Consider the following 57,671-nt stretch of genomic DNA (forward strand, 5'->3'; position numbering starts at 1 on the left):
CCCAGTTTCCAATGACCCTCCACGGTTGAGCCGTGGGCTTTCACATCAGACTTAAGAGACCGCCTGCGCGCGCTTTACGCCCAATAATTCCGGACAACGCTTGCCCCCTACGTATTACCGCGGCTGCTGGCACGTAGTTAGCCGGGGCTTTCTGGTCAGGTACCGTCAAGGTGCCGCCCTGTTCGAACGGCACGTGTTCTTCCCTGACAACAGAACTTTACAATCCGAAGACCTTCATCGTTCACGCGGCGTTGCACCGTCAGGCTTTCGCCCATTGCGGATGATTCCCTACTGCTGCCTCCCGTAGGAGTCTGGACCGTGTCTCAGTTCCAGTGTGGCCGATCACCCTCTCAGGTCGGCTACGCATCGTCGCCTTGGTGAGCCGTTACCTCACCAACTAGCTAATGCGCCGCGGGCCCATCTTACAGTGTTAGGAACAAGTCCCAACTTTTACAGCAGAACCATGCGGTTCTTCTGATCATCCGGTATTAGCCCCGGTTTCCCGGAGTTATCCCAGTCTGTAAGGCAGGTTGCCCACGTGTTACTCACCCGTCCGCCGCTCATTCCACAGGCATCACCCCGAAGGGATCAGCCTGTTTCCTGCGCTCGACTTGCATGTATTAGGCACGCCGCCAGCGTTCGTCCTGAGCCAGGATCAAACTCTCCAATAAATTGAAACGAGTTTGATGTCTCTGACATCATTTTAATTTGAAAGATTACTCTTTCGATTGACGGGATATTTAAAATATCCCACTTCGCTTGGCTTTTTGTTTAGTTTTCAAAGGTCAAATATAAAAATAGTGGTGGAGCCTAGCGGGATCGAACCGCTGACCTCCTGCGTGCAAGGCAGGCGCTCTCCCAGCTGAGCTAAGGCCCCTCATATAATGGTCGGGAAGACAGGATTTGAACCTGCGACCCCCTGGTCCCAAACCAGGTGCTCTACCAAGCTGAGCCACTTCCCGAGGAATAAATGGCGCGCCCGAGAGGAGTCGAACCCCTAACCTCTTGATCCGTAGTCAAACGCTCTATCCAATTGAGCTACGGGCGCTTATGTTACGGTATTATATATGGTGCCGAGGGCCGGACTTGAACCGGCACGGTAGTCACCTACCGCAGGATTTTAAGTCCTGTGTGTCTGCCAATTCCACCACCCCGGCAAGCAGACTATTTAATAAAAACTGGAGCGGAAGACGGGGTTCGAACCCGCGACCCCCACCTTGGCAAGGTGGTGCTCTACCACTGAGCTACTTCCGCAGAACTGGTGCGGGTGAAGGGACTTGAACCCCCACGTCGTAAGACACTAGATCCTAAGTCTAGCGCGTCTGCCAATTCCGCCACACCCGCAATATTAAAATGGTGAGCCATGAAGGACTCGAACCTTCGACCCTCTGATTAAAAGTCAGATGCTCTACCAACTGAGCTAATGGCTCCTACTGGTGCTGGCCAGAGGACTTGAACCCCCAACCTACTGATTACAAGTCAGTTGCTCTACCAATTGAGCTAGGCCAGCAAAAATGGTGGAGGATGACGGGCTCGAACCGCCGACCCCCTGCTTGTAAGGCAGGTGCTCTCCCAACTGAGCTAATCCTCCAGTAATAATGCCCAGCGACGTCCTACTCTCACAGGGGGAGAGCCCCCAACTACCATCGGCGCTGAAGAGCTTAACTTCCGTGTTCGGCATGGGAACGGGTGTGGCCTCTTCGCTGTCGTCACTGGACTATAAAATTGAAAGGTGTCTAGCTTCAGCGCCTACTCGCTCGAGGTCACTTCGGTCCGTCAATCGAAGCTTAAATGCTTGCTTCTTCTTGCCGGCCCTCCAGTGCTTGTCGCTCGTGTTCGAGGCGCTTACGCTTTTTGTGTTGCCCTCTCAAAACTGGATAACTTTTTTCTGATTGATAATCTTGCTTAGTAAGACAAATTGGTTAAGTCCTCGATCGATTAGTATCTCTCAGCTTCACATGTCGCCATGCGTCCACACGAGACCTATCTACCTCATCTTCTCTGAGGGATCTTACTCACATAAAGTGATGGGAAATCTCATCTTGAGGGGGGCTTCATGCTTAGATGCTTTCAGCACTTATCCCTTCCACACGTAGCTACCCAGCGATGCTCCTGGCGGAACAACTGGTACACCAGCGGTGTGTCCATCCCGGTCCTCTCGTACTAAGGACAGCTCCTCTCAAATTTCCTGCGCCCGCGACGGATAGGGACCGAACTGTCTCACGACGTTCTGAACCCAGCTCGCGTACCGCTTTAATGGGCGAACAGCCCAACCCTTGGGACCTACTTCAGCCCCAGGATGCGATGAGCCGACATCGAGGTGCCAAACCTCCCCGTCGATGTGGACTCTTGGGGGAGATTAGCCTGTTATCCCCAGGGTAGCTTTTATCCGTTGAGCGACGGCCCTTCCATACGGTGCCGCCGGATCACTAAGCCCGACTTTCGTCCCTGCTCGACCTGTATGTCTCGCAGTCAAGCTCCCTTATGCCTTTGCACTCTGCGAATGATTTCCAACCATTCTGAGGGAACCTTTGGGCGCCTCCGTTACCTTTTAGGAGGCGACCGCCCCAGTCAAACTGCCCGCCTGACACTGTCCCTGAACCGGATCACGGTCCGAGGTTAGAATTTCAGTACAGCCAGGGTAGTATCCCACCAATGCCTCCACCGAAGCTGGCGCTCCGGTTTCCAAGGCTCCTACCTATCCTGTACAAGCTGTACCAAAATCCAATATCAAGCTGCAGTAAAGCTCCATGGGGTCTTTCCGTCCTGTCGCGGGTAACCTGCATCTTCACAGGTAATATAATTTCACCGGGTCTCTCGTTGAGACAGTGCCCAAATCGTTGCACCTTTCGTGCGGGTCGGAACTTACCCGACAAGGAATTTCGCTACCTTAGGACCGTTATAGTTACGGCCGCCGTTTACTGGGGCTTCAATTCAGAGCTTCTCCCTTACGGGATAACCCCTCCTCTTAACCTTCCAGCACCGGGCAGGTGTCAGCCCCTATACGTCGCCTTGCGGCTTGGCAGAGACCTGTGTTTTTGATAAACAGTCGTTTGGGCCTATTCACTGCGGCTCTCTCGGGCTTGCACCCTATCAGAGCACCCCTTCTCCCGAAGTTACGGGGTCATTTTGCCGAGTTCCTTAACGAGAGTTCTCCCGCGCGTCTTAGAATTCTCTTCCCGCCTACCTGTGTCGGTTTGCGGTACGGGCACCAGTCACCTCGCTAGAGGCTTTTCTAGGCAGTGTAGGTACAGGAACTTCGGTACTTAAATTTCCCTCGCCATCACAGCTCAGCCTTATGGCAAACGGATTTGCCTGTTTGCCAGCCTAACTGCTTGGACGCGCATATCCATCAGCGCGATTCCCTGCCTTCCTGCGTCCCCCCATTGCTCAAATGGTGACGTGGTGGTACAGGAATTTCCACCTGTTTTCCATCGCCTACGCCTTTCGGCCTCGGCTTAGGTCCCGACTAACCCTGAGCGGACGAGCCTTCCTCAGGAAACCTTAGGCTTTCGACGGAGGGGATTCTCACCCCTCTTTTCGCTACTCATACCGGCATTCTCACTTCCAAACGCTCCACATGTCCTTCCGGTCATGCTTCACAGCCCTTGGAACGCTCCCCTACCACTGTCCGTAAGGACAATCCATAGCTTCGGTGATACGTTTAGCCCCGGTACATTTTCGGCGCAGAGTCACTCGACCAGTGAGCTATTACGCACTCTTTCAATGGTGGCTGCTTCTAAGCCAACATCCTGGTTGTCTAAGCAACTCCACATCCTTCTCCACTTAACGTATACTTGGGGACCTTAGCTGATGGTCTGGGCTGTTTCCCTCTTGACTACGGATCTTAGCACTCGCAGTCTGACTCCCGAGGATAAGTGATTGGCATTCGGAGTTTGACTGAATTCGGTAATCCTGTGGGGACCCCTAGTCCAATCAGTGCTCTACCTCCAACACTCTTCCCTCGAGGCTAGCCCTAAAGCTATTTCGGGGAGAACCAGCTATCTCCGTGTTCGATTGGCATTTCACCCCTACCCACACCTCATCCCCGCACTTTTCAACGTGCGTGGGTTCGGGCCTCCATCCAGTGTTACCTGGACTTCACCCTGGACATGGGTAGATCACACGGTTTCGGGTCTACAACAACGTACTATAGCGCCCTGTTCAGACTCGCTTTCGCTGCGGCTCCGTCTCTTCAACTTAACCTCGCACGTTATCGTAACTCGCCGGTTCATTCTACAAAAGGCACGCTGTCACCCATGAACGGGCTCCAACTACTTGTAGGCACACGGTTTCAGGATCTCTTTCACTCCCCTCCCGGGGTGCTTTTCACCTTTCCCTCACGGTACTGGTTCACTATCGGTCACTAGGGAGTATTTAGCCTTGGGAGATGGTCCTCCCGGATTCCGACGGGGTTTCACGTGTCCCGCCGTACTCAGGATACACTCCGGAGGAAACAACGTTTCGGCTACAGGGCTGTTACCTTGTCCCGCGGACCTTTCCAGGTCGCTTCACCTACGCTGTTTCTTTGTAACTCCGTATGGAGTGTCCTACAACCCCAGAAGGCAAGCCTTCTGGTTTGGGCTGATTCCGTTTCGCTCGCCGCTACTCAGGAAATCGCATTTGCTTTCTCTTCCTCTGGGTACTAAGATGTTTCAGTTCCCCAGGTCTGCCTTCTCATACCCTATGTATTCAGGTATGGATACTGCCTCATTACAGGCAGTGGGTTCCCCCATTCGGAAATCTCCGGATCAAAGCTTACTTACAGCTCCCCGAAGCATATCGGTGTTCGTCCCGTCCTTCGTCGGCTCCTAGTGCCAAGGCATTCACCGTGCGCCCTTTCTAACTTAACCGTTTTTGCGGCAGATAACCGTCGGATATCTTCGTCAACTGCGCCTTCTCGTTCCTGTCGCGTATTGGTATACGCTCAGTCACTCGAAAGCTTGTTTCCTCGATCTCCTTGGTTCTCCTTGCAAAAACCTTAATAAAAGGTTTTTTACGCAATTATGGCGTCTACATTTAGCCTTATCTAAGACACTCGGTTGTACTCGTTAAAAGTTTGCACTTTTAATTAAAACAACCGGTGATCATCAATCAGTTAATCGTTATCCAGTTTTCAAAGGGCAATAATGAGACAAGTATGTCTCTAAATTGAAGGATTTATTCCTTCAAAACTGAACAAAAGCTCAAGCGAAGCTTTAAAAAGGTATGAGCCTTTTAAGCTCCTTAGAAAGGAGGTGATCCATCCCCACCTTCCGGTAGGGATACCTTGTTACGACTTCACCCCAATCACCTGTCCCACCTTCGGCGGCTGGCTCCAAAAGGTTACCTCACCGACTTCGGGTGTTACAAGCTCTCGTGGTGTGACGGGCGGTGTGTACAAGGCCCGGGAACGTATTCACCGCGGCATGCTGATCCGCGATTACTAGCAATTCCGGCTTCATGCAGGCGAGTTGCAGCCTGCAATCCGAACTGAGAGTGGCTTTATGGGATTCGCTCGGCCTCGCGGCTTTGCTGCCCTTTGTACCACCCATTGTAGCACGTGTGTAGCCCAGGTCATAAGGGGCATGATGATTTGACGTCATCCCCACCTTCCTCCGGTTTGTCACCGGCAGTCACCTTAGAGTGCCCAACTGAATGCTGGCAACTAAGGTCAAGGGTTGCGCTCGTTGCGGGACTTAACCCAACATCTCACGACACGAGCTGACGACAACCATGCACCACCTGTCACTCTGTCCCCCGAAGGGGAACGCTCTGTCTCCAGAGTTGTCAGAGGATGTCAAGACCTGGTAAGGTTCTTCGCGTTGCTTCGAATTAAACCACATGCTCCACTGCTTGTGCGGGCCCCCGTCAATTCCTTTGAGTTTCAGCCTTGCGGCCGTACTCCCCAGGCGGAGTGCTTAATGTGTTAACTGCGGCACTAAGGGTATCGAAACCCCTAACACCTAGCACTCATCGTTTACGGCGTGGACTACCAGGGTATCTAATCCTGTTTGCTCCCCACGCTTTCGCGCCTCAGCGTCAGTTATAGGCCAGAAAGTCGCCTTCGCCACTGGTGTTCCTCCACATATCTACGCATTTCACCGCTACACGTGGAATTCCACTTTCCTCTCCTACACTCAAGTCCCCCAGTTTCCAATGACCCTCCACGGTTGAGCCGTGGGCTTTCACATCAGACTTAAGAGACCGCCTGCGCGCGCTTTACGCCCAATAATTCCGGACAACGCTTGCCCCCTACGTATTACCGCGGCTGCTGGCACGTAGTTAGCCGGGGCTTTCTGGTCAGGTACCGTCAAGGTGCCGCCCTGTTCGAACGGCACGTGTTCTTCCCTGACAACAGAACTTTACAATCCGAAGACCTTCATCGTTCACGCGGCGTTGCACCGTCAGGCTTTCGCCCATTGCGGATGATTCCCTACTGCTGCCTCCCGTAGGAGTCTGGACCGTGTCTCAGTTCCAGTGTGGCCGATCACCCTCTCAGGTCGGCTACGCATCGTCGCCTTGGTGAGCCGTTACCTCACCAACTAGCTAATGCGCCGCGGGCCCATCTTACAGTGTTAGGAACAAGTCCCAACTTTTACAGCAGAACCATGCGGTTCTTCTGGTCATCCGGTATTAGCCCCGGTTTCCCGGAGTTATCCCAGTCTGTAAGGCAGGTTGCCCACGTGTTACTCACCCGTCCGCTGCTCATTCCACAGGCATCACCCCGAAGGGATCAGCCTGTTTCCTGCGCTCGACTTGCATGTATTAGGCACGCCGCCAGCGTTCGTCCTGAGCCAGGATCAAACTCTCCAATAAATTGAAACGAGTTTGATGTCTCTGACATCATTTAATTTGAAAGATTACTCTTTCGATTGACGGGATATTTAAAATATCCCACTTCGCTTGGCTTTTTGTTTAGTTTTCAAAGGTCAAAATGTTTCGCTGTCGTTTTTGGCGACTTTAATATCTTAACACCTTATCAGCCGAGAGTCAATAAATTTTTTGAAATTATTTTTTCTCGTTTTTTTCTCACTTGCTCAGTCGCTCTGTTTTCGGCGACAAGTAATAATATAACATCATCTCAACAACAGAGCAACCCTTTTTTTATATTTCCTAACTTGTAAGATATTCCACCTGTCTATCTTAATTAAACCTTGTTTTTATAATAATGAATAAATCCGCCTCTAAAACAACATATAAATAAAAGCTGCCTTCTATCATTTAAAAGGCAGCTGTATTCAAACCCCATTATTGACTTTCAGTATCTCTGTGACGCATTTGCGGGAATAACAGTACATCGCGAATAGACTGGGAATTAGTAAGCAGCATAACTAACCTGTCGATTCCAATACCGAGTCCGCCAGTTGGAGGCATTCCATACTCCAGTGACTCTACGAAGTCCTCATCCATCATATGAGCTTCATCGTCACCTTGTTCTCTCTCTACGAGCTGAGCTTCGAAACGCTCCCGCTGATCTATTGGGTCATTTAACTCAGTAAACGCATTTGCATGTTCTCTGCTTACGATAAATAACTCAAAGCGGTCTGTAAACCTCGGATCTTCTTCATTCTTTTTCGCCAATGGAGAAATTTCAAGTGGATGACCGTATACAAAAGTTGGCTGAACGAGCTTCTCTTCCACAAAATGTTCAAAAAACTCATTTACTACATGGCCGTATTTCATCGTTTCTTTTACAGGAACATTATGCTCTTTTGCCAGTGCTCTTGCTTCTTCATCAGACATTTCCGGCCAGAAATCCACTCCGGTATATTCTTTAATAGCATCTACCATATGAACTCTTTTCCATTCCGGCTCCAGGCTAATTTCCTGGTCGTTATATACAACTGTAGTAGTCCCAAGGACGTCTTTTGCGATATGAGCAATCAGGTTTTCTGTCAGTGACATGATATCCCTGTAATCTGCGTATGCCTCATAAAGCTCAATCATTGTAAATTCAGGGTTATGCCTTGTAGAGACACCTTCATTACGGAATACCCTGCCGATTTCATACACTTTCTCAAGACCGCCCACAATCAGGCGCTTTAAGTGCAGCTCAATTGCAATACGCATGTACAGCGTCATGTCCAGAGCGTTATGGTGAGTAATAAACGGACGCGCTGATGCTCCTCCAGGAATAGAGTGCATCGTTGGTGTTTCTACTTCCAGATAACCGTGATCATCGAGGTATCGGCGCATGGACTGCAGGATACGGCTCCTTAATACAAAAGTATCTTTCACTTCAGGATTAACAATTAAATCGAGGTAACGCTGGCGGTAGCGCTGTTCCACATCTTTTAATCCGTGGTATTTATCCGGCAGCGGGCGAAGGGATTTCGTTAAAATTTGAAAATCGTCCGCTTTCACAGAAAGCTCGCCTACCTTTGTTTTAAATACTGTACCGGAAATACCTACAATATCTCCAATATCAATATTATTAAAAAGGGCGTACTGGACTTCCCCAACTTTATCTTTTCGCACATATATCTGAATCTGCCCTGTCAGGTCCTGAATATGTGCAAAGCCGGCTTTCCCTTTTCCACGCTTTGTCATAATGCGCCCCGCAAGGGTAACATTCACTTCATTTTCTTCAAGTTCTTCTTTAGAAGTTTCTTCATACTGAGCTTTTAAATCTGTTGCAGTATGGGTACGCTCAAAGCGCTGGCCGAATGGATCTTTCCCCTGGTCCAGCATGTCTTTTAATTTTTCGCGGCGCACCTGCAGCTGGTCATTATATTCTACTTCCTGACTCACCCTTACCATCTCCTGTAATCAATTTTTCAAACCCTGTATTAAACCTTGTGTATGATTCCGCTCCCGGACACCTTGTTCCCCAAGGGTATACCCGAACTGAAAATCAATACTCACCCGAAACAAAGTCTTTTAAAAAAGCATTCTGGCCCCGAAAGCTTTTAACGAAAACAATCCGGACAATTTAATGTTCTATTTTAATACTTTACATTTTATCAGTAAATCAAACAAGAGCAGATATTTCATCGTATATATACAGCAATTGCTATGTAGGTTCGATTACTTATCCCGGTACCAACCCTGGCCCAGAGTACTTCTCATAATTTATGACAATAAGAAAACTGCCAGCTGTGACTGGCAGTTTCAGTATCTCAGACGTATTATAAAAAAGTTGCCTGGCATTGTCAAATTAGTTAACTGCCAGTTGTTCCTTTTCTTTTTCTGTCTCTTCCTGTTCATCCCCAAATTTATGAAGTGCTTCAGCTAAAGCATCCCGTTTTGTAGATGTGTTAATGATATCACGGATTCCGGCAGCACCTTTCATGCCTTTAATGTACCAGGCTGCATGCTTTCGCATTTCACGGACAGCTACTGCTTCCCCTTTTATGGCAATAAGGCGATCCATATGCAGAATACAAACATCGATTTTTTCCCGGAAAGAAGGTTCCGGTTTATTTTCGCCCGTTTCCAGATAATGAATCGTACGGTACAGCATCCATGGGTTCCCTAAAGCTGCACGGCCAATCATCACCCCGTCGACTCCGGTAGTGTCCAGCATGCGCTTCGCGTCTTCCGGTGTTTTTACATCTCCATTGCCGATAACAGGGATATTCACAGCATCTTTTACATCTTTAATAATATCCCAGCGCGCTTCACCTTCGTACATCTGGTAACGCGTTCTGCCGTGTACAGCAACAGCGCTTCCCCCTGCCCGCTCAACCGCTTTTGCATTTTCAACCGCGTAAATATGGTCTTCGTCCCAGCCGATTCTCATTTTTACTGTAACTGGTTTATCGACAGCGTCCACTGCATATGAAACCATTTCGTATATTTTTTCCGGGTTAAGCAGCCATTTGGCTCCCGCATCACAGCTAGTGATTTTTGGCACCGGACAACCCATATTAATATCAATGATGTCGGCGTTGGTCTGCTTATCCACTATTTTCGCAGCCTCAACAAGCGTTTCAGGCGTTCCTCCGAAAATCTGCAGGCTTAATGGTTTTTCCCGTTCATCAACATAGAGCATCTGCAAGGAGCGTTTATTTTGATTTAAAATCGCTTTGTCACTTACCATTTCCGCGCAGACGAGCCCAGTGCCGAATTCCTTGGCAATCAACCGGAAAGCAGGATTACAGACACCTGCCATCGGTGCGAGTACCACCTGGTTCTTTATTGTTGTGTCGCCGATCTTTAACATTTTATCACCTCTCACTTACCTGATTGAAGTAAGCTCCTCCAGGGTCACTCCCAGAGTGTCCGTGACCTGTTCCAGCAGCTCATCTGATGGCTTCCGGTTTCCACGTTCAATTTCTCCTAATACAGACACAGATATGCCGAGAAGCTTTGCAAATTCTTCCTGTGTATAGCCTTTTAACTTTCGAAATGCCCGAATACGTCTTCCCCACAGAAGCTCTTCCATTTATGAACACCTTCTTTGCCGGTTAGTTCTTCTATATATTGTTCAATGGGTTTACCATTGCTTAATTCTATACTTGGTGCTATTTCCTGAAGCGGAATCAGCACGAATGCTCTTTCAAGCATTCTCGGATGAGGAACAGTTAGCTGTTCCAAGGTTATATTTTCTTCGTTAAACAGTAAAATGTCAAGGTCAATTGTGCGTGGGCCCCAGCGAATTTCCCTTTTTCTCCCACCGCTGTTTTCGATTTCCTGGGTCTTTTGCAGGAGACTTTCAGCAGACAGATCTGTTCTGATCTTTATCGCCATGTTTAAAAATGGTTCCTGCTCCGTATAGCCCACAGGTTCTGTTTCATAAACGGAGGAAACCTGGTCTATGGAAACAAGTTCCAGATCACCAATTCGTTTAACCGCCTGCTTCAGATGTTCCTCCCGGTCGTCTATGTTGGACCCGATGGACAAATAGGCTATATTTCGTAACTGACTGCCTGCATCCATTAATTTTCTCTTTCCCTTCGTATCTCTACTGCTACTGACTGATAATGGCCCGGGATAGGAGGGTTGGGCTTCACGACTTTCACTGTTACTGCATCCACAATTTCAAAATCAGCAAGCAGTTTAGCCCCGATCCTTTCAGTCAGAGTTTCAACCAGTTTAACCGCTTCTCCCTCCATGATCTCCTTTACCTTCTCATAGACTTCCGCATAATTTACAGTAAGGTTCAGATCATCGGTCTTGCCTGCTTCCCTGGTATCCATTTCAAGAATGACATCCGCGGTAAAACGCTGGCCTAATTTGTTCTCCTCTTCAAATACACCATGATAACCGTAAAATTCCATTCCATTAACATATATCTTATCCATCAAAACACTCCTTTTTCTGAGTAGTGTCGATTCTTTTGATGCTTTCGCCTGTTCCTCTCCGGCTTACAGTTCCGGAATCTCTTCTTTGCCAATCATAACATCCATCATTTTTACCATCCGGCTCATTTCAAGAACATCATGTATACGTATAATTCCTGCGCCTTTGCTGATACCGAAACATACTGTAGCCCCGGTCCCTTCCACCCGCTGGTCTACTGGAAGATTCAATGTTTTTGAAATAAGTGATTTTCTGGATGTTCCAAGAAGGACAGGATAGCCCATTTCTGTAATTCTCTCCATATGACGCATAACGAGAACATTATGTTCGTACGTTTTTGCAAATCCGACCCCAGGGTCAAGAACAATCCTGTTGTCCTTAACCCCTGCTTTCAGGCAGATCTCTATACTTTCTTCCAGATCCTTAACGACGTCATCCATAAAATTCTCGTAATCAATTTGCTGCCGGTTGTGCATCAGGACAATAGGCACATCAAAGTGAGCCGCGACATTTGCCATCTCCGGATCAGCTTTCGCTCCCCAGACATCATTAATGATATCTGCCCCTTGCTCAATTGCCTTTTCCGCAACCTTTGCTTTGTAAGTATCTACGGATATTGGAAGGTCCACTGCCTCCCGGACAGCTTTTAAAGGTTCCAGTATCCTTCTCAGTTCTTCTTCTTCATCAACTTTTTCGGCTCCTGGACGTGTTGATTCCCCGCCTATGTCAATGATATCCGCCCCTTGTTCCGCCATCTGCTTTGCATGTACCACTGCATTATTGACCCCGGAGTAGCGGCCGCCATCTGAAAAAGAGTCCGGAGTAACGTTCAGGATACCCATCACATACGTCTTTCTGGAAAAATCAAGTTTGTTCCCGTTCCACTCAATTACTCTTTTACTGTAATTCATTCAATCTATACCCCTTCCTGCCAGTTCTAACCTGCTCCATAGACTGGTTGTATGTTTTATATATTCTGCGCTAAACTCTTTGAAAGAACACCCGTTCGCTCCAGGGAACTTTCGGCCTTCAGCTGAACTAATTGCCGTAATTTCCTGTATGGAGTTAGAAATAAAAGCTTCCTCCGCGGTAAGAAGCGATTCCGGGGGATATAAACCTTCTTCTGTATTCATTCCTGCTTTTTCAGCAAGTCTCAGAATAAACTGTCTGGTAATACCGTTCAAAGCTCCGCTGTCCCTGGAAGGAGTATAGAGGGTGCCTTTTTTTACCCAAAAGATATTTGATACAATTCCTTCTGCTATATCTCCATTTTCCGTTAAAAAGATTCCTTCCGTCCCAGGCTGATCACCTAGCTCCCTTTTACCAAGGAGGTTGTTAAGGAAATGGTGGGACTTGAGCCTGTTCAGTCCTTCTGGTGTATTCCTCCTCGTCTGGAGGAATACAGCCTCCTTTTCCTGAGGCATCTGCTGAGGAAGGGGCTTCACAAAAACAATGGTACTGGGGGTCGTATAATTAAGGCTCGAAAGCCCAATTTCCCTTTCCCCTGCCGAGATATTCCAGCGGAAATATCCGTCTTCCAGGTTATTCAGCTCAAGCAGCTGATGGATAATTCTGCATGTATCCTCCCTTTTATACTCAGGGAGTTCTATGCCGACTTCTTTCGCTCCTTCATGCAGACGATGAAAATGGTCATCCAGTAAAAATGGATGACCATGATACGTACGGAAGGTTTCAAACAAACCGAGACCATAAAGAAACCCGTGGTCAAAAGGGGAAATAGCCGCTTCTTCCGATTTTATATAATCGCCGTTCAGGTAGAGGAACATTGAGTCTCAAACTCCTTGTAAAAATTAATAAAATTTCTAAGCAGCAGTTTGCCTGTTCCCGTCATGATCGATTCCGGGTGAAATTGCAGCCCTTCTACAGGAAGTGTCCTGTGCCTGATTGCCATAATTTCTCCTTCCTCTGTTTCTGCGGAGATATTAAAGCAGTCCGGCAGCGTCTCTCTTTTTACAATAAGTGAATGGTATCTCGTGGCAGTAAAGGGTTGTTCCACATTCGCAAACACGGTTTTCCCATCATGGTGTATTTCAGAAGTTTTGCCATGCATAAGCCGTTCCGCTCTGACAACGTCACCGCCGAAAACCTGCGCAATAGACTGGTGGCCAAGACACACGCCGAGTATTGGAATCCTGCCGGCAAAATGTTCAATCACTTCAAGACTGATTCCCGCCTCATTCGGCGTACATGGTCCTGGAGAAACCATAATAAATTTTGGATTCAATGCTTCAATTTCCTCAATGGTAATCTGGTCATTCCGCTTTACTATGAGCTCCTCGCCCATCTCTCCAAGATACTGGACGAGATTATAAGTAAACGAATCATAATTATCAATCATTAAAATCATATTTTTTCCTCCCTCGGCTCCTGCTCGCCTGACTGAAATTTCAACTCTTCTTCGCTCATCTCTTTAGCTTTCCATAATGCCTTCGCTTTCTTAAAGCACTCTTTAAACTCTGCTCCCGGGTCTGAATCAATAACGATTCCTGCCCCTGCCTGCACATGGGCATGTCCATTTTTCGCTATCATCGTGCGGATAGTGATATTCAGCTCCATATCTCCATTATATCCTATCCAGCCAGTGGATCCTGTGTAAATCCCTCTCCTGACCGGTTCCAGCTCTTCAATGATTTCCATTGTCCTTACTTTTGGCGCACCAGTAATAGTTCCTCCTGGGAAAGTCGCTTCCACAACATCAATGTTGTCATGCCCCTCCGCTTTTTTCCCTCTTACATTAGATACGATATGCATGACATGTGAATATTTTTCAATGACCATCAGCTCGTTAACTTCCACGGTACCATACTGGCACACCCTGCCTATATCATTCCGCTCCAGATCAACAAGCATAACATGCTCTGCTCGTTCCTTTTCATTATTAATAAGAGTATCGGCAAGAGCCTGATCTTCCGCTTCATTCTTCCCTCTGGACCGAGTCCCCGCTATCGGCCGTGTACTCACTTCGTCATTCTTTACTTTAACGAGCAGTTCTGGTGAGGCACTCACATACTGGAACTCCGGCGTGTGGAGATAACCCATGTATGGAGATGGGTTAATTTTTCTTAAGCAGCTGTATATGTGAAGAGGCGGGGTCTTCAGCACTCTCGTTTCTCTCACAGACAGATTAACCTGAAAAGAATCACCTGCTGCTATATATTCCTTTGTACGCTGGACAGCTTTTTTGAATGACTCTTCAGGAAAAGAGAAGGCTGGGCCAGTTTCTTCTGCCGCTGTGCTGAAAGCCTTAAAAGGGGCCCTGTTCTGAGCACTTTCCTGCGCACCGTTGGTTTTCCATTCCTTCTCCAGCTCACGCAAACTTTTTGAGGCTTTTTCCTCCTCCGTCTTTTCGCAAACTGCAATAAACCATATATCCTCATCCTTATGGTCGATAACAACAAATTGATTAAACGCCATAAAATACAAATCCGGCGTCTCCAGATCATCCTGGCTTTGTTGAGGCAGTTTCTCTATTTCTCTTACGATATCATAGCTTAACTGGCCAATGATTCCTCCCTGAAAATCAGGAAGCTGCTCATTTTTTTCCGCTTTATGCTCCTGAAGCCAGCCTCTTAAGATTTCCAGAAGTGAACCTTTTTTCGTCTCTGTCCCATTCTTAGTCTGAACAGAAAGTTTACCGTCTTTCCCATTAATTACTGCCCATGGGTGAAGTCCGATAATGGTGTACCGGCCGCCTCTTCCACTTTCCAGCAGCACATGATGGCTTTGTTTTTGAGATAAAAATATATAAGTATCAAACCAATTGGAGGTAATCTCCTTTAATGGTTTTTTAAAACCAACAGAAGCGTATTTAGTATTACCCATTTTTCAACGCACGTCCTTTACAATGGCCATCTGTTTTTCTTACCTAATTATAATCGCGAGGCTTGATGGGTGCAATGTTTCCCTATGCCGGCCGGAATAAACTTTCCTATAGGATTGTATATACGGTGTTGTAGTAGTATTGTGTGCTGCATATGCTCGTTGGACTGTGGTGTTATTTAACCTTCTCAATTCCTGAATAAGCCTCTTTCATACGTTGAGGAGCGTTGTTCAACCGATTCAATTCCTGAATCTGCCTCTTTCGTACGTTCAGTTGCGTTGTTCCACCTTCTCAATTCCTGAATCGACCTCTTTCGTACGTTCAGGAGCGTTGTTCAACCAATTCAATTCCTGAATCGACCGCTTTCGTACGTTCAGGAGCGTTGTTCAAACTTCTCAATTCCTGAATAAGCCTCTTTCATACGTTGAGGAGCGTTGTTCAACCCTCTCAATTCCTGAATCAGCCTCTTTCGTACGTTCAGGAGCGTTGTTCAACCCTCTCAATTCCTGAATCAGCCTCTTTCGTACGTTCAGGAGCGTTGTTCAACCGATTCAATTCCTGAATCGACCTCTTTCATACGTTGAGGAGCGTTGTTCAACCCTCTCAATTCCTGAATAAGCCTCTTTCATACGTTGAGGAGCGTTGTTCAACCCTCTCAATTCCTGAATCGACCTCTTTCGTACGTTCAGGAGCGTTGTTCAACCAATTCAATTCCTGAATCGACCGCTTTCGTACGTTCAGGAGCGTTGTTCAACCGATTCAATTCCTGAATCGACCTCTTTCGTACGTTCAGGAGCGTTGTTCAACCAATTCAATTCCTGAATCGACCGCTTTCGTACGTTCAGGAGCGTTGTTCAACCGATTCAATTCCTGAATCTGCCTCTTTCGTACGTTCAGTTGCGTTGTTCAACCTTCTCAATTCCTGAATCGACCGCTTTCGTACGTTCAGGAGCGTTGTTCAACCGATTCAATTCCTGAATAAGCCTCTTTCGTACGTTCAGTTGCGTTGTTCAACCTTCTCAATTCCTGAATAAGCCTCTTTCGTACGTTCAGTTGCGTTGTTCAACCTTCTCAATTCCTGAATCAGCCTCTTTCATACGTTGAGGAGCGTTGTTCAAACTTCTCAATTCCTGAGTCAGCCTCAACTTCATCCCTTGAGTGAGTGAGTCGGCAGACAGCATAATTAAATAGCTGCTTTTTCCTCTTCATGCAGTACTTCGGGGGTTTTCAGCAGAGCTCATCCACGCTCACGGCTGAAACTGGACAATTATCTTGGAAATTCATACTTTCTTATTGTATAAAAAGACCGGCAATATGCCGGCCTTAAGGTTTTTTTATTCTTCTTCAAACTGGTATAAAGGAGTACTTAAATAACGCTCGCCGTTACTAGGGATTACAGCTACTACTTTTTTTCCTTTACCTAGTTTTTTAGCGACTTCAAGTGCACTGTATATGGCGGCACCGGAAGAAATTCCTCCGAGAATACCTTCTTCCCTGGCAGCTTTCCTTGCATATTCAAACGCCTGGTCTGCTGATACAGTCATTACTTCATCATAAATTTCCGTATTAAGAATTCCCGGAACAAAGCCTGCTCCAATCCCCTGAATTTTGTGGGGTCCTGGCTTACCTCCGGATAACACCGGTGAATCTTTTGGTTCGACGGCGATTACTTTAAGATCGGGGAATTCCTTTTTCAGAACTTCACCTGCTCCTGTAATTGTTCCTCCTGTACCAATCCCTGAAACAAATGCATCGAGCTGGCCTCCTACTTGATCAAGAAGTTCCTTAGCAGTTGTCTCCCGGTGGATTTTTACATTTGCTTCATTCTCAAACTGCTGGGGCATGAAGTAGCCATTTTCTTCTCTGATTTCGTTTGCTTTACGAATTGCCCCGCCCATGCCTTCAGGACCTGGAGTCAGGACCAGTTCAGCACCGTAAGCCCTCAGAAGATTCCTTCGTTCAAGGCTCATCGTTTCCGGCATAACAAGAAGTGTTTTGTATCCTTTTGCTGCTGCAACCATTGCAAGACCTATTCCTGTGTTACCACTGGTCGGCTCAACAATAGTATCCCCTTCTTTAAGAAGTCCCTTTTCCTCGGCATCTTCAATCATGGAAATAGCTATACGGTCCTTCACACTGCTTCCCGGGTTCATAAATTCGAGTTTTAAATATACATCTGCATGCTCTTTTGTTACAAGACGCTGGAGTTTTACTAATGGTGTATCCCCAATAAGTTCAGTAATAGAATTAACAACTTTTGCCATTATTTTTTCCTCCTTTAAAACCAAGTAGGTTTGTTGGTTTTATTGTCTTTATAGTAGCAAAACCGAGTTACAGACGTCAATAATTAGATTTCCAGTTATCACCTGTTACTGCTGATCCTTCTCCTCAAGTATGGACTGCAAATCTTCTTTTGAAAAGTTATATGTTTTATTACAGAAGTGGCACGTTGTTTCTGCCCCTCCGTCTTCCTCAATCATGGAAATAATCTCAGCTTTCTCGAGACTCATAATAGCATTGCCTATTCTTTCCCTGGAACAGCGGCACTGAAAAAGCACGCCCATCTGGTCGATAACTTTAACGTTCCCGTCACCGAGAATTGTCTCCAGTATCTCCTCAGGTGTTAACCCTTCCTGCACTAGCTGGGAGATCGGCTTCATATTACCCAGGTTCTTTTCTATTTTTTCAATGGTTTCATCGGATGCGCCTGGCATAAGCTGAATAATGAACCCTCCTGCGCCTTCAACTACTTCGTCTTTGCCTACAACTACTCCAAGCCCCACAGAAGATGGCGTCTGTTCCGAAGTCGCAAAATAATAAGTAAAGTCTTCAGCAATCTCTCCTGAAACGAGAGGCACACTCCCTGTGAAATTATCTCTCATGCCAATATCCTTAACAACGGACAGGGATCCGGCAGTCCCGACAGCTTCAGAAACATTAAGTTTCCCATTCGCCTTTCTTTCCGGATCTACCTGTGCATTGGATACATACCCTCTTGCTTCACCCCTGGCATTTGCATCAATGACTATAGGGCTCGCAGGTCCGTTTCCTTCTATTTTTATCGTTATTTTCTCGTCACCTTTTAACATTGCTCCCATCATCGTACCTGCAGACAATGCTCTCCCTAATGCTGCAGTTACGGTGCGCCACGTTTCATGGCGGTTGGCAGCTTCCTGCACCATCGCAGTTGATCTGATTGCATAGGCCCGGACAGTTCCGTCATATGCAAGTGCTTTTACTAAGTAGTCTGACATTTATTACACTCTCCTTTTTCTTTCTGCACTATTTAAGGTCAATCCCTCTCGCTGGTTTAAACCTTTATTATTTGTTCATCTAATTATTTCTCCTGGATTTCTGTATTCTTCTCATATATCATCCGGAGCCCTTTTAATGTTAAAAATGGATCAACTATGTCAATAACCTCGGATTCATTGGCAATCAATTCGGCCAGGCCCCCTGTAGCTATAACTTTCGGTTCCGCCTTAGCCTGAAGTTTCATCCTCTTCACTATGCCTTCCACCTGTCCTACGTATCCATATACTATTCCTGCCTGCATAGCGTGCACTGTATTTTTGCCGATTATATTTCCTGGGTTTGTTATTTCTATCCTCGGAAGTTTGGAAGCTTTACTGTACAAAGCTTCTGTTGATATTCGGATACCAGGTGCGATCGCACCTCCAATGTATTGTTTCTTCTCATCGATAAAACAATAAGTTGTTGCTGTGCCAAAATCCACTATGATTAGCGGGCTGCCGTACAAACGGATCCCCGCTACAGCATTAACAATACGGTCTGCCCCTACTTCTCTCGGGTTTTCATACTTTATATTAAGGCCGGTTTTAATACCAGGACCGATGACCATTGGAGTCACGTTAAAGTATTTTTTGCACATTAGCTCCAGAGAATACATAATAGGAGGAACTACTGAGGAGATAATGACTCCTTCAATACATTTTAGCTGCAGTCCTTCATGAGTAAACAAATCTTTAATCAGCATGGCATACTGGTCTTCTGTATTAGAAGCATCAGTTCCTATACGCCAGTGGAATTTCAAATTATCTTTCTCATATACCCCTAAGACGATGTTTGTATTCCCCACATCCAGCACAAGTATCATTTTTACCACCATCCATGGCTGTGTAATTATTTTCAGGTAAAGAAAACTCGCCGATTGGCGAGCCTTAAAGGCGGAGACAGAAGCGTAGTTGGACTTATACCAGGGGCCTAAAAATTTTCACTACGTCAGTTCCTCTTCTTCGCTAGATTTTATCCCGATGTAACCGTCCGTGAAACTCCCGCCTCAAAACATGAGTGGAAGCGAAGATGTTTAGGCGGGAGATAACGGACGCTCACATCCCGATTGGTTCAACTAACAATCAGTGGGGGATGGATAACCCCCCCCACTGATTGAAGGTTTACTTTATACTCCCTGTCGTGAAAAAAAGGGTGTCTAAAAGACACCCTTTGGTTACTATTGATCTTTTTTATTATTGTCTTCTGTATTGTTATCGTTATTTCCAGGGTCAGACGTCTGTTCATTTGAATCAGACTCAGTTGCCGGGGCAGCATCTCTGTTATCATCCTGCTTGCTCTGAATGTTAACTTTTACGTCGCCTTCCTCAGCTCCTCCTTCTGTTTCACCATTAATCTTCCTTGTCATATGGTGGTCATCCGGGAGTTTCCCTTCGTTGATCAGTGAGTTAATCTGCTCTGCATCAAGAGTTTCATACTCAAGGAGCATTTTAGCCACTAATTCAAGGCTTTCTTTATTTTCCATAAGGATCTGTCGGCATCGTTCATAAGATTCCTTAAGAATACGCTGAACTTCAAGATCAATTTCATGGGCGATAGCATCACTGTAGTTCTGCTCACTGTTAATGTCACGTCCAAGGAAGACTTCTCCCTGCGTGTTGCCGAACTGTACAGGACCAAGCTTATCGCTCATTCCAAATTCCATCACCATTTTTCGGGCTATTCCTGTTGCACGCTGGAAGTCATTGTGTGCACCAGTACTTACTTCACCGAAAATAATTTCCTCAGCTACACGTCCGCCAAGAAGGCCGACAATCTTATCGAGAAGCTCCGGCTTAGTCATAAAGTAACGATCTTCTTTCGGCAGCATCATAGCGTATCCGCCGGCCTGCCCTCTTGGTACGATTGTTACTTTGTGGACCATATCCGCGCTTTCCAGTTTAACACCGACAACTGTATGTCCTGCCTCATGATGCGCGACGATGTTTTTCTCTTTCTCAGAAATGACACGGCTCTTCTTGGATGGTCCCGCAATCGTACGGTCGATTGCTTCCTCCACCGCCTCCATGTCAATTTTCTTTTTATTAGCACGGGCAGAAACGAGAGCTGCCTCGTTTAATAAGTTCTCAAGATCAGCCCCGGAGAATCCTGGTGTACGCTGAGCAATAGTTTTCAGATCAACATCATCTGAAAGGGGTTTGTTACGGGCATGTACTTTAAGTACTTCCTCACGTCCATTAACATCAGGGCGTCCAACCATGATCTGACGGTCAAAACGTCCCGGACGCAGTAATGCCGGGTCAAGAATATCCGCACGGTTTGTCGCTGCAATAAGGATAATGCCTTCATTGACACCGAATCCGTCCATTTCAACAAGAAGCTGGTTGAGCGTTTGCTCACGTTCGTCATGGCCTCCGCCAAGACCAGCACCACGGCGGCGTCCCACTGCATCGATCTCATCAATAAATATAATACAAGGAGCATTCTTTTTCGCATTTTCGAACAGGTCACGGACACGTGATGCACCCACACCTACGAACATTTCAACGAAATCAGAACCACTGATCGAGAAGAATGGCACCCCTGCTTCCCCAGCAACTGCACGGGCGAGAAGTGTCTTACCAGTACCAGGAGGTCCAACTAAAAGTACCCCTTTAGGAATCCTCGCACCTATTTCGGAGAACTTACGAGGGTCTTTCAGGAAGTCAACGACCTCAACGAGTTCCTGTTTCTCTTCGTCAGCTCCTGCCACATCATTAAAGCGGGCTTTTTTCTTATCTTCGCTGTAGAGCTTCGCTTTACTCTTGCCGAAGTTCATTACACGGCTGCCGCCGCCCTGTGACTGGCTTAACAGGAAGAAGAATAAAATAAAGATAATGATAAATGGGATAAGCATAGTAAATACGCTGATCCACGGACTTGGTTCATCCGCCTGTTCCCATGTAAGGTCAATTGGTGTTCCACCTGCACTTGCCTCTACTACCTCAACAAGTAAAGGTTCTAAATCAGGCACATTAACAACGAAGAACTCGTCCTCTTCTTCCCTGCCGGCCAATTGCCCTCTCACTTCATAAACATCCAGCGTAGGCTGAATTGTCAAAGACTCAATTTCCTCATTTTCCAGGTACTCCTGGAATGTATTGAAATTAACTTCCTCAGTCTGTCCCTGTGGGCCCTGAAACATGCTGACTATACCCACAATGACCAAGAAAATTAAAAGATAAAATATCGTATTACGAAAAATTCGATTCATCCTTTACCTCCTCCCGCGGTCAATTCCACACTTAGATAATGTTACCATATAATTATATCTCACTACAATTAACATACACTTTGCTGCTTTTATCTATAACATCGCACTTTTTATGTTCGTGTCGGAAGTGCAGAATACAGAATATATTAATTATTGTATATTTCCGGCTTTAATATTCCAACGAACGGGAGGTTTCTGTATCGTTCTTTATAATCCAGTCCGTATCCGACAACAAATTCATCAGGAACTTCAAATCCTGCAAGGTCAGGTTTCAAATTTACTTTTCTCCCGACAGGCTTATCGAGAAGTGTAACGATTTTAACCGACTTTGCTTTACGGTAATGAAATAGTTTTACGAGGTAATCCAGTGTCTGTCCGCTGTCTATAATATCCTCCAATACGAGAATATCTCTTCCTTCAACAGATGTATTAAGGTCTTTAACAATCTTCACTTCACCGGTAGAAACAAGTTCGTGTCCATAGCTGGAAACATCCATAAGATCAAATTCAATATGTGTATCAATCTGCTGGATAAGATCTCCCATAAATGGAAGGGAACCTTTCAAAATTCCCACTACAAGGGGGAACCGACCATCATATTCCTCTGTAAGCTGCTTTCCTAATTCTTTGATCTTCTGCTGAATTTCCTCTTCTGAAATCAGTACTTCTTTAATGTCATCTCTCATGATACGTAACTGAACCTCCCTAAAATTATAAAAGCTAACTCTTTAAGCTTTACGCGGAGAAAGTCAAATCCTTAATATTTAGGTGGATTTTCTCCCGGGTACTCTCTATGTATACCGAATAGATCCTTAATCATCTTCCATATCATAGACAAGCAATAAAATTTTCTCTGTATGCTCACTAACCGGCGCAATGGAGGATCGCCTCAGTTCAGGCACCCAAAGGATATTGCCCTTACTGTCTGTAATAACCGGCCAGTTATTCCGTTCATCTCTCGGGACTTTTTCGTCAATGAATAAATCCTTCAACTTTTTTGAACCATCCATACCAAGCGGCGTGATTCTGTCTCCATTAAGCCGTGAACGGACAAACAATGGAGTGCTCACCTTTTCGTAATCAGCTTGAAAAAAGATATTTTTCTCAGTCCTGAATTGCTGTTTCGCAATAACGGATGCCGTTATTTTTCCCTTTTTTAGCGGAACCATGCCCGGAATTGGTATTTCCTGTGCTGGAAAACCATGCTCCATGTCAGTCCTGTTAAAGGAAAATTCAAAGTAATTATAGGATTTCACTGCACTAAGCCCTTTTGGTAAATGGATTGTTCCCGCAGGGCTGTCTTTATTCATCAATGTTAAAATACCGGCCAGATGCTTTGCTGTAACCAGCTTTGCCGCCTCAAGAGAAAGATAGTTTAATATTAGATGAACTGCCCTTCTTTGTAAAGGGATTGGTATTTCGAGAAAGCTCATTATATTTACAATAATTCCTTCTTTGCTCCATTGGTAAACTGCCTGCTTTAATTTCTCTTCTGCTAAATACTGCAAAAACTCATTTTCTTCCTTAAACCATTCACTTTGACGCTGAAAAGCTTCATGGGCTTTTGCGTTTTCTTCTTTAATAAAAGGCAGGACATGTTTTCGAAACCGGTTCCGCTGGTATGCTTCAGAATCGTTGCTTTTATCCAGATTATAAGACACATCGTTCTCTTTACAGTAGTTGAGTATACTACTTTTTTCTGTACCGAGAAAGGGCCGGATAATCATCCCCCGGCCAAATGGCCGTTTAACAGGAATACCCTGGAGACCGAAGTAGCTCCCCCTCACCTGACGCATGAGCAAAGTCTCAATCTGGTCATCTCCATGGTGTGCCAGTGCAAGCTTATTCGCTCCTTCAGAATCCATAATTTTTTTAAACCAGCGGTATCTTGCCAGCCGGGCTGCTTCCTGAGTAGATAGCTTCTCTTCCCGTTTGAGTGCTTTTATATCAGGCTGAAAGCAATAAAAAGGAATTTGTAAATTTTCGCAAAAGTCCCTGACGAGCACCATATCTTTCAGGGAGTCTCCTCCCCGCAGGCCATGTTCCACATGTGCCGCGGCAATTGTACAGGTGTGCTGATAGTGATTATATAAAAAATGAATTAGGGCCATACTATCGGGACCGCCTGAGACTGCAACGATTATTTTATCCCCAGGCTCTATCAGGCGGTGTCCGGTGATAAAAGATTCAACGGTTTGGTTCATAGCGGTGGCCAATCCCCTTCCCAAATGAGAATATTGCAAGCGCAAAAGTAAGACCTGCGGCTATCGCCCCTGCCCGGAGCATTGTTTCAACTCCAAACTCCAGTCCTTCTATGTAGTTTCCTTCTACAAAAGCAAGCATTGTAAAGTAAGCTCTGCTCCCTGGCACGAGTGGAAGGATGCCCGGAATTGCCAGGGCAGTTACCGGAATGCGAATGCGTTTAGCTATAAAGTGGGACAGGATTGCTGCTGTAAGCGAGGCCAGAGCCGTAGAGAAAACATGGGACATACCAGAGTACAGCCCGGCTGATAATACAGCCCAGGTGCACATTCCAATCGCTCCGCCAATTATTAACGCCCTTTTTGGCACATTAAAAATAATCCCGAAACCAACAGTGGCAGCAAACGTGATCAGCAGTTCGGCTATAAAATGCATAGGGGACACTCCCTTCCTCTACAGAAAAATAGAAATAGTTAAAGCAATACCGCTTGCAATAGATAAAGAGGTAAGAAGCGCTTCTGCACCACGGCTGACTCCTGCCAGGAGATCACCTGACATAAGGTCCCTGACAGCATTTGTCAAAGGAACACCAGGGACAAGAGGCATTAAAGAACCAATAATTATCTGGTCCACATTATTCCCCAGGCCGGCATAAACGAGTAAAATTGCTGCTGTCCCTCCACAAAAGGCAGCGGCAAATTCCCCTGCAAATCGGACTTTTAAATATCTCTCAAACTCAACAACAACCACACTGGAAACTACAGCTGCAATAAATGCAGGAATCAGATCAAACCAGCCGCCGCCGAACAGGTAGGAAAAACCGCTCCCGGCAAATCCTGCCGCCAGGTGGATAAGCCACAGAGGATATTGCATAGGAGCTTTGGCGATACTTATTAGTTTTTCATGAGCTTCCTCTGTCGTTATATCACCGGCCACAAATTCTCTCGACACCTGGTTTACATCAGTCACTTTATTCAGATCCTGCATCCTGTCGTCAATCCGGACCATCTGCATCAGATCCTCTTTCTCCTTCTTTTCTTCAAAAGAAAGAAAAATCCCTGTAGTTGTGGCAAAGCAATGTACATTTGTAAAAGATGCAGCCCTCGCCATTCTCTCCAGTGTTTCCTCGACACGGTAAGTTTCTGCGCCGTATTTTAACATTATTTCACCGGCCAGCAGACAGATATCCATCACATCATCCGCTTTACCCATTGTCTCCCCACCTTCTTATTACCCCTTATTCCGTTACACTGTTTGTCCAACTAAGTATAAAATATAAAGAATAAGAAGAAAAGAGGCAGCAACCATCGTTTCTAAAACACCGGACCATCTGCTCACTTTTTTTGCTCCAGGCGCATAAACCTGAGCAGCTTGTCTGCGTTTTTGTCTGCTCACAGGCGACATTCTCTTTTGAGTCGCTCCTCTGCCTGCCGCGACATTCCTAAATGAGGCACCTTGCAGGAGAAGGAGGAGTTCTTCCCTCATTTCAAGTGCGTTACTGTACCTTCCTTCAAGGCCTTTACGGATAACAGGCAAGAAAGGCACTAATCTTTCACTATCCCTGGTTTTCTCCAATAACCTCTCAGTACCTTTTTCCTGAGTTTTTTCAAACCTGCCAGGATAAGCGGTATTTATTAATAACATAGATACTGAAAATAAATCGTAGGACGCTTCTGCTTTTCTGTCCCCGAGCCCCCAGTAACCCCTGTCGAAAAACTCTGTGTACTCCTTAATGCTCCGGCCTTCCTTTGTTATTCCTCCCGGATCGATCCACCGGATGTGATACGGGGCCTCTCCTGCAAGCAGGTTTTCGGGCTTGAGGTCACCAAAGATCCAGCCCTGCTTGTGAAGGAAATGAAGATCTTTCAAGAGCTGAACAGTCAGAATCCCTGCCCATTCCGGCCCCCTTCCTCTCACAAAAGCCAAAAAAGGTGTTCCTTTTATGTACTCCATCGTATAGAAAGCGAGAATTCCCCGGGGGGAGGCAAAGTCATCTGTCTCATAAAAATGAGGTCCAAGGCTCGGACCCTGGACCCTGGATATTTGACGCAGGACATTTACTTCAGAAGTAATAGCCATAGAATCATCAGATATCTTTAAAGCACTTAAGCCTCTTGCAGACCGGGCTAAATATACAGATCCTGTAGCTCCGCAACCCAGTTCCCGGATTATTTCGTACTGAGTTTTTTTCCATTTTCCCGTAATAATCTGATTAGAGGAAAGTTTACATGCCTGTTTCCCTGAGATCGAATCGTTCATCTTCACCAGGCCCCTTCTTTTTCGCGCGCTTTCTGAAAATCCGGATCGCCTCCTGTATAGCAGGCCCTGTCGGTGTCACACCGGAAACAGCGATTTTTTTAAACGCACCGGAAAGTGTCTCAAAAGAAGTAGTCCACGAAATAAGTTTATCCGTATCACTTCTTTTCCCGGGAAATGAATATAAAGTGAAGTTATTCGTTCCGTTTCTGGAACGAAGGCTTACAGACAAATCTATTAACGCTTCCTGGACCATAGGCAGTTTATTTTTCATACTTGCGCTCGTATCTACCAATATCACAATATCAAGATCCATCGTTTCACCCAGATCTTCAACCACTTCCATAAGCTGCCCCCGCTTTTCGGGAGCTAAATCTTCCAATTCTTTATCACTGCCGAGAATCTGCTGAAGTTCTCTGTTTACCACTCCATAGATTGTCTGAGACATGGCTTTTTTTGTTACCATCTGTACTGTTTGCGAAAGCTGCTTTGCGTACACTATCTGGCTGACACCACCACCGGACGCAGCAATATCTCTAATTTCTTCTATTCCCCGTTCACTCATTTCTTCCTCTTCCACAATTCCGATGACATTTACCGATAAACCCTCTTCTTTAGCAAGCGCTGCAATAGCGACCGGGTCCTCCCCTGCATTTGAGTAACCATCCGTAATGAGTAACACTTGACGTAACGTTCCTCTGCTCATCCCATTTCCCTCCATTCTTGTAATTACTCACAGCCTTTACAAGAATGAGAGAGAATATACCAGACTCCCTCTATTTTAATAAACCCCTCCCCAGGTCAAAATAACCTTAGGCATCCTTCTGATATGGCATGGAGAATGTTGCCCACCTTGGCAGATGGTGGTCCATTCTTATAACAACTACTGTCATATCATCATAGATGGCGTTTCCACTTTCTCTTATCACCCGTTCCATAAGCAAATCTGCAATTTCCTGAGGTTCGTCTGTTTCTATTTCTTTAATCATTCTTTTCATCCAGATATCTTTGTTTTCTATAGATGATGGGGACTCATACAAACCATCACTCATCATTATGAGAAGGTCACCGGCCTTTAGTTTTTCAGTCACTACATCGAGCTCCATATCCTGGATCATTCCGATAGGGAGATTCCCTGCTTCAATAGACTGCACCTGGCTGCCCCGCTTTATATAGCTTGGGATAGAACCGACTTTAAGAAACTTCACCAACCCTTCCTGCAGATCAACCATAGCAAGATCAAGCGTGGAAAACATTTCTTCATTTGACCTTAGAGCCAGGATGGAGTTTATAGCTTTAATCGCCACCGTTTCTTCAATTCCTGACCTTAAAATGTTTTTCAGGAGAGCGATTGTTTCCTGGCTTTCGATGTGCGCCCTTTTCCCGTTACCCATACCGTCACTTATTGCAATCGCATATTTTCCCGCTCCAAGTTCCAGTGTAGAATAACTGTCCCCGGAAATCAGCCTGCCATCTTTAGCAGCATGGGCAACCCCTTCTGTCACCACGAACTTCTTTGTTGACCCAAGAGTGACTCTCGTGTCATTATCCGTTTCCGACAGCTTTTCAAGGTGCTTTACACTAATTGTCTCTTTAAGAATATCAGACAGCAGCGGAGCAATTATTTTTTCACTTTCATTATATAAATTACTTGGCAGGGTAATATCAATATCCACATTACCGGATTCCAGTGAATAAACTTCCACCAGATCCACATCCAGGCCTGCCTGTTTTATTGATTCGGTAATTTCTGATTCCTGTTTCTCATGGGCTTTCTTTTCACGCTGTATGTCTTTTGCAAAATCCTCCATTACCTTTGAGACACCTTTTAACTGATCGGCGACAAGCCGTCTGCTTTCCTGCAGCTGCTGTTTCAGTACTTTACTTGCATAATGCTGGTTTAATTCCCCCTTCATCGTTTCGACTACTCTTTCGTCAATGATACAGTGGTCACGCCATTCCTGTAACAGCTTCCTGTTATTTACCTCTCCCCCTTCTTCACACTCGATCATTAATTCTTCCATAAGCCCGTATGTCTCATGGAACTTCCGTGTCCAGCACTGATTCTTCTTCATACACGTCTGGCATGTCTTTTCTGTCACCCTGCTCAGGAAAAGGTCAACCTCTCTCTCCCGCGCCGCCTTTCCACCCCCATTTTCCTGTAAGGTAAAACTGTTTGACAAACTTAAAAACAGATTAGAGAACTGCTCCACCTTTCCTGCTGTCAGGTCCCTGATTTTTCTCAGGTACTTTTGCTGGTCCTCCGTGTGTTCTGATGTTCCAGGGATATACCTTGACAGCTCTGCAGTCCACTTCTTCGGAGTCAGCATAAATAGCGCAATTGCAATAAGGCTTTCGTAAACAGAGAATTCCATAGAGACCTGATTATCCCCATACATACCCATAAGAAGAGTCGAGATTAGTAACCCTAAAGCTACGGAAATCTTCTTTCCTTCTCTCAGAAGTCCTCCAAGGAGTCCTGAAAAGGCGAGGAGGCTCATATAAAACAGGTTAGCCACGTTAGCAAGGCTGAGGATCAGGCCCGTTACGACCCCTACTGTAGAACCTATAGCTGCTCCGCCTACAAACGCGAAGATCAAAACTACATATCTCGCAAAAACCTGTGATGCCGAAAGCTCGTACATCATCCATCCAACAGTACCAGTCATCAGGGATGCGAGCAGTATAACCAGACAAACAATTTCTTCATGTCTTAAAGAGGATCTCTTTCTTTTTTCAGTAATCAGAGGAATACTTTGAAAGAATATAAGTGTTACAATCATAGCCAGTCCGCCTTCCACTAAGGATGTGAGCAGATGGTACCACGAATTTCCATCCATGATAATAAAACTTATATACCTTGCCGTGGTGACGGAGAGGAAAACAGTAACCGGAAGGAGCTTTCTGTTTTTAAATGTCGCTTTAATGAAACCATAGAAAAGGAAATAAATAAAAATTGCCAGAAGAGTATAGGCTGCAAAATCTAACGAAACAGTAGCTGATCCGGCAGTGAGGGCTGCAGCAGCTGTAAGTGTGTGCCTTCGCTTCCATTCATGGATAACACACAGAAATGGAATAACAAATGGCAGCAATTCCAGAAGGATAACTGCCCTTCCCAGCAATACTCCTATTAATACAATAATTAATAAAGCCCTCCATGATCTTTTGCCTTCTTTTGCCTCCTCCCTTTTTCCCCTTTCCTTCCCTGTCTTACTCAATAAAGCCTCGTGCATAACAGCTGCAGCTTGTCCACCTGCCGCTTTCAGTGTTAAACGCTCTAACATTATTAAGCACCACCTGTCCGTTTACTAGTGGTATCATTATAAACACGCTCAGAATAGTTTTTTTGTCAAAAGTACTGCAAATAAAAAAATACTTCTCGACTTTATCTACGAAATCTGTGTAAGAAAACCCCGGCAGTTTGTATATAGTTCATCCCCTTATGTTAAAAAGAGGTTAAAAATGATGTTTAAAATGCTAAATATTCAGAATTATTAGCGCACAGTCTTTTTTAAATGCTTCTGGTGTAACATCTATCTCCAGATTTAGACGACTCTTCAATTTTTCATGTAATCTGCCGAAATTTTCCACGAATGATTCGAGTGATTTTTCTATTTAAAATAAAATCCATATAAAAAAACACCTGCCTTAACAGACAAGTGTTGTAACTTTTATTTATATATAAGCAGCAAGGTTATCCCCTTTTTGTGCTTCTGCCGCCGCGCTTGGATTCTGTGTTTCGCTTAAGTGAAGCAAGGCGTTCTTCGCTGTCTTTCAGGAAGCGGGACATTTTATCCTCAAAGGATACTTCCCGGGGTCTCGTATTTTGACGAGGGCCTCTTTTCTGTGGGCGCCCGGATCGTTCCGGTCTCTCCGCACGTTCTGGAGCAGGTTTATCCTTCGCTTTTCGAATAGAAAGACCAATCTTCCCGTCAGCCTCTACGTTTAATACCTTTACTTCCACTTCATCTCCTACGCTCAGAAATTCATTAATATCTTTGACGTAGTTGTCTGCAACTTCACTGATGTGAACCAAGCCAGTCGAACCGCCGGGCAATTCCACAAATGCTCCAAAATTTGTAATACCGGTAACCTTTCCTTGCAGCTTGCTGCCTACTTCAATGGACATGAAAAAAATGCTCCTCCTTAAGAAATCATAAAAATGGTATTTTACTTATTATACCGGTTTCAAATAAACTCTGTCAATCTGAAGAAGTATCTCTCCTCGGAAGCTGAAATAACGTCTCACCAGGCTTTGTCAGAAAGAAATCTCTCCTTGCTATTTCTGCTATGTAATCCGGATCCTGAAGGAGTTCAATCTCTTCTGTAAGCTCTTTTGCTTCTCTTTCCAGGGATGTCATTTCTTCGGCAAGCTCATTCTGCTTTGCTTCCTGTTCCTGGATAACCATATGCTGGTTATATAAAGTGACCCCGGTAAAAACTAAGATCAGAGCACAAACAAAACCAAAAACAGTCAAACGACGAATCAGACCTTTCCGGCGCCTGAGCTTCTGTTCATGGAGAATCGCCTGTTTTTCCATATATTCAGATGTTAACTGCCTGACTTTGCCTTTTTGGCCATTCATCATTTTCACCCCTGTTTATTTTTAGTTTTGTTATTTCCCTTTTAGCAGTTTCGGTATGCATTTAATAGTTGCAGCTATTTAAACATGGCTGATTTCACAGACACTCCGCATCCTCCGCTACAATCCATAATTATTATGAGAGCTATTTTTTGAATAAGCCCTTCCATAACTCACTTATTTTATTAATCATACTACCGGCTTTATTAAATAGTAAATGAAAAGGTATTCCGTAATGCTGGACATACTTTTTTCCTAGCCAGCGGAAAGGAACGAGGAAAATCCAGAGAATATAGTAAACTATTCTCCAAATAGTGGTTAATAATATCATACTTAAGGCAAGCAACACTTTCAACAGCCATTTTAAAGGATTTATAAAAAGTACCAGAATTGTTTTAACTATTAACCTGTAAGTACCACTGATTATCCTGATAGCCTGTTCCAGTATTTTTAAATATATTTTTTCAAACAGAGAACGATACACTGAATATCCGAGCAGAAGGGCAAGGAATAAATAAAACCTTACCTCTCCCTCGTTAACCTTAAGCAGGACATAGAAAAAAATCAGTCCCTGCAGCAGCCAGAAAAAAATGTCATTGAAGACAAGCGACCAGCGAAATCGCCTGGAACTTCCTGTAAACCTCCTGTAAGTATCAAAGGAAGCTCCAAGCCAGAGACCCGTGGCGGCGCTCGCCAGCATAGAATAAAACTGTATATCCAGTGTCACTTGAATAACTTCCCAAACAGGCCTTTGTTTTTGTCGCCCTGCTGCTGATCAAGGTAAACGAGATCATCAATTTTTCCCTGTATGGAAACGTTCCCTTTATCTACATCAAGGTTTTTCATTTGAAGATGCTGTCCCCGGACAGAAAGGAATCCCATATCTGTTTCCAGGAGAAACTCTTCATTATCGAAGCTTTCAACCTGTTTTACCCCGGTAATATCCAGTGTTTTTCTTCCACGCATAATAATCTGATGGTCTGCTGGCTTCCGGCCTTGTCCACCACCAGCCATATAATCATAGGAATGCTCCATTTGTTTCCCTCCTCAAACACTTTGTTAATAACTATGTCTGAGAGGGCTTTAATAGAACAAGCCTTTTCTGAACCGTCCATTTGCTTAAGGAGAGTTCATAAACAACGGCATACCAGCGTTTAAAAATCCTCTTTCTGCTCAATACGTTCTTCTTTTATAACGCTGTACATTGTTCCTGCTTCTTCTTTTCTTGCTGATTCTTCCAGCCTGTCAACCCGGACTGTCACATGCTTCTGGCCAAACAGAATTTCAAGCTCATCCCCTTCTTTAACATTGGCTCCAGCTTTTGCTGTCTGGCCGTTTATTTTAACTCTTCCCTGTTCTGCTACCTCTTTAGCCATTGTCCGCCTTTTAATAAGCCGGGATACTTTCAGATATTTATCCAGTCTCATTGTTCTTCCGCTCCTCTCCGTTCTAAAAGTTTTGCTTCTTCCCAAAGGGAATCCAGGGCTCCCAGCGTCTGGTCTTCCATTCTTCCCCCTTGATCGCTGACTGCTTTCTCAATATACCTGAATCTCTTGTTAAACTTACTGTTGGTCTGTCTCAACGCATCTTCCGGGTCGATACCGTGGAATCTTGCCAGGTTTACAAGTACAAATAAAATATCGCCAAACTCTTTTGCTGCTTTATCTGGTGAGCCAGCTTTTATTTCCTGTATCCACTCCGCTATTTCTTCCTGGAGCTTCATCCACATAGGAGCTTCTTCTCCCCAGTCAAACCCAACCTTTGCTGCTTTTTTCTGAATCTTATAAGCATACATAAGACTTGGCAGTGAGTTAGGAATATTATCCAGGATGGAGGATGCCTTCGCTTCTCCTCCATTTTCCTCCTTTTCACTCTGCTTAATTTCCTCCCACTGGGCAAGAACCTTTTCAGAATTCTCCGCCTCTGTTTCCCCAAATACGTGAGGATGGCGCCGGATCATTTTTTCCGTCAGCACCTCAATAACATCATCAATAGAAAACATTCCTTCATCCTCGCCGATTTGGGAATGGAGCATAACCTGGAGAAGAACGTCTCCTAATTCCTCAGCAAGATGTTCTTCGTCTCCTTCATCGATTGCATCCAGTACTTCGTACGTTTCCTCTACTAAGTATTTTTTTAATGAAAGATGTGTCTGTTCTTTATCCCACGGACATCCGCCAGGCCCCCTCAGGGCGGCGATTACTTCTCTGAGTTTATCGAAATCTTTGTAAAGCTGTTCCTCGTTTTTAACGGGGGGTACATAAACTACAGTTAAATTGCTTAATTCTGTTACTCTGTCCAGTTCGTATAATAAAACTTCCGTTATGGATTCTTCGCTTGTTCCGGCAGCTGTAACAATTTTAACAGGGTACTCATCCGGAAGCTTTTCCATGAGAGTAAGCTTTACTTCCGAGGCAACCATGCTGTCATATACCTGAGCAATGACAACATGGTGTCGCACCTGAACATCCTCACGTTTCAGATTAGTCCCGTCAAGCAGCTGGAAACCATCTGCCGGATCGAATTTCAACGCTCCAAACACAGCATCAAGGAAGCTTTGTCCTCCTTCGATTACGACATTTATTTCGTTCCGCCTTTCTCTTTGAAGAAGCAGCTGAACGGTGGTCTCAGCTACAAGCGGGTGTCCCGGGACAGCATAGGTGACCGGCCCCTTCTCCGCTTCCTGAACAAGCCGGTCAGTGATCGCCTCATAAACTTCTCCAAAAGTGCCGAATGACTCATACAGCTCATCGAAGCTTGTAAAAGACAAGCCTTCCCCCTGTAAAGAGTTTAACACTGGGTGTTCCATCGTCCTGACGAAAATGTTCTCTTTATTTTTCAATGTCCGGTAAATACCGAGAGGAAGCTGTTCAAGCTCTCCAGCACCAAGTCCGATAACTGTAATTGTTTTTTCCACTTTAAAACCTCCGGTGTCCGTCGTTATTTATAGGGAAGGAATTTCGATATTTTAGGCAAAGCTTCCCACTCGTGTCTTTCGAATATTTTTACGTACCAAATGATCGTTAGAAACAGTAAACCACCGGCTGCAGAGGAGGAAAGAGCTGTAAAACTCTCCACTGCTCTCCCGGCATTCTGCAAATCCGTTACCCGGTCAATGACCAATCTGTACAATAGTACGAACACTCCCATAACTGCCAGGGAGAGTCCCCATTTAACCCAGAATTTATTAGGGAAGGTGCTCAGCAGGCCTTCTCTTATTAAGAGAATAACAGAAACTGCTGAAATGATGAAAAAGGCTGCAGCAGTCGAGGCCGCAGCCCCGGCAATTCCATATACCGGCACAGTGGCCATATTCCCTGCTAACTTGATTAAAAGACCTAAGAGGAGCAGTAAAACAGAGTACCAGGCCTTTCCGGTACTGTAAAAAAGAGCTGCTGATGTCATAAATAGTGCTGCAAACAATACCGAAACGGAAAGAACTTGCAATGTCCCAGTACCAGCCTGATTTGTAAAAAGCATGGTGTTTAAGCTGCCCATTATAACAATAAGACCCATCCCAGCAGCCCCGCCGAATACAAGACACACTTTTACCGCCTGTCCCGTCAGGAGCTGCACCTCCGCTCTGTCATTATCCAGATAAGCCTTCGTTAACATTGGGACAATCGCATAAGAGAAAGCAGTGGTCACTAATGCCCCTAACTGGACGAGCGGCCAGCCTCTGTCATAAATCCCCTTAAATGCTGCCGCTTCTTCTGCCCCCGCTCCACTGCTAATAAGAAGCCTGAAAACGGTGAAGGAATCGAGCAGCTGCATGGCAACTAAAGACATTGCACTGACGGAAACAAATAAGCCGGAAATGACAAGCTTTTTCACATCTTTAGCCCAGCTGTCGGGAAGTGTAAACTTTTTTATTTCAGAAAAAAAAGCAGTTCTTCTTCTTTTTTTCCATCCAGAGAAAAGGAGCAGGACTGTTCCCGCTATCGCTCCTGCAAGGGCACCCGCCCCAGCAGATATCCCTGCAAGATATGGGTCCCCCCATTGCATCGCCCAGAAAGCGACAATTAAAATGACAATAACACGGGTAATCTGTTCGCCTATTTGTGACCAGGCTGCAGGGGCCATGTTTCCCTCTCCCTGGTAAAGCCCCCTTCCAAGTGCAAGGAAAGGAATAATAAAGAAAGGCAAACCAAGCCAGCGTACCGGTCCGGCCAGCGAGCTATCACCCATGAAAACCGCAATCTCCTCCGCAAAAAATATGAATGCTCCTCCTATTATGCCATTAAAGAGAAACATACAGAGGAGCAGCGTTAACATGCGGTTAAATATATCAGCACCGCTTTTCAAATATTCTGCGTTATTTTTCCACTCTGTCAGCATCCCGGAGATTACAACCGGAAAACCATATGTACCGAGCACAAAAGCAAGTCCGTATAACGGATATACCTGCTGATAAACATAATAACCAAGATCCCCTGTCAGGTTCTGGTACGGCACTTTGTACAAAGCGCTTAGTCCTTTAGCCGCAAGAGCACCCAGAGATAAATACAAAGCCCCTTTCATCCATGAACCTGACTTATTCTTATCTGTTGACAATGCTTTTCCTCTCCTGTTTGCTCAATTAAAGCCATTATAGCATATGCCCTTCTTCTCACATAAAGAAAACCCGCCGATTGGCGAGCCTTGAGGCGAAGACAGAGTCGTAGTTGCACTTATACTTTTTCCATAAAAATTCACTAGGTAGAATCAACTTCATCGATAAAATTTTATACTTAAAGTGTAAAAAAGCACTTCTAAAGCAGTGAGGGAAGACTGGCGGTAAATAATAACCGTTTCTGTTCCACATCTGCTTTAGAAGCACTATTAGTTTCGTTCCTTGCTTAACTGGCCTCTGTTACTGTTCCATCTGTCTTGCCAGGAAGCCTGCTGCAGTTTCTGCAAGCTTTTTCTCTACTTCTCCTACATCATTATCCTTACCGATAAGAACTACTGCGCCGATTGGATCGCCATTTGCAATAATTGGTGCAATACAGTATCCGTTCGCCTGCTCCTGGTGGTCTCCTGTCAGTGAATATTCTCCTGCCTGTGTTTCAATTTCTGTTTTTCGGTCATTCATCGCACTTTCTACATTTTCACCAATTGCTTTATTATGGTATTCTTTCTTGGACCCGCCGGCTACTGCTATATAAGTATCCCGGTCAGCTATGAGCACCGTATGGTTTAAACTGTCGTACAGGGCCTCTGCATATTCTTTCGCAAAATCACCGAGCTCAGAAATAGGCGAATATTTCTTTAAGATAACCTCTCCGTCTCTGTCCACAAAAATTTCTAACGGGTCGCCTTCACGGATTCTTAAAGTGCGCCGGATTTCTTTAGGTATAACTACACGCCCTAAATCGTCAATTCGTCTTACTATCCCAGTTGCTTTCATACTTACGTTGCCTCACTTTCCATGTTGTATTCACGTCGATGATGCTTGCATGCAAGTATTATTTCTTCGCTGAAACTTGTCCTTATTATCTATCTAAAAAAAAGAACTATTCACCATTTGTTCAATAAATTTGGTTTATTTCCTGTTACCGATCTGTACCGGTACTATCTTCTTATGTTAATGCGGACCGCTTTTTGGCGATTTAACGGAATGAGGATCCGCAAGTGCTGTGCCTTATTGGCGGATCGGACCCGCTTTGTTGTTTTTACAACACGCTTCAGTTCGAGATCCTCCTGTCGTAAAACCATATTGTAATTACTGCTCCACTGTTAAAATACTTCTGTTCACATAATAACAGACCAAATCTAAAGATTTGGTCTGTTATTAGTATGCAGTTCCATGTGTTCCTTCGCCGAAACGGAAGTGCTTATCCTTTCCAGGTTTTGCACCCTCTTTTTATCACATGGAAGCCTTTTCTCTGCTTTCTCCATCATTGCGGACTTCGTCAAGCTTCGATATAACTTCCTCCATAATTTTCAGATACTCTTTATCTTTTAGTGTCTTACGCTTAATATGAATGGTTATTTTATTGCCAGTCATAGAAAGATTAAGCTTATTTGATATCCTGTTCACCATGGAAAAAAGCTTTGAGCCATCAATCGCTTTTGTGGTCTCTTCGCTCAGGATTATTTTACAGAGCTGGTTTTTTTCTACGGCGGATTCTATACCTTCCTGAATACAATACTGTTTTAAGGACGCAACCTGGAACAGGTAGCCCACCTCATCCGGGTAATCACCGAAACGGTCGATCATTTCACTCTGAAGTTCGATTATGTCATGCTGGGATTCCACTGCTTTAAAACGTTTATACATATCAATCTTTTGCTTAGAGTCCGGTATATATGATTCAGGAATATAGGCATCCACCTGGATATCCAGTTCGAAATCCTTTTCTTCCCTTTTCGCTTTATCCGGTAATGGACCTTCCTTCCTTTCATCAATAGCTTCTTTCAGCATTTGTGAGTAAAGGTCGAATCCGACGGAAGCTATAAATCCATGCTGCTCTGCCCCAAGAAGGTTTCCTGCTCCTCTTATGGACAAATCCCGCATTGCAATTTTAAACCCTGAGCCTAATTCGGTAAATTCTTTTATAGCCTGAAGCCTTTTTTCCGCTACTTCTGTAAGCACCTTGTCCCGCTGGTGTGTAAAGTAGGCGTATGCGACACGATTGGAACGCCCTACACGTCCCCGGAGCTGATAAAGCTGAGACAGCCCCATTTTATCTGCATTATTGATCACCAGTGTATTTACATTAGGAATGTCCACACCTGTTTCAATAATTGTTGTCGTTACCAGAACGTCTGTATTGCCCTCAAGGAAATCGAGCATTACTGATTCAAGCTCTGTTTCTGTCATCTGCCCATGTGCGAATCTCACTGTCGCGTCCGGAACGAGCATGGAAATCTTGTCGGCCATCGTTTCGATATCCTCTACACGATTGTACAGGAAGTAAACCTGCCCGCCCCTTGTCATCTCTCTTTCTATAGCTTCCCTTACTAACGGTTCATTGTATTCTACTACATAGGTCTGAACAGGAAAGCGGTTTTCAGGAGGCGTTTCGATGACAGATAAGTCTCTTACACCGAGCATTGACATATGCAATGTCCTCGGAATTGGCGTTGCAGTCAAGGTCAGCACATCTACATTGGCTTTGAATCTCTTTATCTTTTCCTTATGGGTAACCCCGAAACGCTGTTCCTCATCGACGATAAGCAATCCAAGATCTTTAAATTCAATATCCTTGGACAGAAGCCGGTGAGTACCTACCACAATATCTATCGATCCCCGCTTTATACCTTCGATTGTTTTCGTCTGTTCTTTTTTAGAACGGAAACGGCTTAATAAGCCCATATTAATCGGAAAATCCTGGAACCGTTCGCGCATTGTTTCATAATGCTGCTGTGCCAGAATCGTAGTTGGAACAAGAAATGCAACTTGCTTTCCATCCATAATAGCCTTAAAAGCCGCCCTTAGAGCAACTTCTGTTTTGCCGTATCCAACATCCCCGCAAAGGAGCCGGTCCATTGGACGGTCTCTTTCCATATCCTTTTTAATTTCTTCTATTGCCCTCAGCTGGTCTTCTGTCTCCTGATATGGGAAGGAAGATTCGAATTCCCGCTGTTCCGGCCCGTCTTTCGAGAAAGCATACCCTTTGCTGGCCTCTCTCTCCGCATACAGTTTAATAAGGTCATCGGCAATATCCTGTACGGAAGACTGAACCTTCTTTTTGACCTTCTTCCAGTCATTTCCTCCAAGCGCATAAAGCTTAGGTTCTTTCTCTTCAGAACCTACATATTTCTGCACCTGGTCAATCTGTTCTACCGGGACATAAAGTTTGTCGTTGCCGGCATAGGAAATATGCATGTAATCTTTATGGATGCCCCCGAGTTCCAGAGTCTGAATGCCGAGGTATTTTCCAATACCATGATTTACATGCACTACCCAGTCGCCAACCTTCAGTTCTGAATAACTCTTAATACGCTCGGCGTTGGAAAGTTTCTGCCTTCTCTTCGGCCGCTTTGTTTTCTTTGTGAAAACCTCTTCTTCTGTAATAACGATAAGGCGCTGCATAGGCAGTTCAAATCCGGACATCAAATGGCCGGTAACTATTTGTGCCTGTCCTTTGATAGGAGGGTGGCTGTTGTCTGTTATTGCTGCCTCAATCTCGTAATCTTGAAGTACTTGCTGCATTCTTTCCGCCCGTTCCTTATCGGCACTGACGAAGGTGACAGCGTAGTTTGCTCCTTTCCAGCGGTCAGTCTCACTTTTTAAAAGGTTCAGCTGGCCGTGGAAATTCTGCATGGATTTACTCTGGATATTAACTATATTTTTAGGGTTAGTAGAAGGAACATGTCTTAAAAATAAGCTTAGATAAAGTTTCGGTCTGGCCGTCTCCTGAAAAATTTCATCCCATGTTTTTGAGAATTTAACTTCTGATACAGCTGCTCCCTGAGAGAGCATCGCGGTGTGCCATTCTGCTTCTTCTTTTTCCAGATTTTCAGACATTTCCTGCACACGACTCACTTCATCAACAAATATTAAACCTTCTTCAGGCATATAGTCTATTAATGTATTTCTCGTTTCATAGAAAAGAGACATATACTTATACATGGAATCAAAGGACGTTTTCTCCCCGAGCAGCTCGATTTCCTGACCTATCTGTTCTGCCATCTTTTCTTTCAGCGATGGGTCCTTCAGCTTCGCCAGAGTCTGTGACAACGCTTCCTTCAGCCTGTCCCTTCCCTGTCTGTAGTTTTCATCGAAGAGAAGGACCTCTCTTGCAGGACCGATTTGGATTTTCTCCGCCTGCGTGTTGGACCTTTGTGTCTCCACGTCAAAAAATCGAATGGAGTCAACTTCGGTATCAAACAATTCTATTCTGACAGGACTTTCTTCAGTAAGAGGGTAAATGTCAATGATTCCTCCTCTGACACTGAAGTGTCCTGGAGCTGATACCATTGCTTCCCTCTGGAAACCCATTGACGTAAGCTGGGATAGAGTTTCATCCAGGTCGATGTCCCTTCCGGTTTGAAACTCCAGTTGACAGTCCTTCCAGACAGAAGCAGGAGGCAAAAGCCTTCTTACACCCGCCATCGGAGCAATTACGATAGCTTTTTCACCATATGCCCATTTGTTCAATGCCTCGATCCGCTGGCTCCTCATTTCAGGACTGGCTACTGCAATTTCTGAAGCTATTAATTCGTTAACTGGATATATATATACTTTCTCTTCACCTATGAGAGAAACGAGGTCATCGTAGAGTTTTTGCGCGTGAAATAAGTTATGTGTTATAACGAGCTGGGATCTGTTTGTTTGATTAAAGACAGAAGCGAGGAGCAGTGATCTTGCTGATCCTGTTAAACCAGAAATCATCTGTTCTGATAGATTCGCCTCAATGCCTTCAATAATACTTGCCACGTCATCCCCCTGGCAGACTGTCCCGATAATTCCTTTCATGCTATTCCCCCCTCTTGCAGTGGTTTCGTTTGATGTAGTTTTCGAAATATTGGTCACGCTCACCAGTACCGGCTGTTCGTTTAACTGGATTTTTTCAGCAGAAAAACGCTTTGGCGTATTTCACCAAAGCTTGTCGAATGACGTCCTAATGAATAAAAGATTCATTCGCATGATAATCAGGATAATCCTTTAATGTAGTTTCACATGCTTCACAGATAACTTTAACATGTAAATGGCCCTGCGAATCATAATTAATCATATCTTTACGCTCCTCATCAGACAACTGGTTAAAACCAAGTTGCTGCTCGTCAGCCTGCCAGCTGCTTAATGTTCCCAGATTTGCCTGGCAGTGCCTGCAATAGTAATGCACTGACATCGTAGCCCTCCTCCATACTATGCTTCAATATATACAAATAGTATGAACGGAAGAGTATACCAGTATGCATGAAAAGCTATTTATTATACTCGTTCATTACATTCAGAAACGTGGTACTCGTCCATGCTTCCACTGCCTCTGCAGCTCTTTCTGCAGCCTGGTTAATCGCTTCTTTTTCATTGTCACGGAATTTCCCAAGAACATAATCAGGAACTGCCTGTCCTTTGTCCGGCCGGCCTATTCCGATTCTTATCCGGTTAAATTCTTCTGTACCAAGCTGTGAAATGATTGACCTGATACCATTGTGCCCCCCATGGCTTCCCTTCTGCCGGAGGCGTATCGTACCAGGGGCAAGGTCCAGATCATCATAAATAACAAGCAGATCTTCTTTACCGATTTTATAAAAGTTCATTAACGGCACAATAGACTCTCCAGACAAATTCATAAATGTCAGAGGTTTAAGGAGGAAAACTCTCTCCCGTTCCAGATTTTTATAACCGTATATTCCTTTAAACTTTGTCTGATCTAACTCTATTCCAAGTTTCTCTTCACATCTGTCAATTACGTCGAATCCTACGTTGTGTCTGGTACCCTCATATTGCTTACCAGGGTTACCCAGCCCTACTACGAGCTTCATTGATCTGCCTCCGCTTTCATCGTCTTTCTTCCGTTTAAGAAGTTTCTGAAAAAACATGTTCCACCCCCTGCAACGAGTAAAAGAGGCATAACCTGGACGGCTATACCTCTGTCCTCGTAACTCCATGCTATTCTTCTTTCTCTTTCGCCTCTTCTTCAGGCGTCTTAGCTTCGTCGCCTTCCTCAGCATCCACTAAAGCAGGTGTGCCCTCTTCCGTTTCACCGCCAAGGCCAGGTTCCTCAGGTTCTTCTGTCGGAGGAAGAATCGAAATGATTACTTCTTCCGGATCGTTATTGATTGTGTATTTTCCATCAACCTCAAGATCTTTTACCTGGACGGAGTCATTAACCTCCAGGTTTGAAACATCGACTTCGATGTTCTCAGGTATATCGTTTGGCAGTGCTTTTACAGAAAGTTCATAAACAGCCTGCTGCATCACTCCGCCATCCTTAACACCTGCAGAATCTCCGGCAGTAATTACAGGCACATCAGCATCAAGCTCGCTCTTCATATCCAGAGCGTAAAAATCCACATGAAGGATTTCACCTTTAATACTGTCCATCTGAAGGTCATAAACGATAACGTCCGTTTGCTCACCTTCTAGGGCAAGCTTAAAAACGCCGTTCTTTCCGTTTTCCCTGAGTGTTTTAGTAAGTGCTATCTCGTCAACTGTGACTGATTCATTGCCGAAGGCCTTGCCATACACTACACCAGGTACATGTCCCTGTTCCCTGATTTTTGTCAGCCTGGACCCTCTGCGATCTCCTCTTTTTGCCGCTTCAAGTACTGTAGTCATTTATCTAACCACCTCATCCTTATTGGTTCTTATACTGTTTTACCCAATTTATGATGATTTGAAACGTGCTGTGTCTCTGTATGTTTACTGAAGACCCTTTCTGCTGGTGCCTTAATTGCTCAGCTCAGCCTGTCAGGTTATTAAGTAAACAGCTGGCTTACGGAGCGCTGTTCATGGACATGAGTAATCGCTTTTGCCAGCAATGGGCCGACAGAAAGTTGTGTAATCATGTCTATTTTCTTTTCTTCCTGTAAAGCAATACTGTTTGTTACCACAAGCTCTTTAATTTTAGAATTCTGTATTCTTTCAATTGCAGGCCCTGATAAAACCGGATGCGTACAGCAGGCGTATACTTCTTTAGCGCCCTTTTCAATCATTGCATTAGCTGCCAGTGTAACCGTGCCCGCAGTATCGATAATATCATCAATAATTATCGCTGTTTTTCCTTCTACATTACCTACAATGTTCATAACTTCAGCTGTGTTAGGTTTTGGGCGGCGCTTGTCAATAATTGCTATAGGCGCTTTTAAACGGTCAGCCATTTTACGGGCTCTTACAACCCCTCCATGGTCTGGTGAAACAATAACGACGTCTTCAAAATTCTTTTCCTGGAAGTAATCGGCCAGAATTGGAACTCCGACAAGCTGATCGACCGGAATATCGAAGAATCCCTGAATCTGTGTCGCATGAAGATCCAGTGTAATAACTCTCGTAGCCCCTGCTGTCTCAAGCAGGTTAGCAACCAGCTTCGCAGTGATAGGTTCACGTGCGCGTGCTTTTCTGTCCTGGCGGGCATAACCATAGTAAGGTATAACAACATTGATTGTTTTCGCGGAAGCTCTTTTTAATGCATCAATCATAATTAACAGTTCCATAATATGTTCATTCGCTGGTGAAGAAGTAGACTGAATAACATATGTGTCACAGCCGCGAATACTTTCTTCCACGTTCATTTGAATTTCTCCGTCACTGAAACGGGATACGGAGCTTTTCCCCATTTCAATCCCTAAATGATCCGTAATCTCGTTAGCCAGGTCACGGTTGGAGCTTAATGTGAATACTTTTAAAAATTCATCGCCATACTTTGCCATGGTTATAAAAACCTCCAGTAGTTTTTCTTAATTGAAAATCAGCTTATCTTCTTAATCTGTTCTGTTAAAATCAGCACCTGTATCCTGGAAGAGGCAAACCTGCCTTCATCCTTGATAACAGTTACTTTTCATTTTTTTGTCTGCTTACATATCCCTCTTTGTTCGTCTGGCGGCCGCGGGCGATAGCCAGCGATTCTCCAGGAACGTCTTCTGTAATAGTAGAACCAGCTGCTACATATGCTTCTTTCCCAATCGTAACAGGGGCAATAAGATTGGAATTACAGCCTATAAAAGCATCGTCTTCTATTTTTGTTAAATATTTATTTTTACCGTCGTAGTTCACTGTAATGGAACCGCATCCAACATTGACATTACCGCCAATTTCCGCATCACCAAGATAGCTGAGGTGGGAAGCCTTACTGCCATCTCCCATGGTCATCTTCTTCAGTTCTACAAAATTGCCAACCTTGATCTCATTTCCAAGTTTCGTCTTAGGTCTGAGGTGTGCAAACGGCCCGATAGATACCCGGTTTCCAACCTCACTGTCATGTACGACAGATTGCTTGATGACATTGTCGCTGCCAATTTTGCTGTTTTCAATTTCTGTATGAGGGCCAATCTCACATTTTTCCCCTATCAATGTCTCTCCTTTAATAACACAGCCAGGATAAATCACCGTATCCCTGCCAACAGTTACGTCTGCGGATACATAAGTATTCGCCGGATCAATTAATGTAACTCCATCTCTCATTAATTGTTCGTTTATCCGCTTCTGCATAATAACTTCAGCTCTGCTTAGTGCTACACGGTCATTGACTCCGATGGTTTCATTGAAATCGGCAGTCTGATAAGCAGCTACTGGTTCTCCCTGTTCTTTCAGGATCTCAATTACATCGGGTAAATAATATTCGCCCTGGGAATTATCATTGCCTACTTTTGATAAAGCATCAAAAAGTGCCTGATTGTCAAAACAGTATGTGCCTGTGTTTATTTCAGTAACTAGTTTTTCTTCTTCAGCGGCATCTTTATGCTCCACAATTTTTTCTACATGGTTTTCCTGATTACGGATAACCCTGCCGTACCCCGTTGGATCGTCAGCTGCAGCTGTTAAAATTGTTGCCTTGGCCTGCTGCTGTTCGTGCTCTTTAATAAGGGATTCTATCGTTTCCTGTGTTAACAAAGGAGTATCTCCACATAAAACTACCGTAGTCCCCTGTTCACTGCCTATTAATGGTTCTGCCTGCATAACAGCATGTCCGGTTCCAAGCTGCTCTTCCTGAAGTACATAGGAGACTTCTTCTCCAAGTTCTTCTTTCACCATTTCTGCGCCATGGCCGACAACAGCGATCATTTTACTTGTATCCAGTCCTTTTAACTGATTTGTAATATGCTGCACCATAGGTTTACCGCATACAGGATGCAGTACTTTATATAAATCGGATTTCATTCTTGTGCCTTTTCCGGCTGCCAAGATAATCGCATAACGTTTATTCATAAATTTAACCTCCAGGGGGCTGTTTTTCCATTACGAATATATCTTAAAACCGGCTTCTTTTCAAGAAAGGACTGCTTTTGCATAAGAAGGAAATAAAAGACAACCCCTTTTTTAAAAAGGGATGAGGCAATATTTATTTGTTTTCATAAAGAAAACTTGGCAAGCCAAGCCTTAAAAGAGGCGAAGCATTGCCTTAGTTGCACTTATACTATAATCCTAAAAATTTTATCAGCGTCGAGACGGCTACGTTGCTGAAATTTTATACTTTCTTATAGTAAAAAAAATGACCCGCATACCTGCGGGCCAAGATATTTATTCAGAGCCAGGATGCCAAAGCTCATTAAAACTCACATCTGCTATTCCGTACTTTTCGAAGGGATGAAAGCCTACCATTTTTTCTTTGCAGTATTGAATAATAGGCTTATCACTAATATCCCTGCCGGACTGGAAGCTGGTCATCCCATTCATGCTCCACTCTGCTTCCGCTTTCTTCAGCCTCCATGGTGAATGGGAAATAGGCCCCTTTAATATCTTATCCCCCTTTAAGGTCCACAAACAGTATCTCTCAGTCAGCCACTCTGTTAATGAGCCCTTCTCCATGTCTATTTCCTGAGAGGCAATGTGCTTAATATAAACTGAAAAATATGCATCCCGCGCTGCTTTCTCTGTTCTTCTGCTTTCATAAAACAAACCATCCCCTGTTTCTTCCAGGGTAATTTCCGCTTTTAAATACGGAAGTGAGAAGGCACTACGGGCTCCGGCTGCTGCCAGCCTGCTGTCTGTGTCAAGGGAAAGAAAATAAACCCCCGGCTCTCCATAAAAATTTACATACGTCCTTACATTTATTTCGAGAAAATCACTGAACGGCAATTTCCCAGGCATTCCTCTGAAACCATTCCAGGATGCCCGGAAAGGAACAATGCTTATCCAGGCTCTTCCGTTATACGTTTCAATATTAAAGGGCGACGGCACATAGGGCCTTAGTTCTTCAACCTGAACCGGCCAGTGCAGAAATAATAAGTTCTCCCATTGCTGTCTGGCCACCCAAGGCCATTTGGGATCTCTCATCAAATTCCCCCTATGAGATTAGTGGACCGGACGTCCCTTCCATACAGATAATTCCACAGTTAAATTATAAGAACATACCTACAATTGTCGCGGATAAAATGGAAGCAAGAGTAGCCCCTGTTAAAAGCTTCAGACCGAAGCCGGACACATCTGCTGCTTTTCGCGCATCGATTCCTTTAACTGTCCCTGCAATAATACCGATAGATGAAAAATTGGCAAAGCTCGTTAAAAAGACAGAAACAACCCCTACTGTTTTCTCAGACATGCCGTCCAGCATAGTCTGGAATTCAAGCATAGCAACGAACTCGTTGGTAACTATTTTAGTCCCCATCACTGCCCCTGCCTGAATAACTTCATTCGGCGCTATTCCCATCAACAGTCCTATTGGAGCAAGTATATAACCAAGAATCTCCTGCAGGGTAATTCCCGCGAATACAAGCTGGATAATCCAGTTCACAAGCTCCAGGGAAGCGATAAAAGCAATAAGCATAGCCGCAACAATTAAAGCAATTTTACCGCCTTCGAGAGCCCCGTTTCCCATAGCTTCAAAAATACTCTTGTCATCGGAAACGTTTTCAATCTCCACACGGTCTTCTTCTTTAGGCACATTAACAGGTGCTATAAGAGAAGCCATAATTAATGCACTGAACATGTTAAGCGGCAATGCAACCAGTACATATTGCGGCGGAAGCATCTGCAGATAAGCACCAACAATTGATGCTGAAACTGAACCCATGGCTGAAGCACTTACAATATATAATCTGTTTGCTGTTAAATGATTAAACTGTGTTCGAATGGCGATTAAAGCTTCAGACTGGCCAAAGAACATACTGTTCACCGCATTAAAAGATTCCACTTTGGGCAAACCTGTTACTTTAGAGATGAGTCCACCCAAATATTTGATTATGTTAGGAAGAATTTTTAAATATGTCAGAACGGAAAGCAGTGTGGCAAAAAATACGATGAGCAGCAGAACGTTGAAGAAAAAGACGCCACCCTCTCCTGTTTCAATGCCCCCGACCACAAATCCAATTCCTTCCATACCAAATTCGATAAGTCTGTTAAACCCTGCTGAGATACTGTTGATAACCGACTGACCGATTCTTGTTGTAAACATAAACCATGTCGTTATCACCTGAAGCACAAGCATAATGCCTATGCCTCTGTAATTAATGTTTTTCCTGTCATTTGACATTAAATATGCTAGTCCGAGAACAACAACTATAGCTGCAATACCGAGTAGAAAATCCACGGAAACCTCCCTGAGTAAAAGTATTATATTTGTACATGCTGTACCGACTTAGACGAGTTTAGCAACTTCAATTATTTCCCGCAAGTATAAACCGGTAAAAAACTTTCTCAGCAGGATACTCCTTTTAGCATAATCTACCCCAAACTACCGGAAAGTAAATCAATAAATAATAACTATGACTGCAAATCGAAGTTTTTTCGGGACAAAAAAATAAACCTAGCTTAATCAGCTAGGTTTGATGCTTAAGAAGCGCCTGCTTCTTCAAATTCCAGTTCTTCACCGGCTTTTTCATACTCAGCCAAAACCGCGGACTGAATTTTCTCACGGGTTTTTGAAGAGATCGGATGAGCAATGTCTCTGAATTCCCCATCAGGAGTACGCTTGCTCGGCATAGCCACGAACATGCCATTATTTCCGTCGATAACCCGAATGTCGTGAACAACAAATTCATCATCGATGGTAATAGATGCGATTGCAAGCATACGACCCTCCGTATTCACCCGGCGAAGTCTCACATCTGTTACTTCCATATCTGCCACCACCTTTTCCAAATAAATAAATTGCTATTACATCGATTCTACATTGGAATTGGAAATCCTTCTTTTTCAGAAAGAAAAATGGCAAAATTAAATTTTCTTTTTATTTTTTACTCTTTTAAATCAAAATGTTTAATTCAGATGCTTTCCGCGGCTGCCTTATCATCAGGCAAAAAGGTTGCCCCGTTCTGCTTTTATTCTTTTGTTTTTTATATCAATCTCAGAAAGCCTTGTTAAAGAAATATAGTTATCCACTAGTTTTTCTTCTTCATGAACTGCCTCAGTCAGCACCCCTACCCCGGCTACTGTACACTGAAATTCATTCGACAGATCAATCATTCCTCTGATTGTGCCTCCAGCCTTCATGAAGTCATCCACTATAAATACCCTGGACTCAGGTTTCAGGCTTCTTCTGGCAAGAGACATCGTCTGAATCCGCTTATTTGATCCTGAAACATAATTAATGCTTACAAGAGACCCTTCCGTGATCCGATGTTCATGGCGGACGATGCTCACAGGTACGTTCAAATGCTCAGCAACAGCATACGCCAGAGGAATCCCTTTCGTTGCCATTGTCATAACAGCATCAATATCCCCCGGACGATACCTGGCGGCAAATATCCTGCCCAGTTCTCTCATCAGCATAGGATCGCCAATAACATCCATCATATATAAATAGCCCCCTGGCAAAAGCCGGTCAGGGTCTTCGAGCTTCTGGCAAAGTCCGTCAATTAATTTTTCCGAGCTTTCACGGTCAGCCGCAGGGATAAACATTACCCCTCCCGCTGCACCGGCAGTAGTCTCAATCGTCCCTGTGTACCTGCTCTCAAATACCTCTTTTATAATTGCGATGTCTTCACTGATGGAAGACTTAGCTGATTTATAAGCTTCTGAAAAATAAGTCAGAGGGATTTGCTGGTGCGGGTGAGACAGAAAATAATTTGTCATATCGACTAAACGTCCGCTTCTCCGGTACTTCATGTCCTACCTCCATCGCTTAATACGCCTTTTGTAAACTCCAAAAACCGAACATTATAAAAGTAATATACCACTACCGTCCGGATTTAACAAGTTACTGTGCATATTCTAGCCATGTTTGGTGCCAAGAATACGAACAACATATACTTCTTCCATAAAACCTTTTAACCCATGATACAAACGGTCAGCCCTTGCTTCACTTTGTGTCAGACCGAATACAGTGGGGCCGCTCCCGCTCATAACTGACCCATCCGCGCCGAACTGGAGCATTCGTTGTTTAATTTTTGCAACCTGCGGATGCATATTAAATGTCACTTCCTCCATGACATTCTCAAGCTTTTGACAAACGTCCGGAAAGGCTCCCTGATTAATAGCATTTATCATTCCGGCAGTATCAGGGTGTTTCATGTTTTTGAGATCAAGCCTGCTGTAAATATCTTTTGTGGAAACACTCATTGGAGGCTTCACGAGAACAACCCAGCAAGATGGAGGTGCAGGGAGAAATTCCAGTTTTTCGCCTCTTCCTCTTGCAACAGCCGTCCCGCCATGGACACAGAAAGGAACATCAGAACCAATTTTAAGTCCAAGCTCAGCAAGCTCTTCCATAGTAAGACCCAATTCCCATAATTGGTTAAGTCCTCTCAGCACTGCTGCCGCATCTGTGCTCCCTCCGGCAAGCCCCGCTGAGACAGGTATTTGTTTATCAATAAATACAGATACGCCTTTTTCCGTACCTGTATGATCTTTAATTACTTTTGCTGCCTGATAAGCAAGATTATTTTCATTGGACGGGATAAAACCCTGGTTCACGTCTATATTAATTTTGTCTTCTTCTAAAGAAATGAGGCCGATCCTGTCTGACAGATCAATTGTTGTCATAATCATTTCCACTTCATGATAGCCGTCATTACGCTTCCCGGTTACATCAAGGGTTAAATTTATTTTAGCCGGGGCTTTTACAATAATGCTTTCCCTCATTTAATTCACCTGCTTTTTCCATAAAAACTTTCTTCCGTATTTTATCACTTGTGGTTCCATGATACTACATTTACCACCACTTTTCTTTCAGGATAAAAATTGCTTTATTAATATAGCTGTTGATTTTCGTTAAAAGACGCTCGCTTGCCTCGGGCAAAGCTTCAGCTAACGCGTAATATCACCCCGGTGGATCTTCAGCTTTTTCTTTTCCCGACCGGCAAGAGCATCGCTCCTCCGCAAATGCAGACAAAAATCAATAATTTGCTAAACAATAAAAAAACCGGGGGAGACCCCCGGTCCTTCACTTTGCCACAGCCTGAATAGTGAGATAATCTGGCTGATTACTGGTTCTGATCGTTATGCAGCTGCCTTTCAGCCAGTTCAATTGCCCGTTTTACCATATTACCTGCATCCCTTGCCCGAATGCCTCCCCATCCTTCTCGCTGGACGGTATCGTAGAAGCCAAGTTCTTTTGCCAGCTCTTCCTTAAAGCGATCTGACATGACGCCTCGTCTTCTCCCCATTCGTAACAACCCCTTCCATGGCTGTGGCATCCTTATTGTTTCCAGGGCCTGAAAAATTAAAGCAGGAAAATTTCCCTTGCAGAGAGCAAAAAAAAAACGATTATCCTGAAAAACACCTAAGCCGTTTCACCGGATTAGACGTTTTTTTAGATAATCGCTTATATAAATTATATCTTTTCAGCAGCTCCTAACGGCTCTTCAGCCGCAGTTTCAGCTCCGTCCATAGTCAGCTTGACTGTTTCAGTAAGTACGTCTGTGTAACTATAGGATACTCGTTCAACAGCATATTCATCCTGGTCCAGTTTGATGGTGAAAACTGAGGGATATGTTCCTTCCAAAAGCCCGGATCTTTCAATCGTTTTTCTTCTACCTCCGTTTGCCTGAATGGTAATTCTCTTGCCTACGTTCTCGTCCAGTGATCTTTTAATTTCAATCAATGTTTTAGCCATCCACTACACCTCACTTGTCCTAATTATAACACAGGACGTACGCTTCGTCAAATAAAACTAAAATTATAACAACGAAACTCGTCAGTGTCAACAAATTTTTCTTGCTTTCAGTCGATAATTTTTAGCATGCACAAATGTTCAGAAACTATGTACAAACAAGCACAAGAAAAGTGCAAGCGCCTTGGTCACGAGTGACACTCTTTACCTGGACCGAGTAACCGCAGGCCCAATCACTGCCTCTTCCTCTTCGAGAATAGCTGCGCAGTGGATCCGTCGAGGCAACTCGCAGCGTTTCAAGAGGCTGTGCTCGTTGGACAGCTTAATCGAGGATGCCTGACAGAAGCCGCTCTTTGGCTTCAGGTGCTCCTGCGATTAATCGTCACAAGGCCCCAATTCAGGTAGCTGCCTGAAGTGACCTCGAGCTCGCAGGCGCTGGAGCTAGACGATTTTCGTGGGAAAAATATTTTTTCTTTATTTTATTAAAAAACGCAACCTCCTGGCTGCGCCTGATTCTCTGGTTATTCTTCTTCTTCATATAAATTAGGCATGCCTCTTCTGAGAGTCCCGTTAGTTTCTACTCCCCCGAGCCCTTTTTGCCCTGTTAAAGAAGTTTTTAAAATGTCCCAGACACCCACTCTTTCCATAAAAGGTGTCAGACTAACTTTAGAAACGACATATACGGGGTCCAAAGCATGTATATTAACCCGGTCAGGAGAACTTGCAAAATTTGCGCCAGCCTTTAACAGCGACTGAAAATTCGACTGGCATGCACCGGCAAATATTACAAGGTGGTCCATATAGGGAACCACTTTGCGCGCTTCCATTACTGTATCGACAAAATGCCTTGAATTTCTGTAAGCTTTCATTTCCTGTTCACTGCCCTTAGATTTACTATACGCATCATGTCCTGTTATAACCAGGATTTCAGGCCTCACCATTTCTATAAGGGAAGCCACCTGAAGCGGCATCTCCTTTTCATGAAGATGCACCCCGTAAACGGGTACACCTAAGCGGTCATAAACCTGGGTGCATTTCTTTAAATATAAGGAGTCTCCGTCCATATGAAGGACTTTTCCGGGCATTTCAAAATACTGCTTTTTTTTTGTATAGCCTGAGGTAACTTCATACTCGCTTTTTTCCCTGATTAATTTCCGGTCCTGTCTGAAAAGCTGGTAACAGCTCTCCACCTGGTCTTTATATTTTTCAGCCCTTCTCTTTCTCTCCTCATCCTTTATAGGCACTAGATCACTTACTGGAGCATCAGCCAGAAGCCTCATATCTTCACCTGTTAACTCAGCTTTATCTCCATTTATTTGTTTAATTCGAAATAAAATATCACAATTATACGATGCTCTTCCTACTATCTGACCTACTTTAAAGTCCGCCATGACACACGCCTCCTCACACGATAAATTATGCAGGGAGGCGCTCTGTTGCTACTTTTCTGCCAGTCTCCTGAGGAATCTGCTGCTCAGCGCGGCGAATTCTTCCATATGAAGGGACTCTCCCCTTCGCTTTGGATCTATTCCTGCTTCCTGAATTACTTTTTCCACCTCTGATTTTTCAAGATCTTCACCAAAGTGACGGGACATATTATTTAACAGAGTTTTTCGCCGCTGGGCAAACGAGGCCCTGACCATCTCAAAAAAGAAAGCCTCATCCTCCACCTGCACAGGAGGAGTATCTCTGATGGTGAGACGTAAGATAGCTGAATCTACATTAGGCTGAGGAACAAAAACAGTTTTAGGAACCGTGAAGGCAGTATCAGCATCAGCATAATACTGAGCGGCTATGGAAAGAGAGCCGTAATCCTTTGTCCCCGGCCCGGCAGCTATTCTGTCAGCTACTTCCTTCTGAACCATTACTACTATGGTTCTTACTGGAAGGTTCTCTTCGAGCAATTTCATCAATATCGGTGTAGTTACGTAGTAAGGAAGGTTTGCTACTACAGCGAGATCTTCCCCTTCCTGAAATTTCCCGGAAACAACCTGCTTTACATCTGCCTTCAGAACATCTTCATTAATTACTTCCACGTGGGGATAGGAGGACAGAGTCTCTTTTAATATAGGAATAAGGCGCTGATCTATTTCAAAGGCAACCACCTTTTGAGCCCGTTTTGCCAATTGTTCTGTTAACGCTCCTATTCCTGGCCCTATTTCAATCACTCCTGTGCTTTCCGTTACTTCGGCTGCATCGACGATTCTGTTAAGGATGTTAGTATCAATAAGGAAGTTCTGTCCTAAACTTTTCTTAAAAGAAAATCCAAACCGTTCTAATATCTCTTTTGTTCTTTTCGGTGTAGCTATATCTTTATCAGTCATTAATAATCTCCTCTTTCTACTCGTTTCAGAGCCGCTGTATATTCGTTACGGTTAATCCGGAACTGATGGAGCCTTTTTAACAGCTGTTTCCCGTTTGTATAGCCTATATTCAGTTCCTTTCCGAGAGCATCTCTTTTTTCACGGGACCCCCTGCCTCCGATCAGCCCTGCTGCAAAAAGGTCTTCCTTAGTAATTTCTTTTTCTTCTTGATATTCAAGCCCGTACGAAGGTTTTGCCTCGTTAATTGCCCTTATAATATCTTCGCCGGAGGCATGCTCTACCCCAACTTTATTTTTCTGATGATCAATGGCATCTTCCTTTTGTAAAAAAGCGTGCTTGCACCCTGGCACTTTTTCCTCAATTGTACGCCGGATTTTTTCTCCAGGGTAATCTGGATCTGTAAAAATAATGACCCCTCTTCTCTCAACTGCCAGCCTGACCTGTGAAATCACATGGTCGGCTACAGCCGAGCCGTTTGTTTCTATCGTGTCACATACCAAATATTTTTTTAAAATATTTGTGTCGTTTTTACCCTCAACTACAATTATTTCCTCTACTGGCAGCTTCATTATTACCTCTACCCTCTCTGATAGCCTGTACAGCTATTTTATCTCTGTTTCGATATGTCTATTACTATACCTAATCATGTTAGAAGTGCAAGTTCCCAGGGGGATATTGCGATTGCGCCGTGTTAACTCCGAAACTCCAAAAAGAAAAAACACAGAGATAACTCTGTGTTTAATCAAGCACTCGAACTTCTACGGTCCGCCTGCCAAAAGACCTTACCTTGTTAGTATCGGGAATGAATATATCAATCTTATTCCCGTTGATAGCCCCGCCAATATCCGCCGCTAAATAGGTTCCATAGCCTTTTACTTCCACTCTGGACCCTAACGGTATGACGTTCGGATCGACTGCTATAACTTTGGCGTTCGGGTTATTTTTCAGATTAACTCCTGTATAAGTAATGCCTGAACAACCACTGCAATTAGCCGTATAGGCAGTAGCTGTAAAAGTACGCCAGCTGCCCTGGTTACTGCCTGAGCTTCCCCCGGAAGAGGAATTTGAGGATGACGAATCCGATGCAGCTGAAGCATTGGAACTTGATGATGAATTAATGGAGGACGTATTTTCCGCTGAAGCAGATGCCCCTCTGGAAACTACAGGCTGCGGCTCTTTTGTACCTACAGCCACTACCCTGTCTTCACTTTCAGCCACTATTTCTTCCTTAATCAATTCCCTTGATGCCTCTTCTCCATCCTCTAAAATAACTTCATAGTATTTTGCAAGAGTCCCATTTTTTCCGCTGTTTAGTACTTTTTCTGTCCCTCGTTCTACAGAGCCATCATTTTTTCGTACAGTTGCAAAATCTATTTCTTCTTCCACAACATCGGTGACTTTTTCCACCCGGACCACGTTAATCTCGGTTTCCTCTGCCAGAAGATCGTCGAGGGAAGGTTCTACACGGTCTAATTCGCCAAGGGCAATATTCTCATTTTCCAAAAAGTCAGCGACCGTTGTTGAAGTCGTCCAAACCTCTTTTTCTTCTCCATCACTATACAGCGTAATGAGGAAAGCAGTTTCATAGCTTACCAGTGTATTCTCTGTTATTATTTCATCTGGATCAGGACTAATCTTATCATGCTCGTTTACTTCTATTTTCAGCTCAGCAAGCAGTTCCTCTACTGTACCGGCTGTTGTCCAGACTTTTTGGCTTTCGCCATCCGTATGTATTTCTACCTGCTTTGCTGGTGTTATGGTGATTTCCATCGTATCTTTGATGTCTGTATCCTGGGGCGGGTCGATGTCATCGTGAATACTCACTTCAATATCACGTTCTTCTAAAACCTCTCCGACAGTTGATGCATGTGTATAGACGGTACTTATGTCCTCTTCCATACCAATCGTTACTGATGCTTTCGTTAATTCATACACAGCGAAAACAACAATACCAATCAACGTCAGGAGGCCAACGCTGGATACGGCAAGCTTTCTCCACGAAATACGTGAATAGAGCTGCTTCATCCATTGATTCATGGCTGAACCCCTCCTTCAGAAACCGAATTATACGCCCGCTCGCCCCCTTTGTCAATTAATATATCAATCCCTTACTCTCAGCAATTATTACGTAATTCTTATGCCTGTTGAAGGAAAACTTCTCGACAACCCTTATGGATACTGATGCGGGAAGTTGTTGAACAAAAGCCGGCGCCTCGGTTTTCGGACAAGCTCAGCCAGAATTTGCTAGCTGTCTTTGTCAGTTAATCCCGAAAAGTTTTTCTGCATTCTTTGTTGTCTGGTGAGCAACTTCCTCATAATCAAGCTCTTTAAGCCGGGCTATTTCCTCGGCCACTAATTTTACGTATGCCGGTTCATTTCTTTTTCCTCTATACGGGTGTGGAGCTAGGTAGGGAGCATCTGTTTCAATAAGCATTCTTTCCAAAGGAATTTCCTTTGCTGTCTCTTTTGTTTCTTTCGCATTTTTAAACGTGACTGGCCCCCCAAAGGAGATATAGAAGTTCATGTCCATACAAGCTCTGGCAATTTCAATGCTTCCTCCAAAGCAGTGCATGATTCCCCCTGTTTCTTCTGCCTTTTCCTCTTTAAGGATCTTCACCACATCCTCGTCAGCGTTTCGGTTGTGAATTATAAGGGGGAGTTTCACTTCTTTAGCCAGCTGGATCTGCTTTCGGAAAGCATCCTTCTGAGCTTCTTTTGGGGATTTATCCCAGTGGTAGTCAAGCCCTGTTTCTCCAATTGCTACTACCTTAGGGTGTGAAGCCAAGTCCCTGATCCAGTTCAGATATTCCTGATTCAGGTCGATGGCGTCAACAGGATGCCATCCAACAGCAGCGTATATAAAGTCATATTTCTCTGTGAGTTCCATTGCTTTATTGATCGTTTTTTCGTCAAACCCGACGACTGTCATTTTTGAGACTCCGGCCTCGTTTGCCCGCTCAATTACTTGTTCTATATCTTCTTCGAACTGATCGGCATTTAAATGTACGTGAGTATCAAACAACATGAATAAGTCCTCCTTATATTATTTAATATGAGTATCCCTTTTGCTCAGAATTATCATTATTACTTTAAATAAGGTGTGTTAATGAACTTTATAGACATTCTGAGCTAATGACATAGTCATCTTATTTAAAAGGGACGCCCTTCCTGAGGGGAAAGGCGTCTTTTTTGGTTTATTTAACTTTAGATCCGTTCGGCAGAGATTCTGCAATAGTCGCTAAAGTAAGCTCTTCTTCATTGGATGCTGCAAGAATCATTCCCTGTGACAGCTCTCCCCGAAGCTTTACCGGCTTCAGGTTAGTTACACAGATTACTTTCTTTCCAACAAGATCTTCCGGGCTGTAATGCTTGGCAATTCCGGAAACTACCTGGCGCTGTTCATAACCAAGGTCCAGCTGGATCTTCAGCAGCTTATCTGCCTTTTTCACTTTTTCAGCTCCGATTACTTCTGCTACACGCAGTTCCACTTTTGTAAAGTCATCTATTGTAATTTCATCGGACTCGGGAGCCTCTATTACTGCTTCTGTCGAGTTGCCCTCAGATGATTTTTCCTGATCTTCTTCAGAAACGAGGACTCCCCCCATCGCTTCCACAATGTACTTTACCTCTTCTTTTACATCAAGGCGAGGGAAAAGGGGTTCTCCCTTACTAACAACCTTGGTTCCGCTTTTCAGCTGGCCAAACTGCCTCAAGGACTCCCATGAAGTAATATCTTCACTAATACCAAGCTGCTGCCAGATCTTTTTAGGTGTAGCTGTAAGGAATGGCTGAATAAGAATGGAAATGTACCTTAGTGATTCCGCTAAGTGGTACATAACAGAGCCGAGCTGTTCTTTTGCTTCTTCATCCTTAGCCATAATCCACGGCTGCGTTTCATCAATATATTTATTTGTTCTGCTCACTAGCTGCCAGATTGCAGTCAGTGCCACGGAAAACTCCATATCTTCCAACGCAGCTTCTACTTTTGTCACTGTAGCGTTCACCTGATCAACAAGGGACACATCCACCGCTGTCGCATCTTTTACGTACTGAGGCATTTCTCCGTCGAAATACTTATTAATCATGGCAACAGTTCTGTTAAGCAGGTTTCCAAGGTCGTTGGCAAGATCATAGTTCACTCTGTCCACAAACCCTTCCGGTGTAAATACTCCGTCAGAACCAAATGGTACTTCTCTGAGAAGGTAATAACGGAGGGCATCAAGGCTGTAACGGTCGATCAGCGGAACAGGATCAACCACATTCCCTTTAGATTTAGACATTTTGCCATCTTTCATTAACAGCCAGCCGTGGCCGAAAACTTTCTTAGGAAGCGGAAGATCCAGTGCCATTAGCATAATCGGCCAGTATATCGTATGGAAACGGACAATTTCCTTACCAACGAGATGGACATCCGCCGGCCAGAATTTCCTGTACTTGCTGTCATCTCCGCTTCCGTACCCTAATGCTGTAATATAGTTAGACAGCGCATCAATCCACACATACACCACATGTTTAGGGTCGCTTTTAACTTTTACACCCCAGTCAAACGAAGTCCTTGAAACAGCCAGATCTTCCAGCCCAGGTTTAATAAAATTGTTGATCATTTCGTTTTTCCGGGACTCCGGCTGGATAAATTCCGGGTTCTCCTCGTAGTACTGGAGAAGCCTGTCTGCATATTTACTCATCTTGAAAAAGTAGGATTCTTCCTGTACTTTCTCTACTGGACGTCCGCAGTCAGGACATACATTTCCTTTTGCCTGGTACTCGGTGTAAAAAGATTCACATGGAGTACAATACAGCCCCTCATACTTATCGAGATAGATATCGCCCTGCTCCAGAAGCTGGTCAAATATTTTCTGGACAATTATTTTATGCCTGTCTTCTGTTGTCCGGATAAAATCATCGTAGGAAATGTCCAGTTTATCCCAGAGCTTTTTAATCCCAGCCACAATATCATCAGTAAATTGCTGGGGAGTAACACCTTTTTCCTCTGCTTTCCGTTCAATCTTCTGCCCATGCTCGTCTGTACCAGTTAAGTACATTACCTCATAGCCCCTCAACCTCTTATACCTGGCCATTGCATCACCAGCAACGGTTGTATAAGCGTGGCCGATATGCAGCTTATCACTTGGATAGTAAATCGGCGAAGTA

47 protein-coding genes, 9 tRNA genes, 3 rRNA genes and 1 other annotated feature (1 of these 60 cut by a window edge) are annotated in these 57,671 nt (G+C 44.4%); all 59 genes read right to left on the bottom strand.

The window, feature by feature from the left end:
- Window positions 1-91 precede the first annotated feature (91 nt).
- Window positions 92-663, bottom strand: a sequence feature (16S ribosomal RNA rRNA prediction is too short).
- A gap of 138 nt (window positions 664-801) precedes the next feature.
- Window positions 802-877, bottom strand: a tRNA-Ala gene (locus BK582_RS04745).
- Between the two features lie 8 nt (window positions 878-885).
- Window positions 886-962, bottom strand: a tRNA-Pro gene (locus tag BK582_RS04750).
- Window positions 963-971: 9 nt separating this feature from the next.
- Window positions 972-1,048 (bottom strand) — tRNA-Arg (locus BK582_RS04755).
- A gap of 20 nt (window positions 1,049-1,068) precedes the next feature.
- Window positions 1,069-1,157: transfer RNA gene (locus BK582_RS04760), tRNA-Leu, on the bottom strand.
- Between the two features lie 22 nt (window positions 1,158-1,179).
- Window positions 1,180-1,254: transfer RNA gene (locus BK582_RS04765), tRNA-Gly, on the bottom strand.
- A gap of 5 nt (window positions 1,255-1,259) precedes the next feature.
- Window positions 1,260-1,344, bottom strand: a tRNA-Leu gene (locus BK582_RS04770).
- Between the two features lie 10 nt (window positions 1,345-1,354).
- Window positions 1,355-1,430, bottom strand: a tRNA-Lys gene (locus BK582_RS04775).
- A 4-nt stretch (window positions 1,431-1,434) separates the two neighbouring features.
- Window positions 1,435-1,510 (bottom strand) — tRNA-Thr (locus tag BK582_RS04780).
- Window positions 1,511-1,515: 5 nt separating this feature from the next.
- Window positions 1,516-1,591, bottom strand: a tRNA-Val gene (locus BK582_RS04785).
- A 9-nt stretch (window positions 1,592-1,600) separates the two neighbouring features.
- Window positions 1,601-1,717 (bottom strand): 5S ribosomal RNA (rrf, locus tag BK582_RS04790).
- Window positions 1,718-1,918: 201 nt separating this feature from the next.
- Window positions 1,919-4,853, bottom strand: a 23S ribosomal RNA gene (locus BK582_RS04795).
- 377 nt (window positions 4,854-5,230) lie between these two features.
- Window positions 5,231-6,798: ribosomal RNA gene (locus BK582_RS04800) — 16S ribosomal RNA — on the bottom strand.
- The 16S, 23S and 5S rRNA genes sit together here with 9 tRNA genes alongside, the layout of an rRNA operon.
- 432 nt (window positions 6,799-7,230) lie before the next feature.
- Window positions 7,231-8,742 carry a lysine--tRNA ligase gene (lysS, locus tag BK582_RS04805; protein ID WP_420841222.1) on the bottom strand — a complete coding sequence of 504 codons (1,512 nt, stop codon included), beginning with the start codon at window positions 8,740-8,742 and terminating at the stop codon, window positions 7,231-7,233.
- A gap of 397 nt (window positions 8,743-9,139) precedes the next feature.
- On the bottom strand, window positions 9,140-10,147 hold the full coding sequence (gene dusB, locus BK582_RS04810; protein ID WP_078593225.1) for a tRNA dihydrouridine synthase DusB: 1,008 nt from the start codon (window positions 10,145-10,147) through the stop codon (window positions 9,140-9,142).
- A 15-nt stretch (window positions 10,148-10,162) separates the two neighbouring features.
- Entirely contained in the window at window positions 10,163-10,369 is a 207-nt protein-coding gene (locus BK582_RS04815; RefSeq protein WP_078593226.1) for a helix-turn-helix domain-containing protein, read from the bottom strand.
- On the bottom strand, window positions 10,321-10,863 hold the full coding sequence (folK, locus tag BK582_RS04820; RefSeq protein WP_078593227.1) for a 2-amino-4-hydroxy-6-hydroxymethyldihydropteridine diphosphokinase: 543 nt from the start codon (window positions 10,861-10,863) through the stop codon (window positions 10,321-10,323). The genes BK582_RS04815 and folK overlap by 49 nt, the downstream gene beginning before the upstream one ends.
- Complete coding sequence (gene folB, locus BK582_RS04825) at window positions 10,863-11,228, bottom strand: dihydroneopterin aldolase (RefSeq protein ID WP_078593228.1); 366 nt, start codon at window positions 11,226-11,228, stop codon at window positions 10,863-10,865. The genes folK and folB overlap by 1 nt, the downstream gene beginning before the upstream one ends.
- A gap of 63 nt (window positions 11,229-11,291) precedes the next feature.
- Window positions 11,292-12,137: a dihydropteroate synthase gene (folP, locus tag BK582_RS04830; RefSeq protein ID WP_078593229.1), complete on the bottom strand. Its 846-nt coding sequence runs from the start codon at window positions 12,135-12,137 to the stop codon at window positions 11,292-11,294.
- A complete protein-coding gene (gene pabC / locus BK582_RS04835; RefSeq protein ID WP_078593230.1) occupies window positions 12,138-13,013 on the bottom strand; it encodes an aminodeoxychorismate lyase in 876 nt (291 codons plus the stop codon).
- Window positions 12,998-13,594, bottom strand: a complete 597-nt coding sequence (gene pabA / locus BK582_RS04840; protein ID WP_078593231.1) for an aminodeoxychorismate/anthranilate synthase component II — start codon at window positions 13,592-13,594, stop codon at window positions 12,998-13,000. Before pabA ends, pabC begins: the two co-directional genes overlap by 16 nt.
- Window positions 13,591-15,069 (bottom strand): anthranilate synthase component I family protein, encoded by a 1,479-nt coding sequence (locus tag BK582_RS04845; RefSeq protein WP_078593232.1) that lies wholly within the window; start codon window positions 15,067-15,069, stop codon window positions 13,591-13,593. The genes pabA and BK582_RS04845 overlap by 4 nt, the downstream gene beginning before the upstream one ends.
- Window positions 15,070-16,401: 1,332 nt before the next feature.
- Window positions 16,402-17,331, bottom strand: coding sequence for a cysteine synthase A (cysK, locus tag BK582_RS04850; RefSeq protein ID WP_078593233.1), 930 nt, complete (start codon window positions 17,329-17,331; stop codon window positions 16,402-16,404).
- 105 nt (window positions 17,332-17,436) lie between these two features.
- Complete coding sequence (hslO, locus tag BK582_RS04855; RefSeq protein ID WP_078593234.1) at window positions 17,437-18,321, bottom strand: Hsp33 family molecular chaperone HslO; 885 nt, start codon at window positions 18,319-18,321, stop codon at window positions 17,437-17,439.
- A gap of 83 nt (window positions 18,322-18,404) precedes the next feature.
- On the bottom strand, window positions 18,405-19,184 hold the full coding sequence (locus BK582_RS04860) for a type III pantothenate kinase (RefSeq protein WP_078593235.1): 780 nt from the start codon (window positions 19,182-19,184) through the stop codon (window positions 18,405-18,407).
- A gap of 354 nt (window positions 19,185-19,538) precedes the next feature.
- Window positions 19,539-21,572 (bottom strand): ATP-dependent zinc metalloprotease FtsH, encoded by a 2,034-nt coding sequence (gene ftsH / locus BK582_RS04865; RefSeq protein WP_078593236.1) that lies wholly within the window; start codon window positions 21,570-21,572, stop codon window positions 19,539-19,541.
- 146 nt (window positions 21,573-21,718) lie between these two features.
- Window positions 21,719-22,258 carry a hypoxanthine phosphoribosyltransferase gene (hpt, locus tag BK582_RS04870; protein ID WP_078593237.1) on the bottom strand — a complete coding sequence of 180 codons (540 nt, stop codon included), beginning with the start codon at window positions 22,256-22,258 and terminating at the stop codon, window positions 21,719-21,721.
- A gap of 126 nt (window positions 22,259-22,384) precedes the next feature.
- The gene (gene tilS / locus BK582_RS04875) at window positions 22,385-23,776 is read right to left on the bottom strand and encodes a tRNA lysidine(34) synthetase TilS (RefSeq protein WP_078593238.1); all 1,392 of its coding nucleotides are present in this window, start codon (window positions 23,774-23,776) and stop codon (window positions 22,385-22,387) included.
- Window positions 23,760-24,209 carry a threonine/serine exporter family protein gene (locus BK582_RS04880; RefSeq protein WP_078593239.1) on the bottom strand — a complete coding sequence of 150 codons (450 nt, stop codon included), beginning with the start codon at window positions 24,207-24,209 and terminating at the stop codon, window positions 23,760-23,762. Before BK582_RS04880 ends, tilS begins: the two co-directional genes overlap by 17 nt.
- Window positions 24,210-24,227: 18 nt before the next feature.
- Window positions 24,228-24,986: a threonine/serine exporter family protein gene (locus tag BK582_RS04885; protein WP_078593240.1), complete on the bottom strand. Its 759-nt coding sequence runs from the start codon at window positions 24,984-24,986 to the stop codon at window positions 24,228-24,230.
- Between the two features lie 33 nt (window positions 24,987-25,019).
- On the bottom strand, window positions 25,020-26,033 hold the full coding sequence (locus tag BK582_RS04890; RefSeq protein WP_078593241.1) for a protein kinase domain-containing protein: 1,014 nt from the start codon (window positions 26,031-26,033) through the stop codon (window positions 25,020-25,022).
- Complete coding sequence (locus BK582_RS04895; RefSeq protein WP_078593242.1) at window positions 25,999-26,736, bottom strand: VWA domain-containing protein; 738 nt, start codon at window positions 26,734-26,736, stop codon at window positions 25,999-26,001. Before BK582_RS04895 ends, BK582_RS04890 begins: the two co-directional genes overlap by 35 nt.
- Window positions 26,737-26,842: 106 nt before the next feature.
- Window positions 26,843-29,314, bottom strand: a complete 2,472-nt coding sequence (spoIIE, locus tag BK582_RS04900) for a stage II sporulation protein E (RefSeq protein WP_078593243.1) — start codon at window positions 29,312-29,314, stop codon at window positions 26,843-26,845.
- Between the two features lie 410 nt (window positions 29,315-29,724).
- Complete coding sequence (locus BK582_RS04905) at window positions 29,725-30,159, bottom strand: S1 domain-containing RNA-binding protein (RefSeq protein ID WP_078593244.1); 435 nt, start codon at window positions 30,157-30,159, stop codon at window positions 29,725-29,727.
- A gap of 73 nt (window positions 30,160-30,232) precedes the next feature.
- Window positions 30,233-30,619 (bottom strand): FtsB family cell division protein, encoded by a 387-nt coding sequence (locus BK582_RS04910; protein ID WP_078593245.1) that lies wholly within the window; start codon window positions 30,617-30,619, stop codon window positions 30,233-30,235.
- A gap of 139 nt (window positions 30,620-30,758) precedes the next feature.
- On the bottom strand, window positions 30,759-31,340 hold the full coding sequence (gene yabQ, locus BK582_RS04915) for a spore cortex biosynthesis protein YabQ (RefSeq protein WP_078593246.1): 582 nt from the start codon (window positions 31,338-31,340) through the stop codon (window positions 30,759-30,761).
- Entirely contained in the window at window positions 31,337-31,648 is a 312-nt protein-coding gene (yabP, locus tag BK582_RS04920) for a sporulation protein YabP (RefSeq protein WP_177344633.1), read from the bottom strand. The genes yabQ and yabP overlap by 4 nt, the downstream gene beginning before the upstream one ends.
- 119 nt (window positions 31,649-31,767) lie before the next feature.
- The gene (locus BK582_RS04925) at window positions 31,768-32,040 is read right to left on the bottom strand and encodes an RNA-binding S4 domain-containing protein (protein ID WP_078593247.1); all 273 of its coding nucleotides are present in this window, start codon (window positions 32,038-32,040) and stop codon (window positions 31,768-31,770) included.
- A complete protein-coding gene (gene yabN / locus BK582_RS04930) occupies window positions 32,037-33,530 on the bottom strand; it encodes a bifunctional methyltransferase/pyrophosphohydrolase YabN (protein WP_078593248.1) in 1,494 nt (497 codons plus the stop codon). The genes BK582_RS04925 and yabN overlap by 4 nt, the downstream gene beginning before the upstream one ends.
- Window positions 33,531-33,553: 23 nt before the next feature.
- A complete protein-coding gene (locus BK582_RS04935) occupies window positions 33,554-35,167 on the bottom strand; it encodes a polysaccharide biosynthesis protein (RefSeq protein WP_078593249.1) in 1,614 nt (537 codons plus the stop codon).
- Between the two features lie 298 nt (window positions 35,168-35,465).
- On the bottom strand, window positions 35,466-36,002 hold the full coding sequence (gene spoVT / locus BK582_RS04940) for a stage V sporulation protein T (RefSeq protein WP_078593250.1): 537 nt from the start codon (window positions 36,000-36,002) through the stop codon (window positions 35,466-35,468).
- A 459-nt stretch (window positions 36,003-36,461) separates the two neighbouring features.
- On the bottom strand, window positions 36,462-40,019 hold the full coding sequence (gene mfd / locus BK582_RS04945) for a transcription-repair coupling factor (RefSeq protein ID WP_078593251.1): 3,558 nt from the start codon (window positions 40,017-40,019) through the stop codon (window positions 36,462-36,464).
- Between the two features lie 145 nt (window positions 40,020-40,164).
- Window positions 40,165-40,395, bottom strand: a complete 231-nt coding sequence (locus tag BK582_RS04950) for an anti-sigma-F factor Fin (protein WP_078593252.1) — start codon at window positions 40,393-40,395, stop codon at window positions 40,165-40,167.
- A 76-nt stretch (window positions 40,396-40,471) separates the two neighbouring features.
- Window positions 40,472-41,032 (bottom strand): aminoacyl-tRNA hydrolase, encoded by a 561-nt coding sequence (gene pth, locus BK582_RS04955; RefSeq protein WP_078597796.1) that lies wholly within the window; start codon window positions 41,030-41,032, stop codon window positions 40,472-40,474.
- Window positions 41,033-41,159: 127 nt separating this feature from the next.
- Window positions 41,160-41,828: a 50S ribosomal protein L25/general stress protein Ctc gene (locus BK582_RS04960; RefSeq protein ID WP_078593253.1), complete on the bottom strand. Its 669-nt coding sequence runs from the start codon at window positions 41,826-41,828 to the stop codon at window positions 41,160-41,162.
- A 140-nt stretch (window positions 41,829-41,968) separates the two neighbouring features.
- Window positions 41,969-42,919 carry a ribose-phosphate diphosphokinase gene (locus BK582_RS04965; RefSeq protein ID WP_078593254.1) on the bottom strand — a complete coding sequence of 317 codons (951 nt, stop codon included), beginning with the start codon at window positions 42,917-42,919 and terminating at the stop codon, window positions 41,969-41,971.
- A gap of 121 nt (window positions 42,920-43,040) precedes the next feature.
- Window positions 43,041-44,414, bottom strand: coding sequence for a bifunctional UDP-N-acetylglucosamine diphosphorylase/glucosamine-1-phosphate N-acetyltransferase GlmU (gene glmU / locus BK582_RS04970; RefSeq protein ID WP_078593255.1), 1,374 nt, complete (start codon window positions 44,412-44,414; stop codon window positions 43,041-43,043).
- Window positions 44,415-44,726: 312 nt separating this feature from the next.
- The gene (locus BK582_RS04975; RefSeq protein WP_078593256.1) at window positions 44,727-45,482 is read right to left on the bottom strand and encodes a YqjF family protein; all 756 of its coding nucleotides are present in this window, start codon (window positions 45,480-45,482) and stop codon (window positions 44,727-44,729) included.
- A gap of 64 nt (window positions 45,483-45,546) precedes the next feature.
- Window positions 45,547-46,734 (bottom strand): NupC/NupG family nucleoside CNT transporter, encoded by a 1,188-nt coding sequence (locus BK582_RS04980; RefSeq protein ID WP_078593257.1) that lies wholly within the window; start codon window positions 46,732-46,734, stop codon window positions 45,547-45,549.
- Window positions 46,735-46,976: 242 nt separating this feature from the next.
- A complete protein-coding gene (gene spoVG, locus BK582_RS04985; RefSeq protein WP_078593258.1) occupies window positions 46,977-47,264 on the bottom strand; it encodes a septation regulator SpoVG in 288 nt (95 codons plus the stop codon).
- A gap of 171 nt (window positions 47,265-47,435) precedes the next feature.
- The gene (gene purR / locus BK582_RS04990; RefSeq protein ID WP_078593259.1) at window positions 47,436-48,251 is read right to left on the bottom strand and encodes a pur operon repressor; all 816 of its coding nucleotides are present in this window, start codon (window positions 48,249-48,251) and stop codon (window positions 47,436-47,438) included.
- 105 nt (window positions 48,252-48,356) lie between these two features.
- Window positions 48,357-49,226 (bottom strand): 4-(cytidine 5'-diphospho)-2-C-methyl-D-erythritol kinase, encoded by an 870-nt coding sequence (gene ispE, locus BK582_RS04995; RefSeq protein WP_078593260.1) that lies wholly within the window; start codon window positions 49,224-49,226, stop codon window positions 48,357-48,359.
- A 341-nt stretch (window positions 49,227-49,567) separates the two neighbouring features.
- Window positions 49,568-49,750, bottom strand: coding sequence for a small, acid-soluble spore protein, alpha/beta type (locus BK582_RS05000; protein WP_078593261.1), 183 nt, complete (start codon window positions 49,748-49,750; stop codon window positions 49,568-49,570).
- 167 nt (window positions 49,751-49,917) lie between these two features.
- Window positions 49,918-50,199 carry a biofilm formation stimulator Veg gene (veg, locus tag BK582_RS05005; RefSeq protein ID WP_078593262.1) on the bottom strand — a complete coding sequence of 94 codons (282 nt, stop codon included), beginning with the start codon at window positions 50,197-50,199 and terminating at the stop codon, window positions 49,918-49,920.
- Between the two features lie 518 nt (window positions 50,200-50,717).
- Window positions 50,718-51,587: a sporulation peptidase YabG gene (yabG, locus tag BK582_RS05010; protein WP_078593263.1), complete on the bottom strand. Its 870-nt coding sequence runs from the start codon at window positions 51,585-51,587 to the stop codon at window positions 50,718-50,720.
- A 48-nt stretch (window positions 51,588-51,635) separates the two neighbouring features.
- On the bottom strand, window positions 51,636-52,520 hold the full coding sequence (rsmA, locus tag BK582_RS05015) for a 16S rRNA (adenine(1518)-N(6)/adenine(1519)-N(6))-dimethyltransferase RsmA (protein WP_078593264.1): 885 nt from the start codon (window positions 52,518-52,520) through the stop codon (window positions 51,636-51,638).
- Window positions 52,520-53,083 (bottom strand): ribonuclease M5, encoded by a 564-nt coding sequence (rnmV, locus tag BK582_RS05020; RefSeq protein WP_078597798.1) that lies wholly within the window; start codon window positions 53,081-53,083, stop codon window positions 52,520-52,522. The genes rsmA and rnmV overlap by 1 nt, the downstream gene beginning before the upstream one ends.
- Window positions 53,084-53,258: 175 nt before the next feature.
- Complete coding sequence (locus tag BK582_RS05025) at window positions 53,259-54,557, bottom strand: G5 and 3D domain-containing protein (RefSeq protein WP_078593265.1); 1,299 nt, start codon at window positions 54,555-54,557, stop codon at window positions 53,259-53,261.
- 220 nt (window positions 54,558-54,777) lie between these two features.
- Window positions 54,778-55,545 (bottom strand): TatD family hydrolase, encoded by a 768-nt coding sequence (locus BK582_RS05030; protein ID WP_078593266.1) that lies wholly within the window; start codon window positions 55,543-55,545, stop codon window positions 54,778-54,780.
- Between the two features lie 169 nt (window positions 55,546-55,714).
- Window positions 55,715-57,671, bottom strand: partial view of a methionine--tRNA ligase gene (gene metG / locus BK582_RS05035; RefSeq protein ID WP_078593267.1) — the 3' portion only. 29 nt of this gene lie beyond the right edge of the window; the window shows 1,957 of its 1,986 coding nt (coding positions 30-1,986); its start codon lies off the right edge, out of view; it ends in the stop codon at window positions 55,715-55,717.

The sequence above is a fragment of the Evansella clarkii genome (assembly GCF_002019695.1).
Lineage (GTDB): Bacteria > Bacillota > Bacilli > Bacillales > Salisediminibacteriaceae > Evansella > Evansella clarkii.

What these genes read in the sequence shown, in the direction of transcription:
- lysS (WP_420841222.1), bottom strand. Translation starts at nt 8,742, where the DNA reads ATGGTAAGGGTGAGTCAGGAAGTAGAATATAATGACCAGCTGCAGGTG.
- dusB (WP_078593225.1), bottom strand. Translation starts at nt 10,147, where the DNA reads ATGTTAAAGATCGGCGACACAACAATAAAGAACCAGGTGGTACTCGCA.
- BK582_RS04815 (WP_078593226.1), bottom strand. Translation starts at nt 10,369, where the DNA reads ATGGAAGAGCTTCTGTGGGGAAGACGTATTCGGGCATTTCGAAAGTTA.
- folK (WP_078593227.1), bottom strand. Translation starts at nt 10,863, where the DNA reads ATGGATGCAGGCAGTCAGTTACGAAATATAGCCTATTTGTCCATCGGG.
- folB (WP_078593228.1), bottom strand. Translation starts at nt 11,228, where the DNA reads ATGGATAAGATATATGTTAATGGAATGGAATTTTACGGTTATCATGGT.
- folP (WP_078593229.1), bottom strand. Translation starts at nt 12,137, where the DNA reads ATGAATTACAGTAAAAGAGTAATTGAGTGGAACGGGAACAAACTTGAT.
- pabC (WP_078593230.1), bottom strand. Translation starts at nt 13,013, where the DNA reads ATGTTCCTCTACCTGAACGGCGATTATATAAAATCGGAAGAAGCGGCT.
- pabA (WP_078593231.1), bottom strand. Translation starts at nt 13,594, where the DNA reads ATGATTTTAATGATTGATAATTATGATTCGTTTACTTATAATCTCGTC.
- BK582_RS04845 (WP_078593232.1), bottom strand. Translation starts at nt 15,069, where the DNA reads ATGGGTAATACTAAATACGCTTCTGTTGGTTTTAAAAAACCATTAAAG.
- cysK (WP_078593233.1), bottom strand. Translation starts at nt 17,331, where the DNA reads ATGGCAAAAGTTGTTAATTCTATTACTGAACTTATTGGGGATACACCA.
- hslO (WP_078593234.1), bottom strand. Translation starts at nt 18,321, where the DNA reads ATGTCAGACTACTTAGTAAAAGCACTTGCATATGACGGAACTGTCCGG.
- BK582_RS04860 (WP_078593235.1), bottom strand. Translation starts at nt 19,184, where the DNA reads ATGATACTTGTGCTGGATGTGGGGAATACAAACATCGTCTTAGGGGTA.
- ftsH (WP_078593236.1), bottom strand. Translation starts at nt 21,572, where the DNA reads ATGAATCGAATTTTTCGTAATACGATATTTTATCTTTTAATTTTCTTG.
- hpt (WP_078593237.1), bottom strand. Translation starts at nt 22,258, where the DNA reads ATGAGAGATGACATTAAAGAAGTACTGATTTCAGAAGAGGAAATTCAG.
- tilS (WP_078593238.1), bottom strand. Translation starts at nt 23,776, where the DNA reads ATGAACCAAACCGTTGAATCTTTTATCACCGGACACCGCCTGATAGAG.
- BK582_RS04880 (WP_078593239.1), bottom strand. Translation starts at nt 24,209, where the DNA reads ATGCATTTTATAGCCGAACTGCTGATCACGTTTGCTGCCACTGTTGGT.
- BK582_RS04885 (WP_078593240.1), bottom strand. Translation starts at nt 24,986, where the DNA reads ATGGGTAAAGCGGATGATGTGATGGATATCTGTCTGCTGGCCGGTGAA.
- BK582_RS04890 (WP_078593241.1), bottom strand. Translation starts at nt 26,033, where the DNA reads ATGAACGATTCGATCTCAGGGAAACAGGCATGTAAACTTTCCTCTAAT.
- BK582_RS04895 (WP_078593242.1), bottom strand. Translation starts at nt 26,736, where the DNA reads ATGAGCAGAGGAACGTTACGTCAAGTGTTACTCATTACGGATGGTTAC.
- spoIIE (WP_078593243.1), bottom strand. Translation starts at nt 29,314, where the DNA reads ATGTTAGAGCGTTTAACACTGAAAGCGGCAGGTGGACAAGCTGCAGCT.
- BK582_RS04905 (WP_078593244.1), bottom strand. Translation starts at nt 30,159, where the DNA reads ATGTCCATTGAAGTAGGCAGCAAGCTGCAAGGAAAGGTTACCGGTATT.
- BK582_RS04910 (WP_078593245.1), bottom strand. Translation starts at nt 30,619, where the DNA reads ATGATGAATGGCCAAAAAGGCAAAGTCAGGCAGTTAACATCTGAATAT.
- yabP (WP_177344633.1), bottom strand. Translation starts at nt 31,648, where the DNA reads ATGGAGCATTCCTATGATTATATGGCTGGTGGTGGACAAGGCCGGAAG.
- BK582_RS04925 (WP_078593247.1), bottom strand. Translation starts at nt 32,040, where the DNA reads ATGAGACTGGATAAATATCTGAAAGTATCCCGGCTTATTAAAAGGCGG.
- spoVT (WP_078593250.1), bottom strand. Translation starts at nt 36,002, where the DNA reads ATGAAAGCAACTGGGATAGTAAGACGAATTGACGATTTAGGGCGTGTA.
- mfd (WP_078593251.1), bottom strand. Translation starts at nt 40,019, where the DNA reads ATGAAAGGAATTATCGGGACAGTCTGCCAGGGGGATGACGTGGCAAGT.
- BK582_RS04950 (WP_078593252.1), bottom strand. Translation starts at nt 40,395, where the DNA reads ATGTCAGTGCATTACTATTGCAGGCACTGCCAGGCAAATCTGGGAACA.
- pth (WP_078597796.1), bottom strand. Translation starts at nt 41,032, where the DNA reads ATGAAGCTCGTAGTAGGGCTGGGTAACCCTGGTAAGCAATATGAGGGT.
- BK582_RS04960 (WP_078593253.1), bottom strand. Translation starts at nt 41,828, where the DNA reads ATGACTACAGTACTTGAAGCGGCAAAAAGAGGAGATCGCAGAGGGTCC.
- BK582_RS04965 (WP_078593254.1), bottom strand. Translation starts at nt 42,919, where the DNA reads ATGGCAAAGTATGGCGATGAATTTTTAAAAGTATTCACATTAAGCTCC.
- glmU (WP_078593255.1), bottom strand. Translation starts at nt 44,414, where the DNA reads ATGAATAAACGTTATGCGATTATCTTGGCAGCCGGAAAAGGCACAAGA.
- BK582_RS04975 (WP_078593256.1), bottom strand. Translation starts at nt 45,482, where the DNA reads ATGAGAGATCCCAAATGGCCTTGGGTGGCCAGACAGCAATGGGAGAAC.
- spoVG (WP_078593258.1), bottom strand. Translation starts at nt 47,264, where the DNA reads ATGGAAGTAACAGATGTGAGACTTCGCCGGGTGAATACGGAGGGTCGT.
- purR (WP_078593259.1), bottom strand. Translation starts at nt 48,251, where the DNA reads ATGAAGTACCGGAGAAGCGGACGTTTAGTCGATATGACAAATTATTTT.
- ispE (WP_078593260.1), bottom strand. Translation starts at nt 49,226, where the DNA reads ATGAGGGAAAGCATTATTGTAAAAGCCCCGGCTAAAATAAATTTAACC.
- BK582_RS05000 (WP_078593261.1), bottom strand. Translation starts at nt 49,750, where the DNA reads ATGGGGAGAAGACGAGGCGTCATGTCAGATCGCTTTAAGGAAGAGCTG.
- veg (WP_078593262.1), bottom strand. Translation starts at nt 50,199, where the DNA reads ATGGCTAAAACATTGATTGAAATTAAAAGATCACTGGACGAGAACGTA.
- yabG (WP_078593263.1), bottom strand. Translation starts at nt 51,587, where the DNA reads ATGGCGGACTTTAAAGTAGGTCAGATAGTAGGAAGAGCATCGTATAAT.
- rsmA (WP_078593264.1), bottom strand. Translation starts at nt 52,520, where the DNA reads ATGACTGATAAAGATATAGCTACACCGAAAAGAACAAAAGAGATATTA.
- BK582_RS05025 (WP_078593265.1), bottom strand. Translation starts at nt 54,557, where the DNA reads ATGAATCAATGGATGAAGCAGCTCTATTCACGTATTTCGTGGAGAAAG.
- BK582_RS05030 (WP_078593266.1), bottom strand. Translation starts at nt 55,545, where the DNA reads ATGTTGTTTGATACTCACGTACATTTAAATGCCGATCAGTTCGAAGAA.